The following is a 55,763-nucleotide window of genomic DNA, read 5'->3' on the forward strand; positions in this document are numbered from 1 at the left end:
CCCTCCAAGCGGCCAGGCCGCTCGTCGGCAACGAGGGATAACTTAACCACGAACCAACAAACAACACAAATCGCCTGGGAGGGACCGGTTTTTAAGCGTTCTAATCGTTTGCTCGTTGCACCTTCGCACCGAGTTCATTGAGCTGCTCCACAAATCGCGGGTAACCACGGTCAATGTGGTAGACATCGTGCACCGTGGTCTGCCCTTCCGCGACAAGGCCAGCGAGGACGAGTCCCGCGCCCGCACGAATGTCAGAGCTCCATACATCCGTGGAGGAGAGCGTCGAAACGCCACGAAGAGCCACATGGTGGCCATCGATGTTGGCGTCAGCGCCGAGGCGCATCATTTCGTCGACAAACCGGAAGCGCGCTTCGAAGACGTTCTCCGTAATGACTGAAACGCCGTCGGCTACCGCGGAAAGTGCAATCGCCATCGGTTGCAGGTCTGTCGGGAAGCCGGGGAACGGCAGCGTCTGGTAGTCGACGGCCTTGGGGCGTTGGTTCATGCGTACGCGGAAACCGTTGTCGTAAGTCTCCACCTGCGCGCCAGCCAGCTTGATCTTCTGCAAAGGAAGGTGCAGGTGACCTGGTGCAATGCCGGATACCGTGATATCGCCCTGAGTAATTGCAGCTGCGTAAGCCCAGGTTCCGGCAACAATCCGGTCGCCAACCACGGTGTGTTGCGTCGGCTCCAGCTTTTGGACGCCATCGATAACAATTGTCGACGTTCCCGCACCCTCGATCTTCGCCCCCATGGCCCGGAGCATGTCGCAAAGGTCGACGATCTCCGGTTCACGTGCCGCGTTGGAGAGAGTAGTACGCCCCTCAGCAAGTACTGCCGCGGTAATGATGTTCTCGGTCGCACCAACCGAGGGGAAGTCGAGTGCGATGTCCGCGCCGTGCAGCTGCTGGGCGCGGGCAACAACGGCTCCGTGCTCGATGTGTGTCGTCGCCCCGAGCTTCTCCAGGCCAGACTGGTGCATATCTAGAGGTCGGGACCCAATCGCGTCGCCACCAGGAAGGGCAACATACGCCTCGCCGCAGCGGGCGACGAGCGGGCCAAGCACCGCAACGGAGGCGCGGAATTGCCGGACGGCTTCGAAGTCGGCGTGGGGAGAAACCTCAGCAGGAGTGTGGATGGTGACCACGGTGCCGTCGATATCTACGGAGCAGCCGAGTCCGACGAGGACGTCCCGCATGAGGGGGACGTCGAGAATTTCGGGGCAGTTAAATAGCGTTGTTGTACCTTCGGCGAGCAGCGCTGCCGCCATGAGCTTCAACACGCTGTTCTTGGCGCCGTCTACCTTTACGACGCCTTCAAGCCGGGTACCGCCAGAGACTAAAAATCGTTCTTTCACGGAACCCAGCGTACCCAACAACGGTTACGGCAACGCCCCGATGCGACGAGCTGCGTTAACGGCCTCGTAGCGGGTGTGTGCCCCAAGCTTGCGCATCACGCTGCGGAGGTAGGACTTCACCGTCTCGGCACCGATCCCCATCTCGGCCGCGGCCTCAACATTGGTATGGCCGAGCGCAACACAGGAAAGAACGTCGAGTTCACGAGCGGAAAGCTTCGTCGTCTGCTTCACGCGCACCGGGGAAACCATCTGGTCACACAGCTGCTCGATTTCCTTGCGAAGATTTTCATCGCCCACACGATTTGCTAGCATGCGCAGCTTCGAGTGCGTGGAGCGAACCTGCTCCCACTCAGCACTGTTCATAACGCGACCCGTCTTCTGTCCGGCGCGCGCGCCGTCGCCCTGCCTCAGGACGGTATTGACCGCGAGGTCCTGCTCGAGACAGCGAGCCGTCATAGCAACCTCTTCAATCACCTTGTCGCCCAAACGCACCGGCGAGTGCACACCCACGTAGAGGACGCCACGGATCTCGCGCTGGGTAATTACCGGGACTGCAACGATGGAGTGCAGGCCTTCGTCTTGAATCTGCTTGTCGTACTCGTGGGAGATGACATTCGCGCGTGTGTAGTCGGAAATACCCACCGCGCGGCGCGTAGCGACGACCCTTCCACCTACACCGGCACCTGACTCAATGACAAGCTCCTGCAGGGCTGGAGTCCGTAGTCCGATCCATTGCGTGATCTGCAAACGGTTATCCGCCAGGAGGGTGCCATACATGGCTACGGGGATACCGGTTGCGGTTTTCAGCGTGGTCAACGCTGCCCGGATGGCGTCGTCGTCTTCCTTAAGGCACTGTGCGTCGGTCAATGATCTCTCGCTTTCCACCCGTTCGAGTGTCCCCTGTTTAGGGACACTGCTTGTCGAACTTGACTCAAAGCCCTTTCATCATAACGCGTTTTCGGGGGTAGCCAAACTTTGCACTTGCCACACATTCACAGAAACACAACCCCGGAAGTAGGTGAACAAATCGGTCTATTTGACAAAGACTAGCTGGTTCATGTCGCGAGTGTATAATCGCGCAACAAGAACGCAACGTAAGCGAAACATACAGGTAAAGGAGTTATTTTCATGGCAAAGATCGCAAAGTCAGTATTGGACCTCATCGGCAATACGCCGCTCGTAGAGCTCAACGGCATCACTGACGGGCTCAAGGCACGCGTCCTAGCAAAACTTGAGTTTTACAACCCGGCAAATTCCGTCAAGGACCGTATTGGTGACGCAATCGTCCGCGCGGCGGAAGCCTCCGGCGAACTGAAGCCAGGCGGCACCATCGTGGAAGCGACATCGGGCAACACCGGCATCGCACTTGCACTCACCGGCGCCGCGAAGGGCTACAAAGTCATCCTGACCATGCCGGAAACAATGTCGCAGGAGCGTCGCGTGGTCCTTCGCGCGTACGGGGCAGAGATCGTATTGACGCCAGGCGCGGCAGGCATGAAGGGGGCCGTCGATAAGGCGAACGAGATCGTCGAGACGACGGACAACGCAATCCTGGCCAGCCAGTTCGAAAATGAAGCCAACCCGCAGGTCCACTACGAGACCACCGGCCCCGAGATTTGGAACGACACTGATGGGGAGGTCGACATTGTGGTTGCCGGCGTCGGCACAGGTGGCACGATCTCTGGCTCTGCGAAGTACCTCAAAGAGCAGAAGGAATCCATCAAGGCCGTCGCAGTTGAGCCAGCTGCTTCCCCACTGCTGTCCACCGGCGAGGCAGGCCCGCACAAGATTCAGGGCCTCGGTGCGAACTTCATCCCTGGCACGTTCGACCGCAACGTCATCGACGAGATTATTACAGTCTCAAACGAAGACGCCGTCGCCACCTCACGCGAACTTGCGATGAAGGACGGTGTCCTCGGCGGCATCTCGGCGGGCGCAAACCTCAAGGCGGCGCTCGAACTCGCCGCTCGCGACGAGAACGAAGGCAAGACGATCGTCGTGATCATTCCGGACTTCGGCGAGCGCTACGTCTCCACCGTGCTCTACGAAGACATCCGCGACTAGACCCAACGGGCACGACGCCACCCCGCGGGTGGTCGTTGATAGGATCGCCACATGATCAAAACGGCCATCCGCGTGATTCAAATGATCCGCGAGGACCTTGCCAACGCGAGGGACCACGACCCGGCGGCGCGAGGCGACCTCGAGAACGCCATCGTCTACTCAGGGCTCCACGCCATTTGGACTCACCGCGTGTGCCACTGGATGTGGCAACGCAACCTGAAAGGGCCCGCGCGTGTGCTCGCCCAGGCCAACCGCTTCTTCACCGGTATTGAGATTCACCCCGGCGCCACCATCGGCCGACGCTTCTTCATCGACCACGGCATGGGCATCGTCATCGGTGAGACTACCGAAATCGGCGACGGCGTCATGCTCTACCACGGCGTAACGCTCGGCGGACAGGTGCTTACACAGACGAAGCGCCACCCCACCATCGGCAACAACGTCACCATCGGTGCCGGGGCGAAGGTCCTCGGCCCCATCACAATCGGAGACAACACAGCGGTTGGGGCGAATGCCGTCGTCACAAAATCGATCCCGGCGAACTCCATCGCCGTCGGCATTCCTGCCAAGGTCAGGGAGCGCCAAGAGTGCGAAACAAAGCACCTCGTCGACCCCGACAAGTACTTCGACCCGGGCAGCTACGTCATCTAATCCGCGCTACTTGACGAGGTCCGCGTACTCCGGGTTCTGCGCAATGTAGCGCGCCACAGCGGGGCACGTCGGAATAACGTTGAGACCCTCGGAGCGGGCGTCGTCAAGCGCGAACTGCATCAGCGGCTTCGAGAGGCCCTGGCCGCGGAACTTCGGGTCCACCACCGTATGTGGCAGCTCCCGCGCACCGTCGACGTCAGCGTACGTGGCAAACCCGGCCAATTGCCCGTCGACAAATATCTCGTAGCGGGACTCCTGGTCATTCCTCTTCAGCTCGGGCTGTACTGCGTCGTGCTGCGACAAATCAACGCTCCAATCCTCGGGGACAGAAACACAAAACCCCTCCACCGCAGTGAAGGGGTTGGAGTGTGGCCAGAGCCAGGATCGAACTGGCGACCCCACACTTTTCAGGCGTGTGCTCTACCGACTGAGCTATCTGGCCAGAACAACACAAGTGCTGTTCGCGACCCTGACGGGACTTGAACCCGCGACCTCCGCCGTGACAGGGCGGCGCGCTAACCAACTGCGCCACAGGGCCTTATTCAGTTTCGTACTCACGGCCGCTACACGGTCGCTTGCACGAGTTGATACTTTACACAGAGCTCTCGAACACAAGCAAATCGCCAGCACAAACCATATTTTTCGACGCCACTTCACCTCTTCATGTAGGCAGGTTGGACAAAATAAAAAGAGCCGGAACGTTTCCGTTCCGACTCTTCAAACATGGCGACCCTGACGGGACTTGAACCCGCGACCTCCGCCGTGACAGGGCGGCGCGCTAACCAACTGCGCCACAGGGCCATATGTTTTTGTGTTTCAACCTTGCGGCTGAAGTACCCCCAACGGGATTCGAACCCGTGTTGCCGCCGTGAAAGGGCGGAGTCCTAGGCCTCTAGACGATGGGGGCCCGCTGCGTTAACAGCTCGACCATCATAAGCCGATGCAGAATAACATCACAAATCACCAGTACATAGCAAGTTTTCAAGGGGCGCGCCGACTCAAGCCACTCTGCATCCAACAAAAAGCGCCACCGACCGAAGTCGCGTGGCGCTGAATGTGGGCCCTGCGGGGATCGAACCCGCGACCTGCGGATTAAAAGTCCGTAGCTCTACCAACTGAGCTAAAGGCCCGTGCGCAACAACTTAGCACAACTCAAGGGTGGGCCGAAATCGTAAACCCACCCCGAAATGACCCTTCAGGACGCTACCCCCATATATGGTCATACTCCCTGGAAGTTAGGGGTTTTCGGCGCCTGCTACGGTAAATATATGACCATAACCTTTATTGGTTGTTTACGTTGAAGGAGTCACAATGCCGCTAGATTTAGTCGATCTGTCAAGGTGGCAGTTCGGCATTACGACGGTCTATCACTACCTTTTCGTCCCACTGACCATGGGACTCGCGCCGATGGTTGCGATCATGCAAAGCATCTGGCACAAGACTGGCGACGAGCGCTGGTACCGCGCGACCCGTTTCTTCGGAAACATCTTCCTCATTAACTTCGCAATGGGCGTTGTCACCGGCATCGTCCAGGAGTTCCAGTTCGGCTTGAACTGGTCTGAATACTCCTCGTTCGTGGGAGACGTGTTTGGTGCACCGCTCGCCTTCGAGGGCCTGACGGCATTCTTCTTTGAATCCGTCTTCCTCGGCGTCTGGATTTTCGGTTGGGGCAGGTTGCCGAAGTGGGCACACCTTGCGTCAATCTGGATTGTTTCGATCGCCGTGAACATCTCGGCGTTCTGGATTATTACCGCAAACTCGTTCATGCAGCACCCGGTGGGCGCTGTGTTCAACCCGGAAACGAACCGCGCTGAGCTGGTTTCCTTCAAGGCGTTGCTGACGAACCCAACGGTGCTGTGGGCATTCCCGCACGCGGTGTTCGGCGCTTGGATGCTCGCGGGCACGTTGGTGTGTGGCGTCGCTGGCTGGTGGATGATTCGCGAGGCCCGCAAGGGCGATCCGGATGGGGATGCCGCGACGGTGTGGCGTTCCTGCACCCGCTTCGGTGCGTGGGTCATCCTCGCTGCGACGGTGCTCATCACGCTGACTGGTGATGAGCTGGCCAAGCTGATGTTTACGCAGCAGCCGATGAAGATGGCGTCGGCAGAGGCACTGTGCCACACCGAGCTGGATCCGCACTTCTCGGTGCTTTCTATCTCGACGTACAACGACTGCGAGTCCGCAACCCAGCTGATCGGCCTGCCATTTGTGCTTCCGTTCCTGGCACAAGGCAAGTTTTCCGGCGTTGAGCTGCAGGGCGTGCTGGATCTGCAGCAGTACTACGAGTCGCTGTACGGCCCGGGCAACTACACCCCGAACCTGTTCGTGACGTACTGGTCCTTCCGCATGATGATCTTCTTCATCGTCGTTTCCGTCGTGATGGCGCTGGTAGGCCTGTGGGTAACCCGCGGCAAGCGCGTGCCTACTGCGAAGTGGCTGGGCACCTTGTGCCTGGTGGCGCTGCCGGCTCCATGGCTGTCGAACATTTCGGGCTGGATCTTCACTGAGATGGGCCGTCAGCCGTGGATCGTCCATCCGAACCCTGCGTTCCAGGGTGGGGACCATCCGGGTATGGAGCAGAACATTCACATGCTGCTGGACTTCGGTGTTTCTGACCACCAGCCGTGGCAGGTACTGCTCTCTATGGTGCTGTTCACGGTGCTCTACGGCATCGGTGCGGTGCTGTGGGTGTGGCTCATTCAGCGTCAGGTCCGTAAGGGCATGGACCAGCCTGGACTGCACGAGGGCGACTCCAAGCGCCTGAAGGATGTGCTCTACGGTCCGAACGCCGAGACCGAGTTGGAGCCGTTGAGCTTCAAGTCTTCGCAGGAGTCCGGCGCAACCACAACCACTGCGGACAACAAGGAGCTATAAATCATGGACTTGCAAGTGCTTTGGTTTGTGATCATCGGAGTGTTCTTCACCGGCTACTTCGTGTTGGAGGGCTTTGACTTCGGTGTTGGCATGTTGTTGCCGTTCATGAAGGGCGATGAGATCGAGAACGACCGTCGTCGTACGGCTGCGATCAGGACGATTGGCCCGATCTGGGACGGCAACGAGGTGTGGCTCATTACGGGCGGCGCGGCGATTTTCGCGGCGTTCCCGGAGTGGTACGCCACGCTGTTTTCCGGCTTTTACCTGCCGCTGGTGCTCATCCTTATGGGCCTGATTGTCCGCGGCGTGAGCTTGGAGTGGCGAGTCAAGGTGGACACGCTGAAGTGGCGCAGGCTTTGCGACGCCGGCACGGCGTTTGGCTCCTACCTGCCTACGCTGCTGTGGGGCGTTGGTTTCACGAACATCGTGATGGGCGTTCCGCTCAACGAGCAGGGCCGCCTGGACTCCTTCTATGACGGCTTCCTTGGCCTGCTCAACCCGCTCGGCCTGCTGGGCGGCGTGGCGTTCGTGCTGCTGTTCATGCTGCACGGTGCGACGTTCCTTGGGTTTAAGTCCCACGATCCGCTGCGTGCTGAGATGCACGCGTTTGCAAAGAAGTTCATCGCTGGCCCGGCGATTGTGGTTGGCGCAGCGTACCTGCTGTGGATCCAGCTCACGCTGGGCGCTGGCTGGACCTGGATCCCGCTGGCACTCGCGGCGGTCGGCCTGATCGTTTCGGTGGTTGGCATCGCTGGCAACCGTGATGGATTGGCGTTCTGGATGACGGCGTTTGCCATTATCTGCTGCGCGATCGTTCTCTTCGGTTCGCTATTCCCGGACGTGATGCCGTCGACAAGCGACCTGTTCGCTGGCTGGGATATCCGCAACGCGTCCTCCTCGCCGTACACCTTGAAGGTGATGACGTGGGCGGCTGTGTGCCTCACCCCGATCGTCCTGGCAGGTCAGATTTGGACCTACTGGGCGTTCCGGAAGAGGGTGTCGGTCTAGGCTATGGCCTCGCCGATTGACCCCCGGCTACTTCGCCTCGTTCCGCCCGTGCGCCAACTCATTGTGCGCACGGGCGTTGCGCAAGCTACAGACACGTTGCTGCTGGTGGCCCGGGGTATTTTGATTGGGATTGTCGCAGCGTCGGCGGTGACGGAGCGCGCGGTTCCGCGTGCCTCGTTGCTGTTGGCGCTTGCTGGCGTTGTTGTGGCCCACGGCGTGTTGTCGTGGGTAGCGCAGCGCTGGTCCGCCGATGCGGTCGGCGGCGTTGTAGAGGACTTGCGGACGAAGGCGCTGCGGGCGTTGGCGAAGCAGGACCCGCGCGCGGTGGAGCAGGATTCGGCAACGTGGAGCCATGTGCTCACGCGCGGCATTACGGACTTCCGCCCATATCTCACGGAGTTCCTCCCTGCCCTCTTTTCGACGGCCATCGGCACCCCAATCGTGGTCGCCGTCATCTTCTACTTCGACTGGATCTCTGGCGTGTTTTGCCTGATTACGCTGCCGTTGATTCCGATGTTTATGGTGCTGATCGGCAAGTTGACGGCGGATCACACCAAGCGCCGACTCGAGGTCACAGCTGGGCTGGGAGCTCAACTGTCGGACCTGTTGGCAGGTGCCCCGACACTGCGCGCTCTGCACGCCACGAAGCGTCCTGCGCAGCAGATCCGCCAAACGGGCCAAAAACACGCGGACTCCACGATGGGAGTGCTACGACTGGCATTCCTGTCCTCGTTCGCATTGGAGTTCATCGCGACGCTGTCGGTGGCGTTGGTCGCGGTGAGCATCGGCCTGCGGCTGGTGACCGGTTCGATCACGCTGCTGGCCGGGCTGACGGTGCTCATCATCGTCCCGGAGGTTTTCGCACCGATCCGTAGGGTCGGCGCAAGCTACCACGCCGCAGCCGACGGCCTGAGCGCTGCCGAGCGCGTCCTCGAGCTTCTCGACGCCCCCTCCGCCACCACCGGCTCCTACATCGCCGAGGAACCCGGTGTGCAGGTACGCAACCTGAGCGTGCGTGGGCGCGACGGCGTACGCCCGGACGGTCTGACGTTTGATGCCCCGCGCGGCCAGGTCACGGTGCTGACCGGCGCAAATGGTTCTGGTAAGTCAACCACGCTGTTGGCGGTGCTGGGCCAGTTGCCGGATGCAATGGTTGGGGGCGAAGTGGGCGTCGAGAAGAAGGTGGCGTATCTGCCTGCGACCCCGGCGATGGAGCCTGGGACCGTGGGCTCGAACGTGGCTCTGTTCGGCGCGCGCGGGGACGTCAGCCTGGTGGGCGTGTCCGAGGCACATGCTGTCGGCCCATATGGGGACGGCATTTCCGCAGGCCAGCGACAGCGCGTCGGCATTGCGCGCACGTTCGCCGCGGATGCGGACGTGTTCGTGTTGGACGAGCCGACCGCGCACCTCTCCCCCGAGTTAGTTGACGAAGTGATACGAAGGATGCGCGGGCTGGCGCAGCGGGGCGCTGCGGTGCTGGTTGCGTCCCATGACCAGCGGGTACTCGACGCCGCGGACCAGGTGGTGCAGGTATGAGTGACTTGAAGTTTTTGCTGCGCATCGCGCAGGTGCGTCCCCGCGACCTGATCAGCCCGATCATCGCCGGTGCGATCACGCTTCTGGCGGCGCTGAGCCTGACGGTACTGTCCGGCTGGCTGATTACGCGCGCGTGGGAGATGCCGCCGGTGTTGGACCTCTCGGTGGCGGTGACGGCTGTGCGCACGTTGGGTATTTCGCGAGCGGTGTTCCGCTACCTTGACCGGTTGGTGGCGCACAAGCTGGGCCTGCGCGCGCTGACGACGCTGCGCGCCACCATGTACGACGCCCAGGCGGCCGCCGGCCGTGTGGGCCGCGGCGAGGGCCAGGCGCTGCTGGTGGCGGATACGGAGCGCGTGACGGATTACATCGTGCGCACGCTCGTCCCGCGTGGCGTCGCCGTGGTGCTCACGGTGGTAGCCATCGTGGGCGCGGCGGTGCTGCACCCCCTTGCGGCGGTGATCATGGCGGGTGGGTTCGCGCTCACGGGCCTGCTCATCCCCTACTTAGCGACGCGCGCTTCGCGCAACACCTTCCTTGTCGAGGCAGAAAACGCTTTCACGCTGCAGCTCGACTCGGTGCTGCACGACAGGGTGGAGTACGCCGTCGCTGGCAAGGGCGACGCGCTGATAGAGCAAGCCGCGCAGGCCTCGGCGGATGCGAGCAAGGCGTGGGCTCAATCCACGCGCCCGGAGGCCACCGCGTCTGCAATCCAGGCGTGGGCCACGGGCATCTGCGCACTGCTCATCACGTGGTTGGCCGTCGAGACGTATACGGGCAACCCGGTGTGGCTGGGCATGCTGGTAATGCTGCCGCTGGCGGCCTTTGAGGCGCACGGCCCACTCGCGGGGGCTGCGGTGCACGCGGACCAGGCGAAGCGCAGTGCCCACCGCCTGCGCGAGGTCGCGGACCGCGCCGAAGAGACAACGAAGCTCAGCGGCGGACCCCTCCCCCACCCGGAGACCGGCGTGGCCGTGCGGGCGGAGGCGCTGCGCACCGTCTACGGCGACCAAGCATGGGACTTCGAGCTTGCCCCCGGCCAGCGGATGCTGGTGCGCGGGCCTTCCGGCTGCGGCAAGACCACGATGCTGGAAACGCTCGCCGGCCTGCTGCCCGTCGCCGGCGGGACGGCGGCCATCGCGGAGGGTGCGCGCCTGTTCGCGGAGGACGCATGGGTGTTCGCCACGACGGTGCGGGAGAACCTGCTGGTTGCCAACGGCGACGCCAGCGACGCCCGCATGGCGGAGGCACTGGAGGCGACCGGCTTCGAGTTCGGCCTGGATTTCATGCTGGCTAACGGCGCAGACTCGCTGTCCTCCGGGCAGCGCCGCCGACTGCTGCTGGCCCGCGCCCTGGTCAGCGACGCCCCCATCCTGCTGCTCGACGAACCAACCGAGCACCTCTCGATCGACGCCGCGGAGCACCTCCTCGATGTCCTGCTGCACGAACCGCTACCCGGCGCGCTGCCGCAGCGCACGGTGATTGCGGTCGTACACGTCGACGGGCCCGTCGGCATCGAGGTTGCTGCCTCGCCGACGGGCCCGGATGCGGTGTCGTAGCTGGCGCTACTTCTTCATCGTGCCGGTTTCCATGATGCGGGTATGGAAGTCGAACGCATGACGCAGATCGTGTGGCGTCTGCTGGAACTTGCTCTTCGACGCCAGCTCCACGTACTCCTCGAGCAGTGGGCGGTAGTCGGGGTGAGCGATCGCGATCATCTTGGCCACACGGTCACGTGGAGCGAGGCCGCGCAGGTCAGCTACACCGAACTCGGTGATGAAGACCATCGCGTCGTGCTCGGTGTGGTCCACGTGGGAGACCATCGGGACGATGGAGGAAATCGCTCCGTCCTTCGCGGTTGCCGGGGAGATGAACGAGGAGATGTAGGCGTTGCGGGTGAAGTCGCCAGAGCCGCCCAGAGCGTTCATGATGCGGGAGCCGTTGATGTGGGTGGAGTTCGCGTTGCCGTAAATGTCCGCCTCAATCATGCCGTTGGAGGCAATCAGGCCGGTGCGGCGGATGACCTCCGGGTGGTTCGAGATCTGCTGCGGGCGCAGGATGATGGACTCGCGGTAGCGCTTGGCTTCCGCGTTCATCTTGTCTGCGTACTCAGGGGACAGCGAGAAGGACGTTGCGGATGCGACGGACATCTTGCCGGCGTCGATAAGGTCGACCATGCCATCCTGGATAACCTCGGTGTACGCCTGGATGTTCTCAAACTTCGAGTCCATCAGGCCCGCCATCACAGCGTTCGGCACGTTGCCCACGCCGGACTGCATAACGTAGCCGTCGTAGGTGAGGCGGCCGTGGCGCACCTCGTGCTCGAGGAAGTCGAGGAAGTTCGCGGCGATGCGCTCAGAGGTCTCGTCCGGAGCCTTGAACGGCGCGTTGCGGTCCTCAGCGTTGGTCTTGACGACGGCGACGACCTTCTCCGGATCGATCTCGATGTAGGTGGTACCGATGCGGTCGCCAGCCTTGGTAATCGGGATCGGGATGCGGTTCGGCAGTGGTGGCACGAGCCAAATGTCGTGCATACCTTCAAGGTCCAGCGACTGCCACTCGTTGACCTCGATGATGATCTTCTTCGCAGCGTTGAGGTACTCAACGGAGTTGCCGACCGACGAGGAAGGCACGATGTTGCCCTCCTCGGTAATGCGGACGGCCTCGACGATCGCGACGTCCACGTCGCCGAAGAAACCCTGCTCAACCATCATGCCGGAGTGGGACAGGTGGATGTCCTGGAACTTCATCTCGCCGGCGTTGATCTTGTTACGCATCTGCGGGTCAGACTGGTACGGCATTCGGTAGCGCAGCGCATTTGCTTCCGCCAGGACACCGTCGCACTCCGGTGCCGTCGAAGCGCCGGTGAACAGGTCGATTGCGTACTCCCGGCCAGCGTTATGCTCGTCGGTTGCCTTGGCTGCGATCGCAGCAGGCATTGCCTTCGGGTAACCAGCGCCGGTGAATCCCGAGATACCGACCTTATCTCCATGGTTCACGAACTGGGCAGCTTCCTCTGCAGTCATGACCTTGGCGCGCAGCTTGTCACTCGCGATACGCTCGCTCATTAAAAACCTCACTTCGTGTTGATGATTCAGATATCACACCACCATAATTGTGACTTAGGTCTTACGGCAGAAAACTACGCAAACATCCAGAAAGGTCACCCTCACTGGATACCCCCTACCGGGCGAAGCGGGCGTCGACAAACAAAAAGGACATCCGAATTGGACTGCGCAGGCAGTGACGGGAACAATGGGGGCACTATGAACCCACATCTGAGCATCGGCGGCCTGGAGCTGAACTCCCCCGTCCTCCTCGCGCCGATGGCCGGCGTGACCAACATGCCGTTCCGCGTGCTGTGCCGCGAAATTGAGCAGGAGCTCACCGGCACCACCTCCGGGCTGTACGTCTGCGAGATGATCACCGCCCGCGCGATGGTCGAGCGCAACGAGAAAACGCTCAGGATGATCCGCTTCGCCGATGTGGAACAGCCGCGCTCCATGCAGCTCTACACCGTGGACCCCGCCTACACGTACGAGGCGGTGCGCATGATCGTCGAGGAAAACATCGCCGACCATGTGGACATGAACTTCGGCTGCCCGGTACCGAAGGTGACCCGGCGCGGCGGCGGCTCTGCCATCCCGTATAAGCGGAGGCTGTACGGCAACATAGTGGCTGCGGCTGTCCGCGCGGCGGAAGGTTCGGGGGTGCCGATTACGGTGAAGTTCCGCATCGGGATTGACGACGACCACCACACGCACATGGACGCCGGGCGCATCGCCGCCGAGGAAGGTGCGGCAGCCGTGGCGCTGCACGCGCGCACTGCCGCGGAGCGCTACTCCGGGGCGGCGCACTGGGATGAGGTCGCCCGGCTGGTTGAGCACATGCGCGGCACGGGGCTGCCGGTGATCGGCAACGGGGACATCTTCGCTGCCAAGGATGCGACCGACATGATGGAGCAAACCGGCTGCCACGGCGTGGAGGTAGGCCGCGGGTGCTTGGGCAGGCCGTGGCTATTCGCCCAGATCGGTGCACAGCTGCGCGGGGAGCCGATCCCGCCGGAGCCGACGCTCGGGCGCGTCAGCGGCATCATCGCCCGCCACGCGGAACTGCTCGCGGAGCACGTCGGTGAGCAGCAGGCCTGCCGCGACATCCGCAAGCACACCGGCTGGTACCTGCGCGGATTCCCGGTTGGCGGCGAATTCCGCAAGGACCTGGCCCGGGTGGAAACGCTCGATGAGCTCGGGGCGCTGCTGGCGACCATCGCGGACTCCGAAGAACTCGCCGAGCACGCCGATGACGCCCGCGGCCGCCAGGGTTCCTCCTCCAAGGTTGCGCTGCCTGAGGGCTGGCTCGACGATCCGGAGGACGCCACCGTGCCGGAGGGCGCCGAGATCGAGAACAACGGCGGCTAGGCTTTTACCTCGTTGATGAGGCCATACCTATTACTATGGCGGACATGCGTACCGCCTACCGTGAACACCTCGAAGCCTTCAACCGCGACCTGCTGCAGATGTGCGACACCGTGCGCGAGGTCATGCAGCTGGCGTCCACCGCGCTGTTGGAGCAGTCACTCGAGGACGCCGAGCATGCCCTCAACGCGTCCGACCCGCTCAAGGAGCTGAAGCTGCGCTGCGAGGAGCGCAGCATGAGCCTGCTCGCGCTGGAGAACCCGGTGGCGGGAGACCTGCGCCAGGTGCTGTCCTCTATCTATATCGTGGAGAACTTCTCGCGGATGGGCGCGATGGCGAAGCACATTGCGAAGCTGGCGCGGCTGCGCCACCCCTTCCCCGTGTTGCCGAACACGGAGCACGCCCCGATCGCTGAGATGGCCGCCCGCGTGGACGAAATGGTCAACATCACACACGACCTGCTGCTCGACCCTGACGCGGACGTCGCCGTTGAGCTCAACGCAATCGACGAAGGTGTCGACGACCTCCACGACTACCTCAACGCCATCACAACGTCTGACTCCTGGGAACACTCTGCGCGGGAGGCCGTCGACGTGGCGCTCGTCTCCCGCTACTACGAGCGCTACGCGGACCGCTGCGTGAACGTCGCCGGCCGCGTCGTCTTCCTGGTCACGGGCCTAAACCCGAAGGAGTACATGAAGCAGCGCGACGAGGACGCGTTTGACCGCCACTCGAAGCTGGCGGCAATCGAGCGGCGGTTCAGAGCCAAGAAGTAGCGGCTAGCCGAAGCGGCCTGCGATGTAGTCTTCGGTTTCCTGCCGTGACGGGTTCTCGAAGATCGTGGTGGTGTCGTCGAACTCGATGAGCTGGCCAGGCTTACCGGTTGCTTCCAGGGAGAAGAACGCCGTCTTGTCGGACACACGCGCGGCCTGCTGCATGTTGTGTGTCACGATCACGATGGTGTAGTTCTCCTTCAGCTCGTGGATGAGTTCCTCCACGGCCAGGGTCGAGATCGGGTCGAGGGCGGAGCAGGGCTCGTCCATAAGCAAGACCTCGGGGCGCACCGCGATGGCCCTCGCGATGCAGAGGCGCTGCTGCTGACCACCGGAAAGGCCGCCACCCGGCTTGTCCAGGCGGTCCTTGACCTCGTCCCACAGGTTCGCCGCGCGCAGGGAGCGCTCCGCGACGTCCTTGAGCTCCTTCTTGTTCTTCACCCCTGCCAAGCGCAGGCCCGCCACGACGTTGTCCTCGATGGACATCGTCGGGAACGGGTTGGCCTTCTGGAACACCATGCCGACGGTGCTTCGCACCGACACCGGGTCCACGTCCTTGCCGTAAATATTGTGGCCGTCCAGAATAATCTCGCCCTGCACGGAGGCGCCCGGGATCACCTCGTGCATGCGGTTGAGCGTGCGCAGCACGGTTGACTTGCCACAGCCCGAAGGGCCGATGAACGCAGTGACTGCCTGCGCGGGAATCTCCATGGTGACGTCCTGCACCGCGTGAAAATCACCGTAGTAAATGTTGACGTCACGCATCTGAAGCTTCGACATATTGCACGTAATCCTTATTTCTTCACTGAAAACTTCGCGGCAATCAACCGCGCGAGGGCGTTGAGCACAACAACAATGATGAGCAGTGTGAGGGCCGAGCCCCACAGCCTGTCGGCGGCCGCACCCGTGCCGCCTGCCTTCCACATGTCCAGCATGAACAGCGGCAGCGAGGACTGCGGCTGACCAAACATGCCGGCCCAGTTCACGATCGGCGTGGACCCAACCAGGATCAGCACCGGCGCGGACTCGCCCATCACGCGGGCAATCGCCAGCATGATGCCGGTGGTGATGCCGGAGAAGGCTGTCGGCACCACGACGCGCACGATGGTCTTCCACTTCGGCACGCCCAGGGCGTAGGACGCCTCGCGCAGATCCATCGGTACCACGCGCAGCATCTCCTCCGTATTGCGCACCACCACGGGCAGCATCAGCAGGATCAGCGACAGCGCGACCGCGAAACCGGAGCGCGCCTGCCCCAGCACCGTGATCCACAGCGCGTAGATGAACAGCGCGGCAACAATCGACGGCACACCTGACAGGATGTCCACCATGAACGTGGTCAGCTTGCCCAGCTTCCCGCCCTTGTCATACTCCACCAGGTAGATCGCTGTGGCCACGCCAATCGGGATCGCAATTATCGACGCCACCAATGTCTGCGCCAGCGTTCCTACAATCGCGTGCAGCGCACCGCCGCCCTCCTTGGTGGCGCGGATACCGACCATGTCGGTGGTCCACCAGGACACGTCGCTGATGGCGTCCCACCCGCGGCCGACCACCGTGACCAGCAGCCACAGCAGCGGCAGCATCGCCAGCACCATCGTGGCAGCCACGAGGGTGCCCATCACAGCGCTTTTGATCGTGCGCGACTTCGCCACGGGGGTAAATGGCGACATAGGCTTTGTTGTCATTTACTTCTCCTCACAATCGCGCGCGCTGCAGCGTTGACCGCAAACGTAATCACAAACAGGACCAAGCCCGCCGCAATGTAGGCGCCAGCGCTAATCGGGTTATTGAACTCCGCGGACGCATTCGCGATCGCGGTTGCGAAGGTGGTGCCGCCGTCGAAGAGCGAGCCGCGGAACAGCGGTGCCGGGGAGACCACCATGTACAGCGCCATCGTCTCGCCCAGCGCGCGGCCCAGCCCCAGCATGGAACCGGCCACGAAGCCGGACTTGCCGAACGGCAGCACCGTCATCCGCACCACGTCCCAGCGCGTCGCACCCAACGCCATCGCAGACTCGATGAGACCGCGCGGCGTCTGCGTGAAGATCTCGCGCGCGGTGGCTGCGATGATCGGCAAGATCATGATGGCCAGCACGATGCCACCGGTCAGGATGTTGCGGCCCGTCGCGAACGACGGCGAGTTTTGGTAGTGCGCGAAGAGGAAGAAGTCGCCTCCCCAGGAATGCACCCACTCATAAAACTTGCCCAGTGCAGGTCCCAGCACCTTCGCGCCCCAGATGCCGTAGACGATCGACGGCACCGCCGCCAGCAAGTCCACCAGCACCGCGAGCGGGCGCACCATGCGCTTCGGCGCGAAGCTCGAGAGGAACAACGCCACACCCAGAGCGACCGGCATCGCGATGAGCAACGCGATGAGCGAAATCATCACCGTGGAGAAGAACAAGTTCGGGATACCGAAACGCATTGCGTCTAAGTTCGCCGTCTCCCACGGACCCGAATACGTCAGGAACCCGAGGAAGCCGCCTTCGTTCCGCAGCAGGGGCGGCAACGCCTCCAGCAGGAGGAATGCGCCAATCGCAGAAATGATGAGCGTGATTAAAACCGAAGAGGACGTCGATACGCCCTCGAAGACGCGGTCCCCGGCTCGGCGCCGGGAGCGCGCCTCAACTTGAGCTGTAGCCATTGTTACTGAATCGCGTTAATGGCCTCGCGGAGACGCTCAGCGTGCGCGCCCGACACCGGGATGAAGCCCTCGGACTCCAGCTCGCTGTCCTGCGAGTCCAGCGCCACGTTCAGGAAGTCACGCACCATGCCAGCGGTTGCGGCATCGTAGCCAGCCGAGCACACAATTTCGTAGGTGGTCAGGATCAGCGGGTAGGAATCCGCATCCTTCGACGCGAACAGTGCCTCCGAGTCCACCACCATGTTGTGGCCCTCCGTGGAGAACTTCATGTGTGCCAGCGCGTTGCCCACGGTGGTGGAGTTCAGCTCAACCGGGCCGTTGCCGAAGTCAACCTTCGCAATCTTGTCTGCGAAGCCCGCCTCAACGTAGGTGATCGCACCCGGGGTGTTTGCCACCTGGTCAGCGACACCGGTGGAGCCGTTCGCGCCGGAGCCGACCTCCGTCGGGAACGCCTTGCCCTTCGACTCCCACTTGCCGTCAGACGCGGCAATCAGGAACTTCTGGAAGTTGTCCGAGGTACCCGACTCATCCGCGCGGTAAACGACGTTGATCTTCTGGTCCGGCAGCTCCACGCCCGGGTTGGACTCCGCAATCTTCGGGTCATTCCAGTTCTTGATGACGCCCTGGAAGATCTCCACGATGTTGTCGACGCTCAGCGTCAGCTCGTCGACGCCCTCCAGGTTGTATGCAACCGCGACAGGGCCAATCACGAACGGCAGGTGCCACGCCTCGTTGCCACCGCAGCGCTCCGCCGCCTTTGCGACTTCCTCTTCCTTCAGTGGCGAGTCGGAGCCTGCGAAGACCACCTGGTTATCCAGGAACTGCTTCACGCCAGCGCCGGAACCAGTCGGGTTGTACGCAAGCGTTGCCCCCGGAACGTCTGCCTCGTACACGGTACGGAAGTAGTCCATCGCGTTCTGCTGCGAAGACGCGCCCTCCGCCAGCAGCTGCCCAGTTTCGCCGGAAAGTTCGTACTCCCCTGCGACTGCAGCATCGGAACCGGGGGTATCCGTTGCGGAGGTGTCCGCCGCATTGTCTGCACCGTTGCCACACGCAACCAACGCGGCCGACGCTACCGCCAATGCACCGAATACTGCTGCAGAACGCTGATTTTTGAAATTCACGTGGAATACCTTTCCAAGAAATAGTGACCTTTAATGTTCGAGGAGTAACGCTAAAGCGTGATGGTGAACACTAAAGGCCCCTATTCGTGAACTTCACATGAATGTTGCGTGACGGTTGGGTTTAATCACCCGCCGCTGCCCCCGCTGCTTTATATACGACGTGGCGCTCCGCGACCTGGAATCCAAGCTCCTCGTAGCGCTTCACGGCCGGGGCATTGTCCGCCTCAACGTAGAGGATCACGGCCGGGCTTCCCTGCTCCGCGAGGTGAACCAGCCCCAGTTCCATCAATACGCCGCCAAGGCCGTGGCCGCGGAAGGCGTCCGCCAAGCCGACAACGTAGACCTCTCCGGTGCCGTCCGGGTGGCGCTTCGTCCAGTGGAAGCCCGCAAGCTCCTCGCCGCGGTAGAGCAGCCACACCCCGGCTGGGTCGAACCACTCCGCTTCCATCGCGCGGTGCAGGCGCTCGGTATCCCAGCCGCCTTGCTCCGGGTGCCAGGAAAACGCCTGGTTGTTGGCCTCCAGCCACGCCTTTTCGACGGCCCCACGGCCCCACTTTGCGCTCGCCTCGGTGAGGTTGAACGCCTCGTATCCCTCGGGCAGCTGTACAGGTTCAGCGCGCACCTCGTCCAGACGCATCACGAGCAGCTCGCGCACCGGGCGCAGCCCGAGCAGCAGTGCGACCTCGTGGGCGTCGGGCAGGTTGCCGTGGGCCCATAGGCCGGCGGCGGGGTTGTGGGCGAAGGCGGCGTCGACAAGGCTGCGGCCCATCCCCTGACCTCGCGACTGCGGATCCACCGCGAGCTCCGCCGAACCGTCCGGGGCGAACCCCACGACTCCTACAACGTCGTCACCTTGGTTGACTACCAGGTGGTTGTGGCCCAGGCGGGCGTCGTGAAGCCCGTTGAGGAACTGCTCGGAAAAGGCTGCGATGCCGTCGTAGTCCGCGACGCGCTGCAGCATCGCCTCGACCTGTTTGGCCGTCTCCGGATGTTCCGGCAGCGTGAGCGGTTGGGGGTGAAAGCGAGTGTTCGTCATGCCCCAAGGCTAGCGTGTGTGTACAACTAGAGACGTGAAGAAACGGTCGATCGCCCTCGGGCTCGTTGCGGTGCTGTGCGTCGGTGGCGCCGCCGACACCCTGTTCGCCTCCGGTGTGGAGCGCACGCTCTCGAGGCAGGCCGCGCAGCTCAACGGGCTCGAAGTCGCCCCTGAGGCCTACATCTCCGGGTTCCCGGTGGCGCTGGCTGCTGTGACCGGAGCTGTGTCAAGGGTGAGCCTGCACTCCGTGGACGTGCCGGTGGCGGGCGTCGGCGTGGGCAACGCCGGGGTGGAGCTGATCAACCTGGAGCTGCCCGCAAACGCCGGGCAACGCTTGCGCCGCGCGGACCTCACCGGCGCGCAAGCCGACGTCGTGCGCCGCACAGTACGCCTCGACGGCGTCGCATTCGGCCAGCTCCTCGGCATGACCGACCTCGACATCGCGCACCCTTACGACATCTCGCCCTCCGGCGGCACCGCAAGCGAAGCCCGCATGACCGGCACCGTCCCCGGCACGAACATCCCCACCACAGTCGTGGTCACCCTGCGCCTCGACGGCCCCACCTTCCGCATGCGGCCCAGCCAGCTTATCGACGTCCCCTCCGACCTCACCGACCGCGTCATCGACGCATACACCCTGGACAGGGACACCCGCGACCTGCCGCTAGGCGGCCAGGCCGACAACGTGCAACTCTCCGGCGGCTCCATCGAATTTTCCCGCGACCGCATCAACACCGTCGTGGAGGCCGGCGACCTCGCGCCGCTGGTGTAGGACGTTGTAGCCTGGTACGCATGAGTGAAAAGCTAAACGGAAACGAAGCAGTCAACCTCGCCGCGGAGCAGTCGAAGGCGACTGCGCACCGCAATATCCCAGCGCTTGGGTTTGATGAGATGCCGCTGCCAGCGGACACGGCCAACCTTCGCGAGGGCCCTAGCCTCCACGACGGCCTCTTAGCACTTCTGCCGCTGGTCGGCGTGTGGCACGGCGAGGGCCAGGCCAACGATAACGGCGACGAGTACGCGTTTGGCCAGCAGCTGGTCATCTCCCACGACGGCGAGAATTACCTCCGCTTCGAGTCCCGCATCTGGCGCCTGGACGAGGACGGCAAGCCCACCGGCGCGGACCAGCGCGAGGTCGGCTTCTGGCGTATTTCCCTGAAAGACGAAATCGAGGTCACCCTGACTAATTCCCGCGGGCTCACCGAGATCATGTACGGCACGCTGCTCAACGAGCGCGCATGGCAGCTGACCAGCGCGTCGACCATCGTGACGGAAACCGGCCCTGAGAACCACGGCCCGGGCAAGCGCGTCTACGGCCTGATGCCGAACAACAACCTCGGTTGGGTTGACGAGCGCGCCGTCGACGGCGAGATGGTCCCCTACATGTCCGCAGAGCTCAAGCGCGTGGCTGGCTAAGCACTAGGGTTTACAGGCTGTTACAGGCCGATGCTCGCGTCGAGCGCCTGCTGCACTAGCTCCTGGATCTCCCGAGCGTTCTCGGGGGCCGGGAGCTTTTTGTCATTCAGGCGCTTCACCCTCGTCGCCATCCGAGTGGAGCTCACCAGCCACACCGACTCAGCCTTGAACAGCTCATTGAGGTAGATGTCTTTCTGCTTGCACTTCCAGCCGCGCTCGGATGCGTACTCGAACAGCGCGGCCTGCGTCGTGCCCGGCAGGATGCCCGGCCCCGGCTTCGGCGTGCGGATCCGCCCGCCCTTCTTCACCACGATCACCGTCGAGTTTGCGCCCTCCAGCACGCGCTCGGTGGTGGGGTCGATGTAGATGACGTCGTCGTGCCCGTGGCTCTTCGCCCAGCGCAGCGCAGCCATGTTCGCCGCATAGTTCAAGGTCTTCGCGCCTACCTGCATCCACGGCACTGCGTGTTCACCGGTGTCCAGGGAGTAGCCACGCGAGGTCGTCATCACCGACACCCCGCTCTTGCGCTGCTTCAGGGCAGTCTCGTCGATGGGGCGCACCGTCAACCACGCCGTGGGGACGCCGGTGGTTTCGCGGCCGCGCGTCATCGTCCACACGCAGCGCGCGTCCACTTCCTCCGGCTCGCTGCCGCGCTCGCGCACGTAGTCGGCCACCGCCTCATTCGTCGCCTTCACCCAGTGGTCCACCCCCGGGTCCGGCAGGTCGAGTGTGCGGGCGCTTCGCCGGAAACGCTCAATGTGGGCCTCAAGGTTGGCGGGCACCCCCTTCCGGATCAGGATGGTTTCGAAGATGCCGTCGCCACGCGTGACGGCGGCGTCGTCCCAAAACACGTGCGGCATGCTGGCGTTTTGGCGTCGAATAGAACCGCCGAACGGTTCCACAAGATAGATCACTGGAGCTGGTAACAAGTGCGACGAACCCATGCGTTCATAGTATCCCGCTACGATGGTGGATGTGTTGAACTCTTCTCCACTTTTGCAACGCCCTGGCGCCGCAGAGTTTGCGGGCACGACGCCGCTCGACGCGAAGGGGGTCGCCTGGCACTACGGGGAGCCGCTCGGCGAACAACGCGCCATGGACACCCAGCCCGTCATCATCGACCGCTCGCAGCGCCGCATCATCGCGGTCGCGGGGCCCGACGCACCAGAGTTCTTAAACAACCTCCTCTCACAAAAGCTTGACGACGCCCCCTCCGGCTTCGCAGCCTCCGCCCTCGACCTCGACGCACAGGGCAGGATCCTCCACCACGCCGACGTCTTCTACGACGGCGCCACGTTCTACCTCGACCTGCCAGCCGCGCAATACGAAACCTTCACCGCGTTCCTGCGCAAAATGGTGTTCTGGTCCGACGTCACCATCACCGACACCGACCTGGCGATCCTCACGCTCATCGGCCCAGCCGACGCCACGGAAGCCCTCGCGTCGATGGACGGCACGGCGTTTTCCCGGCGGGTGTCCCCGTGGACCGCGCACGCGCGCTTCGACATCGCGGTCGAACGCGACCGGCTCGAAGAGGTCGTCGATGCGCTGGTGGAACGCGGCGGCGTGCTCGGCGGGCTGATGGCGTTCACCGCCGAGCGGGTGCGGGCCGGCGAGCCCGAACTCGGCGCCGACTGCGACGAAAAAACCATCCCGCACGAAGCCCCGCGCCTGATCAACCGCGGTGACCGCATCGCCGCCGTCCACCTGGAGAAGGGCTGCTACCGCGGGCAAGAGACCGTCGCGCGCGTGGAAAACATTGGCCGCTCCCCCCGCCTGATGGTCATGCTGCAGCTCGACGGCTCCGCACCCACCGAGCCAGAGATCGGTGCAACCATCCGGGCGGGCGGGCGCGCGGTTGGCACACTCGGCACCGTTGTCCACGACGCCGACTACGGCCCCATCGCACTGGCCCGCCTGAAACGGTCCGCACTCAACGCCGGCACTGACGTCAACCTTGACATCGATGGCGTTTCCGCCCGCATCGACCCCGATTCCCTCCCCACCGACGAGGGCGAGAAAGCCGGGCGCAAGGCACAACAACGGCTGCGCGGCAACTAGGTCTCAAATTGGGGCCCGGTGCGGGCTCTCACCGGGGCCCGCTGGGCAAACACACAGGTCACCCCATGGAGGGGAATTTTTGGAACGTTCGCGCTATTATGTCCTACAGGACAATTAACGAATCGAAAAGCATGAGGCCGCTCCCTGCCCGGGAGCCGCCCAGAAGAACCACCTCAAGGGGGTCACGCAATGGGTCGCGGACGCGCCAAAGCAAAGCAGACCAAGGTTGCTCGCCAACTGAAGTACAACTCTCCCGAAATGGACCTCGAGTCGCTCCAACGCGAGCTCGCAGGCAAAGCTCCGAAGAAGAGCTGGGAAGAGGACGACGACTACGAGGTAGATGACCAGTACGCCGATTACGCCGACTGGGATGCGTACGGCACCTCAGGCCGCTAAACGTCCAACGCTTACAAAGAACACCTGCTGCCCATCCGGGCCGCGGGTGTTCTTTTGGTGCCTTAACACTCGTTCAGAGGCTGCTGGCACCAAGGAGACACCAAATTCCTTGGTTTTAGGTAGAGGCCTGGCGTTTTCCCTAGTCGCGGGTCGGGCGGGAGAGAATTTGGTGCACGCACGGGAGCACGAGTGCCAAAGGACGCAATTCCAAAACAGGCCACTTACATATCCACAGGTCACAAAAGGGCTAGATAAAACTGGGTGTGTCCTTTGGCACTGAGGCCACTAAGGCGACACCACATTCCTGCACAGCCAATCAGCGACCTGGGCTTTTGTGAAGCCCGGTGATTGAAATTGCGGAATGTGGTGCGTGATTCCTAAGAATGCTGGCCCCGAAGTACCGCGCGGGCATCCTCGTCGGCATCTGCAGCGCGGACCTCGCCGAGGACCCAGCTGTCGATGCCGCGGTCCTTCAGCAGCGCCAACGCCTGGTCACGCGCTTCTGGTGCCACGACGGCCACCATGCCGATACCCATGTTGAAGGTCTTCTCCATCTCCTCGACGGGGACGTCGCCGACGGATTGGATGGTCTGGAAGATCGGACCGGGGGTCCAGGTGGAGCGGTCCATGTCGGCAACGAGGCCCTCAGGGATGATGCGCTCCATGTTGCCCGCCAAGCCGCCGCCGGTGACGTGGCAGAAGGTGCGCACGTCGCACTCCTTGGCAAGCGCCAGGCAGTCGAGGGCGTAAATCTTGGTTGGTTCGAGGAGCTCCTCGCCGAGGGTGCGGCCGAGGGCGTCGACGTGGCCGTCGAGAGGCAGGCCGGCGCGCTCGAGCAGCACGTAGCGCGCGAGTGAGTAGCCGTTGGAGTGCAGGCCGGAGGACGCCATCGCGATGATGGTGTCGCCCTCGCGGACCTTGTCCGGGCCGAGGAGCTCGGAAGCTTCGACGACGCCGATGGCGGTGGCGGAGACGTCGTAGTCGTTGACGTCCATGACGCCTGGGTGCTCCGCGGTCTCGCCGCCGAGCAGCGCACAGCCTGCCTGGACGCAGCCCTCGGCGATGCCGGAAACGATGTCAGCGACCTTCTCGGGGACGACCTTGCCGATCGCGATGTAGTCCTGCAGGAAGAGTGGTTCGGCACCGCAGACGACGAGGTCGTCGACGCACATGGCGACCAGGTCGATGCCGATGGTGTCGTGCTTGTCCATCGCCTGAGCGACGGCCAGCTTGGTACCGACGCCGTCGGATCCGGCCGCGAGCAGCGGCTCCTTGTACTTGCCCAAGGCGAACAGGCCGGCGAAGCCGCCGATGCCACCCTGGACCTCTGGGCGGGAGGCACGCTTGGCAAGGGGCGCGAGCAACTCTACGGCCTTGTCGCCGGCTTCGATGGAGACACCTGCGGCCTCGTAGGACACGCCCGAGTCAGCTGGGGTGTTGTGGTGGGTCATGATGCGTTTTCACCTTTCTGAAGACGACGAACAAGATCTGCGTTGTGGTTGCCCTCCGGGAGCCCGAGTGGGTACTCGCCGGTGAAGCAGGCCGCGCAGAGGTTGGAGGCTGGCTGGTTGGTGGAGGCGATCATGTCCTCGGTGGTGACGAACGCCAGGGAGTCCGCACCCACCATGGTCCTGATGGACTCGGCAACAACTTCTTCGTTGCCACCGCGCCCGTGGTTGGCGATGAGTTCGCCGGGGCTGGCGAAGTCGATGCCGTAGAAGCACGGCCACTTCACCGGTGGCGAAGCGATGCGCACGTGCACTTCGGCGGCGCCGGCCTCGCGCAGCATACGGATCAGTTTGCGCTGGGTGTTGCCGCGCACGATGGAGTCATCCACGACGACGAGCTTCTTACCCTCGATGACTTCGCGCACCGGGTTGAGCTTCAGTCGCAGGCCCAACTGGCGCAGCGTGTCCGAGGGCTGGATGAAGGTGCGGCCCACGTAGGCGTTCTTCATCATGCCCTGCTTAAACGGGATGCCGGACTCCTCGGCGTAGCCGATTGCTGCCGGGGTGCCGGACTCTGGGACCGGCATGACCAGGTCAGCGTCGACGGGTGCGACGCGGGCCAGGCGGCGCCCGATGTCGATGCGGGCGCTGTTGACGGATTGGCCGTCGACAACTGAGTCGGGCCGGGCGACGTAGACGTACTCGAACACGCAGTGCGCGTGCGGTGCGTCGGCGAAGCGCTCGGAGTGGACGCCGGTCTCGTCGATGGCGATGAGCTCGCCTGGTTCGATGTCGCGGACGAAGGAGGCGCCCACGATGTCCAGCGCACACGTTTCGGATGCGACGACCCAGCCGCGTTCCAGGCGGCCGAGGCACAGTGGGCGCACGCCGTGTGGGTCGCGGGCCGCGTAGAGGGTTTTACCGTCGGTCACCATGAAGCAGAACGCACCCTTGACGCGCGGCAGGAGTTGGCGCGCGGATTCCAGGAGGGTGACGTCGTCGCGGATGGCGTCGGCAAGCAGGGCGGAGACGACCGCCGTGTCGGAGGAGGAGCCCTGGCCCTCTACCCCGTCGGCGGGGATGAGCTTGCGCTCCACGGCTTCGCGCTGCAGCTCCACGTAGTTGGTCAGGTTGCCGTTGTGTGCCAGCGCGACGTCGGTGCCGTTGGGGCTGACGCGGTACATCGGCTGCACGTTGTCCCACGAGTTATTGCCCGCCGTGGAGTACCGGGTGTGGCCGATGGCGACGTCGCCTTGCAACGCGCCGAGCGTCGGCTCGTCAAAGATTTGGCTGACCAGCCCGATGTCTTTGAACACCACCACTTGGTCGTGGTCGCCCACAGCGATACCTGCGCCTTCTTGGCCGCGGTGCTGGAGGGCAAATAGTCCGAAATATGTCAGTTTTGATACGTCTTCACCGGGCGCCCAGACGCCGAACACACCGCATTCTTCGCGCGGCGTGTCATCCCCGATGTATTCCTCTTCGGTTCGCACGTGCTCTACTCTAACGAACACCTAGGGGTGAAGGGGTAGAACTGGCAGCCCTTTTTGGACTTCGTGGGCTCGGGAGCCGGAGGCGTCGATACGCCCGGCGCGAACTTCTTCCTCGAAAGTGGCACAACCTGTGGCGATTCGCAGCCAGGTGGTCGGGTCCATTTCCACGACGTTGGGCGGGGTGCCGCGGGTGTGGCGGGGGCCTTCGACGCACTGCACTGCAACAAACGGGGGTACTCGCAGCTCTACTGTGTGTCCGGGCATCTCGTGGGCGAGGGTACGGGCGGTGCGTCGCACGGCGTCGGCAAGCAGGGCCCTGCCGGGCTTGTCGACGCCCTCTTCGTCCAACAGCCAGTCCTTGATTGCCAGGACGGCCGCTCGTGTCGCTGCCGGGTCCACCTCTGTCTTCTTCGGTGCCTTCCTCTGTGCCATGGATTTCATATTATGCTGTGGTGCCATGAAGTCTCCTTCCATCACGCTGCGTTTCATGGCGGCTCCTACAGATGTTCTCCACGCGGGCGCCCAGGGCGTCTCCGGTGGCCGTGTGTTGCAGTGGATCGACAAGGCGGCATACGCGTGTGCCGCGCAGTGGTCTTCGACCTACTGCGTGACTGCCTACGTCGGCCACATCCACTTCACCCGACCGATTCCGTCGGGTCACATTGTGGAGGTCCGTTCCCGGATCGCGATGACTGGCCGCACTTCCATGCACATCGTCAACGAGGTGCTCTCGGCAGACCCCCGGGAAGGTGTTTTCACCCGCGCGTGCGACTGCCTGGTGATTTTCGTGGCAAAGGATGCAGCTGGGCGCCCAACCCCGGTGCCGACATTTACGCCTGAGACCGATGAGGAACGCCGCGTGGAAGCCGCCGCGATCTCCCGCATCGACCTGCGCAAAGCCATCGAGGCGTCCATGCTGGAACAGACCTACACGGACGACTCCACCGCACCACGCACCATCCACCGCTTCCTGGCGAAGCCGACCGACATCAACTGGGGCGGCGATGTGCACGGCGGCACCGCCATGGAGTGGATCGATGAGGCCGGCATGGCCTGCACGATGGAGTGGTCCGGGGAACGCACCGCAGCGGTGTACGCGGGCGGCATCCGCTTCTACAAGCCGATCCACATCGGCGACCTCATCGAGGTGGAAGCGCGCCTGACCAGGACGGATGCGCGCTCGATGCATACCTCCATCTTTGTTCGATCGGGGGACCCGCGCGGCGGCCGCGAGTCGCTCCAGAACGCGATTCACGCCACGGTGACCTACATCGGTATCGACATCGACGGCAACCCGCTGGCCGCGCGCAAGTTCACCCCAGTCACGGACGAGGACAAGCGCCTCTGGGAGCACACGCAGACGCTCAAGGACCTGCGGGCGCAGTACGAGCCGGAGCCGCTGGTGCGCCCAGATGATGCGCAGCAGCGCGTCGACTAGTGGCGGCTATGTCAGTGCTGAAGCGAACCGCTGCGCTGCTGGCCGCGAGCGCCTGTGTGGCCGGTTCACTGGTTGGCTGCGCGGCGCCCCAGCCGAAGACGGCGACCGCGCTGCAGTTCCGCCAGTCCGCCGCCGTCACGCTCCTCGGCGATAGCGGCGGGGCGTACCACTTCCGGGCACGCGTAGAGAACCCCCGCGTCATCTCAGGGCAGGAGGCACGCAGCCGCGTCGGCGACTACACCAACGCCGACACCGCGCTCGCCGACGTGACCCAGCTGCGCTGCTTCGACATCAGCTACATCTACACCGGCAACACCGCAGGCGACAGCCCCGACGAAAACGTAGCCAGCCCCGACATCACCATCGTCGGCGAAGGCAACGTGGCGGCGAACCGCGTGCGCAACTTTGCCACCCAGCTCTGCGACACCGTAGACCTCCCGGTCTTGCCACGGGACCCGCAGGCGCTCGTTCCCAATCAGACCTACAACCAGACCTTCGTCAGCTTCTCCGTCGACGACGCAGGCCAGCCCGGTGTTGAGGCAACGGGCCTGCGCATGGAAACGCCGCCAGGCACCGTGATGACCTGGCGGCATAACCTCTAAATCGCGTTAGTTACAGCGCGGCGTTCGGGGCCGTCGCGTTGCCGAACAGTGCCGGCAACGTATTCGCCCACGCGTCGGCCAGCGCGGCCACGGCGACGGAGTGCTCACCGAAGGTGATCTGGCCGTCGTCGGTGGTGGTGCCCAACACGTGCGCTGGGACGCCGGTGGCGTTTGCGCGCTCGATGGTGGCGTCGACAAGCGACGGATCCACCGCGACGAGCACGCGGGAGGCGGACTCGGAGAACAGCGCGGTGAACGCGTCCTCGTGGACCGCCGAAAGGTCCAGCTTGGCGCCCTTGCCGGAGCCCAGCAGCATCTCGAAGACAGCCTGGGACAGGCCACCTTCTGAGAGGTCGTGCGCGGCGAGGATGTCCTTGTTCGCGTGCAGCAGCTCGCCGAGGCGCTCCTCGTTCGCGAGGTCTACCTGCGGTGGCAGGCCGCTCAGGCCCTGGCCGGAGATGTCTTGCCACACCGAGCCGCCGAACTCTGCCTTCGTGTCACCCAGCACGAGCAAGGCCTGCTCGCCCTCGCCCTTCGGCAGGCGGTGCGGGATGGCGGCGTTGACGTCCTCGATCACGCCGAGCACGCCCACGACTGGGGTCGGCAGGATTGGGGTCTCGCCGGTCTGGTTGTAAAAGGAGACGTTGCCACCGGAGACCGGAATCTCCAGCTCAGCAGCGCCGTCGGCGAGGCCGTGGACGGCTTCGCGGAACTGCCACATCACGTCGGGGTTCTCAGGGGAACCGAAGTTGAGGCAGTTCGTCACCGCGACCGGCTTCGCGCCGGTGACCACAACATTGCGGTAGGCCTCCGCAAGCGCGAGGCGCACACCCATGTTCGGGTCCAGGTAGGCGTAGCGGCCGGACGCGTCAGCGGAAATCGCCACACCGCGCGAGGTCTCCTCGTTGATGCGCAGCACGCCTGCATCCGAGTACTGGGCCTGCACGGTGTTGCCGCGCACGTAGCGGTCGTACTGCTGCGTGATGAAGTCGCGGGAGCACAGCGCCGGGGAGGCAACCATCTTCAGCCAGGTAGCCTCCAGGTCCTCCGAAGTATCGACGTCCGCCTTCGCCTGCACGCCATCAAGCCATTCGGGGCGCGCGTACGGGCGGTCGTAGACCGGGCCTTCGTCGATCGATGACGGTGGCGCGTCCAGTACCAGCTCGCCCCTGTGGTAGACGAGGTAGCGGTCCTTCTCATCGGTGACCTCACCAATCACGGCCGCACCGACCTCCCACTTCGCGCAGATCTCCATGAAGCGATCCACGTTCTCAGGGGTGACCACGGCGCACATGCGCTCCTGGGACTCGGACGCCAGGATCTCGGCGGCGCTCATATTCGCCGCGCGCAGTGGCACGTTGTCCAGGTTGACGGTCATGCCGCCGTCGCCCGCCGCAGCCAGCTCGGAGGTAGCACACGCCAAGCCGCCACCACCGAGGTCCTGAATACCGACGACAACGCCGGCCTTGTACAACTCCAGGCAGCACTCGATGAGGACCTTCTCCGCGAACGGGTCGCCAACCTGGACGGCTGGGAGCTTGCGCTCCTCGCCTTCCTCGAAGGTCGCAGAGCCCAGCACCGACACGCCGCCGATGCCGTCAAGGCCCGTGCGGGAGCCGAAGAGGACCACCTTGTTGCCAGTGCCGGATGCGAACGCCAGCTTCAGGTCCTCGACCTTGAGCGTTCCCACGCACAGCGCGTTGACCAGCGGGTTACCCGCATATGCTTCGTCGAAGACGGTCTCGCCGCCAATGTTCGGCAGGCCCAGCGAGTTGCCGTAGCCGCCAACGCCGTGCACCACGCCAGGCAGGACTCGCTTGGTGTCCGGCGCGTCAGCAGGGCCGAAGCGCAGCTGGTCCATCACCGCGATTGGGCGCGCGCCCATCGCCATGATGTCGCGCACAATGCCGCCCACACCCGTCGCGGCACCCTGGTAGGGCTCCACGAAGGACGGGTGGTTGTGGCTCTCCACGCGGAAGGTCACCGCGTCGCCGTCACCGATGTCGACGACGCCCGCGTTCTCGCCGATACCGGCCAGAATTTTCGACGCCATCTCCTCCGTCATCGTCTCCCCGAAGTAGCGCAGGTGCACCTTGGAGGACTTGTAGGAGCAGTGCTCGGACCACATGACGGAGTACACCGTCAGCTCCGCATCCGTCGGGCGGCGGCCCAGAATGCGCTTGATCTTTTCGTACTCGTCGGTCTTCAGGCCGAGTTCCGCGTAGGGCTGCTCCAGCTCAGGAGTCTGCGCGGCGTGCTCCACCGTGTCATTATGTACAGTCATTGTTTCCCTACGCTCCGATCGAAGAAATAGCGGACAAGAACAACCCGAGCCCGTCCGTCGACGGCCCCGTAAGCGCCTCAATCGCGTGCTCCGGGTGCGGCATCAACCCCACGATGCGGCCGTTTTCGCTCGTCACACCAGCAATCGCGTTGATAGAGCCGTTGAAGTTATCCGTGTAGCGGAACACCACGCGGCCTTCCTTCTCCAGCTGCTCGATGGTCTCGGCGGACGCCTGGAAGCGGCCCTCGCCGTGCTTCGCCGGCACGAGGATCTTGTCCCCCTCGTTGAAGCGGTTCGTCCACGCGGTCTCCGCGTTGGCCACCTCAAGGTAGGTGTCCACGCAGTGGAAGTTCAGGTGCTGATTGCGGGTCAGCGCGCCCGGCAGCAGGCCAGCCTCGGTGAGGATCTGGAAACCGTTGCAGATGCCCAGCACCGGCATGCCCTTCTTCGCAGCCTCCACCACAGCGCCCATCATCGGGGCTTGCGCGGCGATGGCTCCGGAACGCAAATAGTCCCCGTAGGAAAACCCACCGGGGACCACGACGGCGTCAACACCCGTCAAATCTTCATCAGCGTGCCACAGCGACTTCGGCTGTGCGCCAGCCAGGCGAACTGCACGCAACGCATCGACGTCGTCGAGCGTGCCTGGGAACGTGATTACACCGATGGTTGCCGTCATCGAACAACCTCGAAGTCTTCAATCACCATATTTGCCAGGAGGGTTTCGGCGACGCGCTTGAGCTCATCGTCGGACACGGTGTCGTCGACTTCGATTTCAAAGCGCTTGCCCTGACGCACGTCCTCGACACCGTTCACCCCGATTCTGCCCAGCGCGCGCAGGACAGCTTGGCCCTGCGGATCCAAAATTTCAGCCTTAGGCATGACATTTACCACGACTTTTGCCATGAGAATCCTTCGTGTCTCGGAGGTCATTACGACGAAGACAGTATAACGAACGGATCCCTCCCGCGGGAGTCCTTTATTTTGCGGCTGCTAGACGGTGCACGCCCCCGAGTGCACGAGCGTCCAGGCGTACTCGAACGCGGTCTGCTTCCACTTCTCGTAGCGGCCGGACACACCGCCGTGACCGGCGGACATCTCCGTCTTAAGCAGAATCTCCCCGCCCGTAGCTATTTCACGCAGCTTCGCCACCCACTTCGCGGGCTCCACGTACAGCACGCGCGTATCGTTCAGGCTGGTCACTGCAAGGATGTCCGGGTAGCGCTGGGCTGTGATGTTCTCGTACGGGGCGTAGGAGGCCATATAGTCGTAGACCTCCGGGTCGTGGTACGGGTCGCCCCACTCCTCCCACTCCACCACGGTCAGCGGCAGCTCCGGCATGAGGATCGAGGTCAGCGGGTCCACGAACGGGACGATCGCCTGAATACCCGCGAACTTCTCCGGGGCCATGTTCGCAATCGCGCCCATCAGCATCCCGCCCGCCGATCCGCCCTCAGCAACGAGCGTGTCGTAGGAGCTCACGCCCGCGCGCACCAGCTCGTCGGCGCACGCGATGAAGTCGGTGAACGTGTTCTTCTTCGTGAGCATCTTGCCGTTGTCGTACCAGCCGCGGCCCATCTCGCCGCCGCCGCGCACGTGGGCGCACGCCCACACCATCCCGCGGTCCAGCAGCGACAGTCGCGCCACTGAAAAACCTGGGTCCACGGAAGACTCGTAGGAGCCGTAGGCGTAGAGCAGCGTCGGGTGCGGATGAGCCATGTCAAGGTCTGCGCGGTGCACGACGGAGATCGGCACCTGGGTTCCGTCGTCGGCCGTAGCCCACATACGGCTGGCAACGTAATCGGCGGCGTCGTAACCCCCAAGCACCTCCTGCTGCTTCAGCAACGTCAGGCCGCGGGTGGCCACCCGGTAGTCAAACAGCTGGGCCGGCTGCGTAAACGAGGTGTAGGTCAGCCGCACCACCGGCGCGTCCCACTCAGGGTTACCGCCGAGGCCCGCGGTGTAGAGCTCCTCGTCAAACTCGAGCTCGCGCAGCGCGCCGAAACTGCCGCCCTCCACGGGTGCCACCGCAAGCCGACTGATGCCGCCCGAGCGGTAGGCACAAAACAGGAAGTCCCGGTACGTATCGACGCCCTCTACGCGCACGTCCGCGCTGTGCTCCACGAACGTCTCCAGCTCAGTCAACGGCACCCGCGCATCCACCGGGCAGGTCCCTACAGCGAAGTTGGGGCCGGTGGCGTTGTGCGTGACCACCCAGTACCCGCGCCCGGCGAGCTCCGCGTAATCCAGGTCGTACTCCACGCCTTCCTCGCGCGGCCACAGGACCTCGAACTCGGCGGTCGGCATCTCCAGGGGTACCGCGCGCCACTCGCTGGTCAGCTTCGAGCTGGCCACGATGTACAGGAACTGCTCGGCGCGGTCCCCGCCCACGCCAAGGTTGAAGCGCTCGTCGTCCTCCTGGTAGACCAGCACGTCCTCCGACGCCGCCGTGCCCACCTCGTGGCGCCACACCTGGTGCGGGCGCCACGCGTCATCAACGCGCAGGTAAAACAGGTACTGCTCCCCCGCCCACGTCGCGCCGTAAAAGGCGCCTTCGATGGTATCCGGCAGCAGCTCGCCGGTCTCCAGGTCCTTGATGCGCAGGTCGAAGCGTTCGTCGCCGGAGGTGTCCGTCGAAAAGGCGAGCAAGCGCCCCGACGTAGATACCGCTGACGCGCCGAGCGAGAAGAACTCATGGCCTTCGGCCATCTCGTTGAGGTCAAGCAGCACCTGCTCCCCCGGCAGCGGCGAGCCGTCCTCCGGCAGCGTCGGCGGCGTCCACGGGTCGTCGCCGACCCGCACGCGGCAGGACACGCCGTAGCTCTTACCCTCGATGGTGCGGCCGTAGTACCACCAGTCTCCGTTGCGCTGCGGCACGGACATATCAGTCTCCTTGATGCGAGACTTCATCTCCTGATAGACCTGCTCCGCGAGCGGGGCAAACGGGGCGGTCACCTCCGCGGTATACGCGTTCTCCGCCTCCAAATAGGCAATGGTCTCCGGGGACTGCTTGTCCCGGAGCCACTCATAATTATCGACGAACTCGCGTCCATGAAACACGCGAGTCGTAGGGTGTTTTGCTGCCACTGGCGGTTGCGCGCTGAAATTCGTCATAGGCGACGAGTCTACGCGCAACCTCACGCCTTAGGCACGCGCCCCCGGCCAGTCCCCAAACTTCTCGCCGCTGAGGCGCTCGTACGCCTCGATGTAGCGGTCGCGGGTCGCCTCCACCACGGAACCAGGCAGCTCCGGTGGCTGCGTGTTCTCCGCAGGGTCCCAGCCGGACTTCGGGCCGGTGAGCCAGTTGCGCACGTACTGCTTATCGAAGCTCGGCTGCACCTTGCCTTCCTCGTACGTATCGGCTGGCCAGTAGCGGGACGAATCAGGCGTGAGTACCTCGTCCGCAAGGACCAGGTTGCCTTCCTCGTCGACGCCGAACTCCAGCTTCGTGTCCGCCAGGATGATGCCCTTGGTCTCCGCGTACTCCGCAGCCTTGGTGTACACCTCCAAGGTGAGGTCGCGCAGCTGGGCAGCGAGCTTCGCGCCCACCTTCTCCTCCACATACTCGAACGTCACGTTCTCATCGTGGTCGCCCTGCGCGGCCTTCGTCGCCGGGGTGAAAATCGGCTCCGGCAACTTCGAGGCCTCAACCAGGCCCTCGGGCAGCTTCACGCCGCAGACCATACCGGTGCGGTCGTACTCTTTCTTGCCCGAACCAGTCAGGTAACCGCGAGCGACGCACTCGAACGGAATCATCTTCAGCTTCTTCACCACGTACGAGCGGCCGAGGACCTCCTCCGGAATCCGGGGATCATCAACCGGGCCCGCCAGGTGATTTCGCACACCCAAAAGCAGGTCGAAGAAGAACATGGACGTGGCAGTCAGAATCCGGCCCTTATCCGGGATCGCCGGCTCCAGCGAGAAGTCGAACGCCGAAATGCGGTCGGACGCCACCATCAATAACGTTTCGTCATCCACCTCGTAAATCTCGCGGACTTTGCCGCCAGCCAGGTGGGTATAGTCAGAAAGCTCTGGACGCATGGACATAAAGGTTACAGAATCTCCCCTGGTTTGTACGCAGCGGCGTCCGGGTGGGCGTCGATAAGCTGTTGGATACGAGCGCACACGTTGCTGACTTGCGACTCCGCCGAGCCAATGAACGCGTGGCGGTCAGCCAACGCATCCTGCAGCTGCTCTTTGTCGAGCGGGAGGCGCTCATCAGCGGCGAGGCGCTCAATGAGGTTTTGTTCAGCGCCATTTTCGCGCATATCAAGCGCCATCGCAACCGCGTGCTCCTTGATAATCTCGTGCGCCGTCTCACGGCCCACACCCGCGCGTACCGCCGCCATCAAAATCCTCGTCGTGGCCAAGAACGGCAGGTAACGGTCCAGCTCACGGTTGAGCATCGCCGGGAACGCACCGAACTCATCCAGCACAGTGAGAAATGTCTCAAACTGCCCGTCGATAGCGAAGAAGGCGTCAGGCAGGGCCACGCGGCGCACCACCGAGCAGAACACGTCGCCCTCGTTCCACTGCTGCCCAGCAAGGTCAGCGACCATGGTGAGGTAGCCGCGCAGGATCACCTGGAAGCCACCGACGCGCTCACAGGAACGCGCGTTCATCTTGTGCGGCATCGCCGAAGAACCAACCTGGCCCTCCTTGAAGCCCTCCGTCACCGTTTCGTTGCCGGCCATCAGGCGGATCGTGGTCGCGAGCGACGACGGACCCGCTCCCAGCTGCACAATCGCCGAGATCGCGTCAAAATCCAAGGAACGCGGGTAGACCTGGCCGACCGAATCGAAGGTGCGCTCGAAGCCCAGGTGGCGTGCCACCGACTGCTCCAGCTGGCGCAGCTTCGCTTCGTCGCCGCCCATCAGGTCCAGCATGTCCTGCGCAGTACCCATCGGGCCCTTGATGCCACGCAGCGGATATGCCTCCAGCAGTGTCTCGATGCGCTCAACCGCCACCAGCATCTCATCCGCCGCAGACGCGAAGCGCTTGCCCAGCGTCGTGGCCTGCGCCGCAACGTTGTGCGAACGCCCCGCCATCACCAGCGTGGAGTACTGATCCGCCCGATTCCCGATCGCCTTGAGCACCGCGACCGACTTGTCACGAATCAGCTCCAGCGAGCGGTAAATCTGCAGCTGCTCGACGTTCTCCGTCAGGTCACGGCTGGTCATCCCCTTATGGATGTGCTCGTACCCGGCCAGCGCGTTGAACTCCTCAATGCGCGCCTTCACGTCATGTCGCGTGACCTTCTCACGCTCAGCGATAGAGCCCAGGTCCACCTTGTCGACGACCGCTTCGTACGCAGCGATCGCCTCCTCGGGAATCTCAACCCCCAGCTCACGCTGCGCCTTCATCACGGCGATCCAGAGCTGACGCTCCAGAATGATCTTGTGTTCTGCGCTCCACAGCGTCGCCATTTCCGGCGACGCGTAGCGGTTCGACAGGACGTTGCTATTGTTCGGTTTCAACAGTTTCTCAGCCACGACGCTGATTATCGCACAACGTCCCGACACGCGCGCTAGATACGGATTTCTCCCTCAATCGCGCGCCGTCCAATGTCCTTGCGGTAGAAGGAACCCTCGAGCGAAATCTGCTTAATCGCCTGGTAGGCAGCGTCCACCGCATCCTGCAGCGTTACGCCCTTACCCAGCACGTTGAGCACGCGCCCGCCGGCAGAGACGTACTCCCCATCCTTGGTCGCGGTACCTGCGTGCAACACCACGTCGGGGTTGTCCAGGTCGGCGCCAGTAATGACGTCCCCGGTCTTGGGGTGCTCCGGGTAATCCTTGGCCGCCAGCACTACCGTCGCAGCGTAGCCGTCCTCCCACTCCAGCGCCGGCAGCGTATCGAGGCTGCCCGTGGCCACAGCGTAGAGGACGTCGACAAGCGGGGTACGCAGCAGGCTAAGCACCGGCTGAGTCTCCGGGTCGCCGAAGCGCGCGTTGAACTCCACCACCGACGGTCCCTCCGGACCCCACGCGGCGCCGACGTACAGCAGGCCCTGGTACGGGATGCCGCGGGCGACCATCTCGCGCGCCACCGGCCGCGCAATCTCGTCCACGATGCGGTCCACGCCACCCTCCGGCAGCCAAGGAAGCGGCGTGTACGCGCCCATCCCACCAGTGTTCGGGCCCTCGTCATTGTCGTAGGCGCGCTTGTGATCCTGCGCCGGCAGCAGCGGCACGACGGTCTCGCCGTCTACGAGGCAGAACAGTGACACCTCCGGGCCCTCCAGGAAGGACTCGAACAGCACCGGGTTGCCGGCCTCAATCACCTCGCGAGCGTGCGCGCGGGCCTCGGCAGCATCGAGCGTAACGACGACCCCCTTGCCGCCAGCCAGCCCATCATCCTTGACCACGTAGTGAGGGCCGAACGCCTCAAGAGCATCGTCGATCTCCTCGATGCGCTCCACGCGCTGCGCGCGGGCCGTCGCCACACCAGCAGCGGCCATGACGTCCTTCGCGAATGCCTTCGACCCCTCCAGCTGCGCCGCGGCCTTCGTCGGGCCAAACGCTGGAATGCCCGCGGCCTGCAGCGCGTCCACCGCACCCGCCACCAACGGCACCTCAGGGCCAATCACGACAAGCTCAGCGTCAACGTCTTTCGCCAGCTCGACGACCGACTCAGGCGAAGCGACGTCGACACTCCTGACCTCAGCAAGTGATGCCATGCCGGCGTTTCCCGGCGCGACAGTGAGCTCGTGTCCTGCAAGACCTTTCAACAGGGCGTGTTCGCGGCCGCCCGAACCGATAACAAGGATGCGCATGCCCACTAACTTACCGGTAACCTAGGCGCTATGAGCACTGTGTTTACAAAGATTATTCAAGGTGAAATTCCAGGCCGCTTCGTGTACAAGGACGAGGACGTCGCCGCGTTCCTCACCATCGAGCCGATCGCGTACGGCCACACGCTGGTCGTTCCCGTCAAAGAGATCGATAAGTGGACCGACATCGAGCCAGTGCTGTGGGCAAAAATGAATGACGTTGCCCAGCGAGTAGGCAACGCCATCATCGAAGCATTTGGCAGCGAGCGCGCCGGCTACCTCATCGCCGGCTTCGAAGTGCCGCACGCACACATCCACGTCTTCCCCGCCAACGACATGTCCGGCTACGACCTGTCCACCGTGATGAAGATGGACGAAACCGACCCGGCCAAGATGGACGAAGCCGCGGAGAAGCTGCGCGCAGCACTCGAGGCTTAAACCTTCGGGCTCTTCTCCATCGGAAGGGAAATGGTGAACGTGGAGCCCTCACCCGGCGCGCTTTTTACGGTAATGGTGCCGTCGTGCTGCTCGATGAGGGACTTCGCGATCGCCAACCCCAACCCCGAACCGCCACCAGAAGCGCGGTTCCTGGAGTTGTCCGCGCGGTAGAACCGCTCGAAGATGTGCTCCGCGTCCTTCTCCTCCATGCCGCAGCCGTCGTCGATCACTTCAATGATGATGCGGTCCAGGTTCTCCCGCAACGCCACCGTGACCGACGCGTCCTTGCCCGCGTGCTTGAACGCGTTGACAATCAGGTTCAGCAACACCTGGTGCAGCCGCGACGGGTCACCGTTGACCGTCGGCACCGAGGTGGCGTTGTTCTCAATCGTGAGCGAACGCTCCGGGAACGCCGCCTGCGCAGAGCTCACCGCCGAAGTCACCATCTCCAACACATCCACCTGGCGCTTATCCAGGCGAGTGCCCTCCGCACGAGTCAACGCGAGGAGATCCTCCACCAGCAACTGCATGCGGGCAGACTCCTCCTCAATCTTGCCGATGACCATGTCCGCGTCCGGCGCCATACCCTTCCGGTAGAGCTCCGCATACCCGCGCACACTCGTCAGCGGAGTACGCAGCTCATGAGACGCGTCACCCACAAAGCGACGCATCTGCTCCTCCTTCAGCTGCGCATCCTCCACGGACTCCTGCAGCTGCTGCACCATCGTGTTCATCGCGTACGACAACTTGCCGACTTCAGTCTCCCGCGACCACACCGGCACCCGGCGCTTCGTGTCGCCGTCGGCAATTGCAAGCGCAGTGTTCTCTACCTCACGCAACGGGGCCAACGCCTTACGAATATAGGTGCGCCCCGCGCACGCAATCCCCACCACGGCAAGGAGCCCAAATGTCGTTTCCACAATCGCAAGCCAACGCAGCACGCGGTGCTCTGCGTCGAGCTCTTTCGCGACATACTTCACAGTGCCGTCCGGCATCTCGCGTGACATCGCGCGCCACTTCACGCCCGGCGCCACGCCTGTCGACGGCACCGTCACCGCCTTATCTTGCTGCTTGACCCTCGAAAGGTCCGGCGGTGTATCCACATACACCGGGCTCCACGACGTCCCAAACTGCGGATACCACGTCTCCTGATAAAAATCGCTCGGCGCACCCGACGACGGCACCCACGTCACCTGACCAACCCACGTGTCCAACCCCTCGCTGAGCTGGTCGTCGACACGCTGATACAAAATGCTGCGCATGAAGATGTACACCGCCGAGAAACTCACCAACAGCGCCAGCGTGGCAATCGCCAACACCAACGCCACCAGCTGCTTCTGCAGCGGCTTCGTCCTCGAGTACGCAAGCGCATGAAGCCGACGCCTACTCATCGGTCACCTACGCCTTACTTACGAGGTGTACGCAGCACATAGCCGACGCCACGCACCGTATGAATCAACGGCACATCACCGTTATCCACCTTGCGTCGCAGATACGAAATGTACGACTCAACCACGTTGCCGTCGCCACCAAAGTCGTAGTGCCACACGTTATCCAGAATCTTCGCCTTCGACAGCACCACCTCAGCATTCAGCATCAGGTAGCGCAGCAGGTTGAACTCCGTCGGCGACAGCTCAATGATCTCGCCCGCCTTCGTCACCTCGTGCGTCTCATCATTCAACGTCAGATCGGCGTACCGCAGCGTCGTATCCTCATCCGCGTCCTCCGTCACCTTGCCGCGCCGCAGAATCACACGCAGACGAGTAATGACTTCTTCCAAGGAGAACGGCTTCGTCACATAATCATCAGCGCCAATAGTCAGGCCGTGGATCCGATCCTCCACCGCATCCTTCGCCGTCAAGAACAGCACCGGGCCATCAATGTCCTCACTGCGCAGCTTGCCCAACAGTTCAAAGCCATCCATCCCCGGCATCATCACGTCAAGGATGAACGCGTCCGGACGGAAGTCCTTCACCTTCTCCAGGGCCTCTTGGCCAGACCCCGCACTCTCAACCTCAAAGCCCTGGAACTTCAAAGAAACCGTCAACAACTCAACGATATTCGGCTCATCATCAACAACGAGCACCTTTACAGGCTTCGTAGCCTCAGACATGTACAGTTCACTCCTTCATACACCAGGGCATTTCGCGTTTCCCTTAGATTTCTCTCGGGAACTGCGTCGGCCGCCATGAATGGCTTCCACGCCCATGAACATAACTGCCTCTATCTAACGCCGTTTCTCTGAACGTTTCCTGTACGCCCCCTGCATGTGGGTGAGTAAAACAGGGATAGTCCGCCGGGAGAGGCGGGGTTGGGGCCGGTTGGATTTCGTTCCGGTCGACCTCTTAGCGTCGACCAATGCAGGTCGTCGGGAATGACTGTGCATTGCCTGGGCACCAGATCTCACCGCCACCAAACGCTGAACTGGGGAAACGTCGCTTAGCCTTGGCGAAAATGGGGAAATTGGTGCACCGGGGCGATTGCGGGGCGTCGGGCACCAAAATAGTCAGGCACACCAACGCAAACACCCCCTACCCGTTATCCCAGGTAGGAGGTGTTGTGCAGAGCTAGAGACGAGACTTGAACTCGCAACCTACGCATTACAAGTGCGTTGCGCTACCGATTGCGCCACTCTAGCAGCGCTGAAGAGTCTACACTAACGTTCACTCGTTTACCGAAATCCCACTTCCTACCTCCACCGATGCCCTTCAGAGTACCGACGAGCCCGGCAGGGTCGGTGGGGATGAACCCGGATAGGGTGGTGGCTCCGGCGTCGAAGAGGATGGAGCTCATCGGGGTCGATGGGCCGACGATGATGGTGTCCAGCCCGGATGCGAGCTCCAAGAGGCGGGGCATCGTTTTGTTCACGAGGGCGGAGGCGGTGATGAAGACTGCGTCCAGGTCTGGGGCGAGGTATTCGAAGGCGGAGTCGGGGTAGTCGCCGGGGCGTTGGACTCGCTCGAAGACGTAGAGGTCGGCGACGTCGCGGAGGGTGCGCTCCAGGCCTGGGAAGTGCCCGACGACGCCAACGCGCTTGCCGGCGTAGTGGGAGGCGTAGGCGACGAATGCGTCCGAAGCTTCGGCGAAGTGGGATGCGTCGCGGTTCACCCAAGCATTGATGGCGGCGAGGCCGACGCCGGCTTCGGCGAAGTTCCACGATGTGACCATGGAGGCGGCGTCGATAAGAGGGCGTCCGATTGGGGACTCGGAGAGAACGGGGCGGCCGTCGCCGGGGTAGACGGCGGCGATGCCGACGTGGCCGTCGGAGGTGCGGAGCCAGGCCCAGTGTGGTGCGATGCCGAAGTCGGTGACGGTGATGGTGGTCGGGGTGGCGTCGATAAGTTGCTCGTAGAGTTGCCAGGTCATGTGGCCATTCTAGGCGTGTCGGGGTGGCTTGCTAGGGTCGAATACGTGAACTTGAATTCGCTGTGGGAGTTTGTCCGCGGGTCACGCCAGCACGTGGCGACGATTGACGCGGCGCGAACGTCGCCGCCGCCGTCCGTGCTTGCCCCGATTGATCTGACGGATACCGCGCAGGTAGCCGGGGTTATGAATATTGCTGCGCGCATTGGGGAGATCCTGATCGCGAATGGCACGACGTCTTCGGATGCGATTGCGCAGATTCACACGGTGACCTCGTCGTATGGTCTGCACTACTGCCATGTGGACATCACGGTGAACACGATCATGATTAACACGATTATTGGGGTGCATAAGCGTACCCCGGTCAACGTGTTCCGCGTGGTCACGATGATGAGTGAGAACTACCACAAGCTGCAGGAGGCGGACCGGCTGATTCGCTCGATTCGTTCGGGTGCCACCCCACCGGAGCTTGCGGAGAAAATCCTGGACGATATTGATAACTCCCCCATCCCGTGGCGCAATACGCGCTACCTGGCGGGCTGGCTGGTGATGGGGGCGGCGGTCGCGATTTTGCTGGGCGGGGACCTGTTCATGTCCGCGATTGGCGGGCTCACGGCGTTTCTCATCATGGGATTTAACAAGATTTTGTCCCGCAACTCCCTGCCTTACTTCTTCCACTGCGCCATCGGCGGCTTCTTGACGACGATCCCGGCGGCGCTGTTCTACGAGGTCGCGCCGATGATCGGCAAGACGATCGTACCGAGCCAGGTGATCGCGGTGGGCATCGTGGTCCTGTTGGCGGGTCTGACCTTGGTGCAGTCGCTGCTTGACGGGGTGACGGGCTCGCCGGTGACGGCCTCGGCGCGATTCTTCCAGACACTGCTCTTTACCGGCGGCATCGTGGCTGGTGTCGCGATTGGGTTGAACACGTGGGAGCTCATGGGCCTGGGCTTGCCTCCGCTGGAGACAATGCTGGGGACCCCAACGTTTAGTGGTGCGGCGGCGCGTATTGCGGGGAGTACGTTGGCGTCGGCGTCATTCGCGGTGACGTGCTTCGCGGAGCGCCCCGCGGTGGTGGTGGCGGCGTTTACGGCCGCCGCCGGTTCGAGTATGTATTACCTGTTTTTGATCCCAATCGGCTCCGGCGCCCTGATGGCGACGGCGGCGTTGGCGTTCGTCGTCGGCCTTGCGGGTGGTTTGATTGCCCGCCGTTTCCTGATCAACCCGGTGATCACCGCGGTGGCTGGTGTGACCCCGTTCCTGCCTGGCTCTGGTGTGTATCGCGGGATGTACGCCATGATGAACGAGCAGATCGTGGTGGGACTGACCAACCTGTTCATGGCGGTCGGCACCTGTATGGCGCTGGCTGGCGGTGTGGTGTTTGGCGAGTGGGTGGCGCGCCGTCTGCGTGCCCCGCAGCACTACATTCCGTACGAGGCTTTCAAGCGGGCCGGGCGCTTCACGTTCCAGCAGATCCGCCGACGGAGGCCCCCAGGCGGGCTTCGTCACTAATATTGGCGTAGAATCGTTGTGCTAGTAATGCGCGTCATACAAGGAGGAACCCGTAGTGCCACCCAAGATCACCGACTCTCGCCCCTCGCCTGAGGCGCTCCACGCCGTTGAGGAGCAGACAGCATCTGGTGCTCGCAGGATTGTTGCTACCTACGCCGAGGACTTTTTTGATGGCGTGACCTTGATGTCCATGCTCGGTGTCGAGCCACAGGGCTTCGTGTACAAGAAGTACGCGGAGGAAGTCCTGGGCGCTGAGGAAGAGGAAGAGCCGAAGAAGGCGACCAAGAAGAAGGCTACGAAGAAGAAAGCCACCAAGAAGAAGGCTTCTAAGAAGAAGGCCACGAAGAAAAAGGCCACCAAGAAGAAAGCAACAAAGAAAAAGGCCACCAAAAAGAAGACTGTAAAGAAGAAGTCGTAGTTGTGAATGAGTTCGTAGTGGTGGCTAACCGCCTGCCCGTCGACCGTGTCGAGGGCGGGTGGAAGGCATCACCCGGCGGGCTCGTGGCTGCGCTCGCACCCGTGTTGCGGGCACGCGCCGGTTGCTGGGTGGGGTGGTCCGGCGCGGTGGATGAACCGGTCGCGCCGTTTCGCTTTGATGGCATTGACCTGTACCCGGTGACGTTGGACGCCCAGGACTACGAGGAGTTCTACGAGGGGTTCTCCAACTCGACGTTGTGGCCGCTCTACCACGACTTGATCGTGGCCCCGCAGTACAACGAGCAGTGGTGGCAACGCTACCGTGACGTTAACGTCCGCTTCGCGCGCGCGACCGCCGAGGTGGCAGCGCAGGGAGCGACGGTGTGGGTGCAGGACTACCAGTTGCAGCTGGTGCCGGGCCTGCTGCGCGAGATGCGCCCCGACCTGACCATCGGGTTCTTCCTGCATATTCCGTTCCCCTCCCCCGACCTGTTCCGCCAGCTCCCGTGGCGTGAGGAACTCATCGGTGGACTCAACGGCTGCGACCTGGTGGGGTTTCAGCGCGAGGCGGATGAGCGCAACTTCCGCGCGCTCGTCGGCGACGATAACAACAGCCCGCGCAGTGGCACGTTCCCGATCTCGATTGACCCGGCGGCGGTGCAGGTTGGCTCGCCGGAGGCGGTGGCGAAGCTGCGGGAATCGGTAGGGAATCCTGGGGCCCTGATGCTGGGGGTGGACCGCATGGACTACACGAAGGGCATCCTGCAGCGTTTGCTCGCGTTTGAGCAGCTGCTCGAGGAAGGTGTCGACGCCACCCTGATCCAGCTTGCTACCCCGTCGCGCGAGCGTATCGAGCACTACCGCAAGACCCGCCGCCAGGTCGAAGAGGCCGTGGGCAGGATTAACGGCCGCTTCGGCTCGGTGGGTCGCCCTGTGATCCACTACATGCATCGCGGTGTGTCCAAGCAGGAGCTGGGCACGTTCTATGCGGCTGCGGACGTGATGTTGGTGACGCCGTTTAAGGACGGCATGAACCTGGTGGCAAAGGAGTACGTGGCCTGCCACCCGGACGGGGACGGCGCGTTGGTGCTGTCCGAGTTCGCCGGCGCGGCCGTGGAGCTGCACGATGCGTATTTGTGTAATCCGTTCGAGGGGGCGTCGATACTTCGGGCGATGCGGGAGGCACTTGACCCGGATCCGGAGCGGATGCGGCGGATGTACGCGCGCGTGTTGGGGCACGATGTGCACCGGTGGGCCGCGGAGTTTTTGCAGGAGGTTGCGCGATGAAACGGCTGGTTGTTGCAGGTGCAGCACTGGGGCTGGCGGCGTGTTCGCCGGCGCCGCCGGTGTGGCAGGTCGTTGCGGTGTATACGTCGCCGGACACGCCGGGGGATGTGCCGGATCGGGCGAATGTGAGCATCGACGGTTCGAAGCTGACGGGCTCGACGGGATGCGGCAAGGTTGAAGGCGACGTCACGGTCACTGAAGACACGCTGACGGTCAACGAGATTTCTTTCGCCGACACGGCGGGCTGCGAGGGGGCGGCGCGCTACACGCACGATCAGCTGGCGTCGCTGGTGGTGCCGGAGGCCACGTTTCGCATCAACAATGTCAGTGACACCGAGAAGGTGCTCACGCTCGAGGGCGACGACGTGAACGAACCGAGCATGCGGGTGATGATGCTGTGAGTTCCATCGCCTACTTATCGACGGCCCCTTCGCTCCTTGTCTGCCTCGATTTCGACGGCACGATCAGCGAGCTGAACCCAGACCCCTACGCGGTGAAACCGCACCCGGTGGCTCTGGAGGCGATTGAGCGCCTGGCACACGCCCCGAATACGGAGGTGGCGATGCTGTCCGGCCGTCACCTGGAGGGTCTGCGCAGGGTGTTCCCGCTGCGCGAGCCCGTCGTGTTGGTGGGCTCGCACGGCGCGGAGCCTGGCCCGGAGCTTACGCCGGAGGACGTCGAGTATTTGGACGGAATCGAAAAGCAGCTGGAGGCGATCGCGGTTCCGCCTGCGTACGTGGAGGTCAAGCCGTACCAGCGGGTGCTGCACGTCGCGCCCGTGGGGGACGCGGCGGAGCGCGAGCGCATGCTGGCGGAGGCGCTGCGGATTCAAACGCCTCGCCCTGTCACGCCAGGCAATAACGTGGTGGAGTTTTCCGCGGTGGACGTGTCGAAGGGCTCGTGGCTGCGGACCCACAAGCAACGCTTTGCTGCGACGCTTTTCGCGGGCGATGACGTCACGGACGACACAGCGCTTGCGGTGCTGGGGCCTGCGGATGTGGGGATCAAGGTAGGGGTCGACGTCGCAGGCGTGGACGAGATGGCGGCCTTCCTGAAGGCGCTCGCCGACGCTCGTTGTTGATATTCATTTTCAATACCACGTACAATGGCGGCCATGTTTTCACGACGCTTCATTGGCATCCTTGCTGCATCGACGCTCGCACTGAGCGCCTGCAGCAGCACTGACAGCACCGGCGACACCGCAGCTGACACTGCCGACGGCCAGATCGTGGCCACGACGCAGGTGTGGGCGGACGTCGCGAGCCTGGTGACGGGCCAGGACGTCCCCGCGATCATCTCGAATACATCGGTGGACCCGCACGACTACGAGCCGACGGCCGCCGACCTAGCGCAGGTGGCGAAGGCGGTGCTCGTGGTGGCCAACGGCGGCGCCTACGACGCCCGCATCTACGGCGCGGCGGAGGACGCGAACGTGGTCTCCGCGCTGCCGCTGACGGAAGCGCACGAGCACGACCACGATCACGAGCACGGCGAGCATGGCCATGACGACCACGACCATGACCACGCCCACGAGGAGAACGAGCACATCTGGTACTCCACCGCGGCGATCGCGAAGGTGGGCGCGGACCTCGCGCAGCGCACTGATGGCAACACGGACGCGCTCGATGAGAAGCTTGAGCAGCTGCAGGCGAAGCTGGACAGCCTCAAGGCGGCGCGCGTGGCGCAGACGCACCCAATCGCGGACGCGATCATCGAGGAGTCCGCGCTCGAGGACGTCACTCCGGAGTCCTTCCGCCACGCAACGCTGAACCACTCGGAGCCGTCCTCGGTGGCGCTCGCGGAGTTCATCGCTGCACTCGAGTCCGGCGAAATCGACATCCTGATTAACAACCCGCAGAGCCCGAACGGTGTCTCCGACAAGCTGGTTGAGGTGGCGAAGGCCAACAACGTGAAGGTCGTTGACATTTACGAGACCCCACCAAACGGCGAGAACTTCTTCGACTACTTTGCCAAGGCGCTTGACGAGCTCTAATGCTGCACCTGACCAACGCCTCTTGTGATCCCCTGTGGCACGACATCAACCTTGATGTCGCCGCGGGGGAATTTGTCGCTGTGCTGGGCCCGAACGGCAGCGGCAAGTCCACGCTGCTCGGTACGATCCTGGGCACGCGGAAACTCAGCTCAGGCACGATTTCGGCACCGAAGAACATCGCGTTTATCCCGCAGCAGCGCATGTTCCCACCGGAACTGCCGGTGCGGGTTCGCGACCTAGTGTCGCTCTCACTTGAGCACCGTCCGCTGCGTCGGCCGAGGAAGGGGGACGTCGATACGCTGTTGGAAAGCGTGGGCGCGCTGCACCTTGCCGACGCCCGCGTGGGCACCCTGTCGGGCGGCCAGCAGCAGCTGGTGCGGCAGGCGCAGGCCTTTGCGAAGCAGCCCGAGCTCATCCTTGCCGACGAGCCCCTGCTCTCCCTGGACGTGGCGCGCCAGCGCGACTTCGTGTCCCGGCTGCACGCCGCGAAGGTCGCGGTGGTGATGGTGACGCACTCCATCGATCCGGTGATCGACATCGTGGACAAGGTGCTCTACCTGGGGCCGAACGGACACGTGGTCGGCAGTGCCGACGAGGTGCTGCGCTCCGAGGTCCTCAGCGAGCTGTACGGGGCTCCGGTGGAGGTCGTGCGCGTGGGTGGAAAGACGGTGATCCTGTAAATGCTGGAGCAAACGCAGTACCTGCTCGGGTTCGATTTCGTGATCACTGCGCTGATCGCCTGCGCGATGCTGGGCGTGCTCTCCGGGGTGATTGCGCCGCTGATCGTGATGCGGAAAATGTCATTCGCGGTGCACGCCACTTCTGAGTTGGCGTTGATGGGTGCCGCGGTTGCCCTCGTGACGGGCCTGAACCTCAGCTTGGGGGCCGTTCTCGGCTCGATTGTGGCGGCGATCGTGCTCGTCCTGCTGGGGCTTCGCAGCGACACTGACTCATCCGTGGGCGTGGTGATGAGCTTCGGCATGGGCATTTCCGTGCTGTGCATCCACCTCTACCCCGGTAACTCCACCACCGCGATGGCGCTGCTGACGGGCCAGATCGTCGGGGTGAGCAAGGAAAACCTCGGGGTGCTGACTGCCACCACGCTGCTAGTCGTGGTGGCCGTGATGGTGCTGTGGCGGCCGCTGCTGTTCGCCTCCGTAGACCCGGAGATGGCGGCCGCCAGCGGGGTACGCGTGAAGGTACTGGCCACTCTTTTTGCCATCCTGCTCGGCATGGCGGCCGCCCAGACCGTCCAGATCGTGGGCGTGCTGCTCGTGATGGCGCTGCTGATCACGCCCGGCGCGTCCGCGGTGGCCATTACGGCGCGGCCCGCGGCGGCGGTGGCGTGGTCGGTGCTCTTCGCGGAGCTCGCCGCCGTGGGCGGCATGCTGCTCTCGCTGGCGCCCGGCCTGCCGGTGAGCGTGATGGTGGCGTTTGTGTCCTTCGCCATCTACCTCGTGTGCCGGGCGGTGGGCTACTTCACGCGGCGCTGACGTGCGAACTCGCTGAGCACCACGCCCGCCGCGACGGAGGCGTTCAGGGACTCTACCCAGTCGGTCGTCGGGATGGACATGATCACGTCGCAGTTTTCCCGCACGAGCCTGGAGATGCCCTTGCCCTCCGAGCCGACGACGATGACTACCGGGTCGGTGGCGCCCTCGAAAGTGTCCAGTGTGTGCTCGCCGCCCGCGTCGAGGCCCACGACCATGTAGCCGTTGTCCTTGAACTGCTTGACAGTACGGGTCACGTTGGTCACCCGCGCGACAGGCAGGCGAGCCGCCGTGCCCGCCGAGGTACGCCACGCCACGCCCGTGACCTGCGCGGAGCGTCGCTCCGGGATGATCACGCCGTGGCCGCCGAACGCGGCCGTCGAGCGGATCACCGCGCCGAGATTACGCGGGTCGGTGATGTTATCCAAGATGACGAACATGCCGGTCTCCCCGCGGTCCGCCACACCAGCAACCAGGTCGAAGACGTCCGCGTACTTGTACGGCTGGATCTTCAGGCCGATGCCCTGGTGCATGCCGTTTCCGGTCATCATGTCCAAGTCGTGGCGGTCCACCTCCTGCACCGGGATGTTGCGGGAGTTCGCCAGGGTGACGGCCTCGCTGAGGCGGTCGTCGTGCCCGGTGCCGCGTGCCACGAACAGCGCCTCGGCTGGCACCTTGGCATGCAGACACTCCACGACGGGGTTGCGGCCAACAACCATGTCCGGCAGCTCGCGCTCGTGGCGGCCTTGGTCGCGGCGCTTGCGCTCCAGCTTGCGCTTGTGCGCCGCGTGGTAGACGCGGTCCTCGGCCTTCGGGGTCGCGCCCTTGCCGCGCAGCCCGCGGCGGCGCTGCCCACCAGAGCCCTTCGTGGCGGTCTTCTTGTTCTTCTTCTGCTTATCGGGGCGGTGGTATGGCTTGGCCATTAGTTCTCCTTCAGTTGCCACTGCGCGCCGTCGGCGGTGTCGGTGACCTCGATGCCTGCGGCGGCAAGGCGGTCACGCACGGCATCGGCCGCGGCCCAGTCCTTCTCGGCACGCGCGGCGGCCCGGCGCTCAAGCTCGGCACCAACCAACACATCAAGTGCCTCGGTTACTCCATTATTTTTCGACGCCCCATCGTCCCACACACCGGGGTCCACACCCAACACCGCGGCCATCGCACGTACCTGAGCAGCCAACTCGCCAGCCTTGGCGGTGTCGTTCGCGGCGAGCGCCTTGTTGCCTTCGCGGACCACGTTGTGGATTTCGGCGAGCGCGCGGGGCACGGAGAAGTCGTCGTCTAGCGCCTGGGCGAAGCCTTCGGTCCAGGTGGTCGACTCGGGCGTGCCGGCGCGATGCACGAAGTCCTCGATGCGGCGGTAGCCCGCCGCGGCCTCTTGCAGCGCCTCCGGCGAATACTCCAGCACGCTGCGATAGTGCGCGGATCCCAGGTAGTAGCGCAGCTCCACCGGGCGCACGGCGTCCAGCATGTTGTCGATGCTCAGCACATTACCCAGCGACTTCGACATCTTCTCGCCCGCCATGGTCACCCAGTGGTTGTGCATCCAGTACTGGGCGAAGCCATCACCCGCGGCGTGGGACTGCGCCTGCTCGTTTTCGTGGTGCGGGAACTGCAGGTCCAGACCGCCGCCGTGAATGTCGAACTCGGCGCCCAGGTACCAAGTGGACATGGCGGAGCACTCCAGGTGCCAGCCGGGGCGGCCGTCGCCCCACGGGGTCGGCCAGCTCGGCTCGCCCGGCTTGGCGGCCTTCCACAGTGCAAAGTCGTGGCTGCCGCGCTTGCCGTGCACGTCACTTTCGCCCTGGTTCATCTCCTCGACACGGTTGCCGGACAGGGAACCGTAGTCGTCGCTCGCCTTCGTCCAGGCGGCCACGTCGAAGTAGACGGAACCCTCGGAGGCGTAGGCGAAGCCGGCGTCGATAAGCCGCTGCATGTAGTCGACCATCTGGGTGACGTGGCCCGTGGCGCGCGGCTCGACAGACGGTGGCAGCACGCCGAGGGCGTTGTAGGCGCGCGTGAACTCGCGCTCATACGTGCTGACCCACTCCCACCAGGGACGATCGTGCTCGGCGGCCTTGTTCAAGATCTTGTCATCGATGTCGGTGACGTTGCGCACGAACGCGACGTCGTAGCCCTTGGCCGCGAACCAGCGGCGCACAATGTCGAACGCCACCCCCGAACGCAAGTGCCCGATATGCGGGGCGGACTGTGGCGTGGCCCCGCACAAGTAGATGGAAACGTGGCCCTCACGCAGCGGGCGGAATGGACGCAGCGTGCGCGTCGCGGTGTCAAAAATCTGTTGGGTCTCGGCAGTCACGGCCCTTAGCTTAGTGCAACCAGCGCAGTAGCGACGGCAGCGCGCCCCTCACCCGAACCGGTGAAACCCATGTGGTCCGTCGTAGTCGCCGTCACCGACACAGGGGCGCCGAGCGCCTCCGAGAGCACGCGCTGCGCTTCCTCGCGCACCGGGCCCATCTTCGGGGTCTGGCCAATCATCTGCACCGACACGTTGATTACCTGGTGCCCATGCTGCTCGAGCAACTCCCGCAGCTCCTTGAGCAGCTGCGTGCCCCGCACCCCGTCATACTCCGGCCGACCCACCCCGACGAAGGACCCCAGGTCCCCCAAGCCCGTCGCTGAAAGCACCGCATCCACCACGGCGTGGCTGACAACATCGCCGTCCGAGTGTCCCTCGCAGCCGTCTTGGCCCTCGTGGAGGATGCCCGCGATCCAGCACGGCTTCCCGGCCTCGATCTGGTGCGCGTCAAACGCGGTACCGACTCTGAACTGTGGAAAATCTGTGTGCGACGTCATGCGCGCAAGCCTACCGCGTACTCCCCGACGGCACCTCGAAGATTGTCGGCTCAGCCTCGTCCGTAATGCTCTGCGCCAGGCGCATGTCAATCGGCGTGGTGATCTTAAACGCCATCGGATCCCCCTGCACCGTATGCACGTCCACGCCGAACCACTCCATCAGGCTCGCGTCATCCGTGGCGACGAAGTCTGGCGTCCCTTCGTAGTACGCGCGGTTCGCGGCGAGCAGAGAACGCAGGTCAAAGCCCTGCGGCGTCTGCACCGCCCGCAGCGTCGAGCGATCCGGGGTGCCGACGACGCGCCCAGCTGCGTCGATCTCCTTAATGGTGTCGACGACCGGCAGCACCGGCACCACCGCATCCGCGCCCTCGAGCACGGCGCGGGCGACGCGCGCGATCATACCGGGCGGGGTCAGGGCCCGGGCGGCGTCGTGAATGAGCACGCAGGCGTCCTCGTGCTCGATCGCCTTGAGGCCCTCGTAGATAGAATCAGCGCGCTCCGCGCCCCCATGCACGAAGCGGACGTCGTGGCCTCGCAGCGTGGTGCGCGCGATCTCCTCCATCTCGGGACCGACCACCACGATGATCGAGTCCACCACCTCGGCGGTCTCCATCGCGGTCACCGAGCGCTCCAACAGACTGCGCCCACGCAGCGGCACGAACGCCTTCGGCACGCTCGCGCCGAGCCGCGTGCCCTGGCCTGCCGCAGCGACGACGGCCACTACCCTGCGAGACATTTGGCTACGTCCCGCTACTTCTCGTCGTCCTCATCGTCGTCGAAGCTGAGGTCATCCAGGTCGATGTCATCCTCGTCCTCAACCACCACGTCAGGTGCGAAGGAAATACCGGCCTTGACCTGCTCCTCAATAATCTTGCGGACGCCCTCTTCCAGCTCCTCGACCTTCTTCTCGTCGACCGGCTCCGCCAGCGCGAGTTCGCCGACGAGGATCTGGCGCGCCTTGCCCAGCATGCGCTTCTCGCCCGCAGACAGGCCCTTGCCCTGGTCACGGCGCCACAGGTCGCGGACAACCTCCGCCACCTTATTAATGTCACCGGACGCGAGGCGCTCCTGGTTCGCCTTGTAGCGGCGGGACCAGTTGCCGGCCTCCTCGACGTCGGTCTCGCGCAGCACCGAGAAGACCTTCTCCAGGCCCTCCTTGCCGACGACGTCGCGCACACCGACAAGCTCGGTGTTCTTTACAGGAACGCGGACCTCAAGGTCCGACTGGAGGATTTGCAGTACGAGAAAGTCGAGCGTTTCTCCGCCAATTTCGCGCTGCTCGATGTCGGCGATGCGTGCCGCACCATGATGCGGATAGACAACCACTTCTCCGACTTTGAATTCCATGAACACTCCTTGAGGATGACAACCGGCTCAGTAACCTCACCACCCTACCATTACGGGCCGTAATGGGGACGCGCACCCGCGATGCGCCGAACTCAACTAAAGTTTAACCCCACCCGCGCCGCCTGGGCCTGGTACGCGTGAGGAAACTGTGAAAAGTCTAGGTCCAGGCGCTAGGGTTGTGCGGAGAAACATATATGTGAAACAAGAACGATGGAGGACACCCACGTGAAGTCCCTGAAGCCGGTTTTCGCACTCGCAACCGCACTGCTCATGGCCGGATGCTCCGCAGGCCAAATCACTCAGACCTCTGACCAGGTGGCTGCAGTTGACGGCGCCAACGTCGAAACCGAGAACGGCGAGCTGGCCGTGCAGGACGTCACCGTCGTCCTCGACGAGACCGGCTCCGCAGCACTGAAGTTCAGCGCCCTGAACCAGGACACATCGATGACGTCGCACTCGCTGCGCTCCGTTTCCGTCGATGGCACCCCGGTCAGCATCGAATCCTCGAAGGAAATCGGCTACAACTGCGTGCTTGTTGGTGACTCCGCTGCAGGCTTGGACCGCATGCCGCAGGATGACGGCAAGAACTGCATCGAGTACATCCGCACCGCCCTGCCGAACGACAGCTTCGCGTACGGCGGCACCGTGCCTGTGACCTTCACGTTCGACACCGGCACCCTCGAGGTCAACGCCCCCGTTTCCGCTCCGCTGCTGCCTTCCGGCCAGGTCCACCGCGACCTGAACAAGTAAGGCTCTATGGCGAAGAAGCCTCGGGTGATCCACACCTGTTCTGAGTGTGGATACTCCTCTCCTAAGTGGCTCGGCCGCTGCCCTGAATGCGGCTCTTGGGGGACATTGCAAGAATCAGCGCCGGTGGTTGCCGCCACCCGCGCGACGGGGGTCTCCAGTGCGCCGCGTGCCGCTGCACTCACGCCGCAAACGCCTGCGCGCCCAATCACAACTATCGACGCCGCCGCGACCAAGACGGTGCGCTCCGGCATCGGCGAGCTTGACCGGGTGTTGGGCAACGGCGTGGTGCCTGGGTCGGTGGTGCTCATGGCGGGCGAGCCGGGCGTCGGCAAGTCTACGCTGCTGCTTGAGGTGGCCTCGCGCTGGGCGGCGATCGACGGTCGCAAAGCGCTCTACGTCACCGCCGAGGAGTCGGCGGGGCAGGTCCGCGGGCGCGCCGAACGCACCGGCGCACTGCGGGAGCGCCTCTACCTGGCGGCCGAGTCCAACCTGGACATCGTGTTTGGTCACGTGGAGCAGATCAAGCCCTCGCTGCTCATCGTGGACTCGGTCCAGACGATGCACGCACCTGGGGTGGAGGGCGTGCCGGGCGGCGTGGCGCAGTCCCGCGCGGTCACGGCCGCGCTGACCACGCTGGCGAAGACCACTCACCTGCCGATTCTGCTGGTAGGGCACGTAACCAAGGACGGCAACGTCGCGGGCCCGCGTGTACTCGAGCACCTGGTGGACGTGGTGCTGAACTTCGAAGGCGACCGGCAATCAAGCCTGCGTATGCTGCGCGGCATCAAGAACCGATTTGGCGCGACCGATGAGGTGGGCTGCTTCGAGCAGACCGCCGAGGGGATCCGCGAAGTACCGGACCCGTCCGGGCTGTTCCTCTCCCACCGCGGCCGCACCCCGGATGGTTCCGCGGTGACCGTAGCGATGGACGGGGTGCGCCCAATGCTCGCGGAGGTGCAGGCGCTCACCGTGGACCCGGTGAACAAGTCGCCCCGGCGCGTGGTCACGGGTCTGGACGGCAACCGCGTGCCGATGGTGCTGGCGGTCCTGCAGGCGCGCTGCGGGCAGCGCACGAACGACAAGGACGCCTACGTGGCAACCGTGGGCGGGGTGCGCATCACGGAGACCGCGACCGACCTAGCGGTGGCGCTGGCGACCTGGTCGAGCCTGCACGAGACACCGCTGCCACCAAAGACGGTGGTGATCGGGGAGGTCGGCTTGGCCGGCGAGATCCGGCGGGTGCCGAACCTGGGCCGTCGCCTGCAAGAGGCAGCACGCCTGGGATACGAGCACGCAATCGTGCCCGCGGGCGAGTCACTGCAGGTCCCGGGCCTGCGAATTGAGCAGGTGGCCACGGTTGGCCAGGCTATCGCTACACTTGCACAGCATGAGTGATGACACGATGCGCGCCGCCCTCGAGCGCCTCGCCCCCGGCACCGCACTTCGCGACGGCCTCGAGCGAATCCAACGTGGCCACACCGGTGGCCTCATCGTCCTCGGCGACGGGCCGGAGGTCGTCGAGATTTGCGACGGCGGCATCGCCTTCGACGTCGCCTTCCAGCCACCGCTGCTGCGCGAGCTGTGCAAGATGGACGGCGCCGTCGTTTTATCCGCCGACGGCTCCCGCATCACCCACGCCAACGTGCAGCTCGTGCCCAGCCCGCACTTCCCCACCAGTGAGTCCGGCACCCGCCACCGCTCCGCGGAACGCACCGCGCTGCAGACCGGCAGGCCGGTGATCTCGGTGTCGGCGTCGATGAATACGGTGACGGTGTACGCGGGTGGGCGTCGCCACCGCTTGGAGGAGCCGGCGGTCCTGATGGGCCGGGCGAACCAGGCACTGTCCACGGTGGAGCGCTATCGCCAGCGCCTCGACATGTCGAACCACCGCCTGTTCGTGGCAGAGATGAACAACTATGCCACCGTCGCCGACGTGCTCAACGTGCTGCAGCGCCAGCTGATGCTCGAGCGCGCCGTCACCGATCTGGAGCTGAGCATCGTGGAGTTGGGTGTCGACGCCCGCCAGCTCATCCTGCAGCTTTCCGAGCTGGAGGGCAACAACGCCCACGACGTTGAGATGCTGGTGCGCGACTACATCGCGACGACCACCGTGCCCACGGACGAGCAGGTCCACCAGGCCCTCGATGCCTTGGACACCCTGCCGGATTCGGAGCTGCTGAACACGACCACGTTGGCGCGCCAGCTGGGGCTGCCCGCGAACGAGGAGAACCTCGTGCAAGCGCTGATCCCGCGCGGCTACCGGGCGCTTGCGCGCGTGCCTCGCGTGCAGAAGTTCTTGATGGATCAGATCGTGGCCGTCTTCGGCACGCTGCCCTCCATTTTGGAGGCGCAGCCGGAAGACTTGAGCTCCGCAGACCACGTGACCAGCCTGTGGGCGCGCCACATCTACGAGGGGTTGCGCCGCCTCAGCTAAGTCAGGTTGAACGGGACTGCGTCGGAGGCGTTGTCGCCGATCACGGTGTGAAGGTAGTACGACCCAGCTGGTACCGGCTGGCGGTCGGTGCACACGTTCGGCTGCGAGCTGGTACCCGACCAGCGGGCTTCAAAGCCACGCTTCGAGTCACGCGGGAACGTCTCCTGACCAGCAAAGACAGGGTCAAAGCAGTCGACGTCGGACCACACGCGGTTGTTGGTAGCCATGTCGTAGACTTCAAAACGCATGATGTTGGTGTCCAGGTCGATGACGCAGTCCGCGTCCGTCGGATTCTGCACTTCCATGTAGAACACCGGCTGCTCCCCCACCGCGTACGACGGCTGGTTTGTCGACGCCACCACACGCAAATCCTTTAGCTCACAGGTGCCGGACGGGGCAGCCTGCGTGTGCTCTGCTGACGAGGTCGGCTCGGTCGGCTCACCGGATGCGCTTTCCTTTGCAGTTTCGGACTCACTCGGCGTCGCGGCACCCGGTTCCGGCACCGTCGGCTCCGTGACAGGCG

The 55,763-nt window shown here is 63.9% G+C and carries 55 protein-coding genes and 6 tRNA genes (1 of these 61 running past the window's edge); 26 read left to right on the forward strand and 35 right to left on the reverse strand.

Going from position 1 to position 55,763, the window contains the following annotated elements:
- Positions 1-100: 100 nt before the first annotated feature.
- Both murA and ramA read right to left on the reverse strand, forming a co-directional pair.
- Complete coding sequence (murA, locus tag QP752_RS10205; protein WP_070361962.1) at positions 101-1,357, reverse strand: UDP-N-acetylglucosamine 1-carboxyvinyltransferase; 1,257 nt, start codon at positions 1,355-1,357, stop codon at positions 101-103.
- A gap of 24 nt (positions 1,358-1,381) precedes the next feature.
- Complete coding sequence (gene ramA, locus QP752_RS10210) at positions 1,382-2,242, reverse strand: acetate metabolism transcriptional regulator RamA (protein ID WP_284805434.1); 861 nt, start codon at positions 2,240-2,242, stop codon at positions 1,382-1,384.
- Positions 2,243-2,485: 243 nt separating this feature from the next.
- Between ramA and cysK the strand changes: the two genes are divergently transcribed.
- Together cysK and epsC are read left to right on the forward strand one after the other, a co-directional pair.
- Positions 2,486-3,421, forward strand: a complete 936-nt coding sequence (gene cysK, locus QP752_RS10215; protein ID WP_256008638.1) for a cysteine synthase A — start codon at positions 2,486-2,488, stop codon at positions 3,419-3,421.
- A gap of 51 nt (positions 3,422-3,472) precedes the next feature.
- Positions 3,473-4,072, forward strand: a complete 600-nt coding sequence (gene epsC / locus QP752_RS10220; protein WP_070478055.1) for a serine O-acetyltransferase EpsC — start codon at positions 3,473-3,475, stop codon at positions 4,070-4,072.
- A gap of 6 nt (positions 4,073-4,078) precedes the next feature.
- On the opposite strand, the gene QP752_RS10225 is transcribed toward epsC, so the two are convergent.
- From QP752_RS10225 to QP752_RS10250, 6 genes are all read right to left on the reverse strand, one after another.
- Positions 4,079-4,375 (reverse strand): GNAT family N-acetyltransferase, encoded by a 297-nt coding sequence (locus tag QP752_RS10225; protein WP_070361958.1) that lies wholly within the window; start codon positions 4,373-4,375, stop codon positions 4,079-4,081.
- Between the two features lie 66 nt (positions 4,376-4,441).
- Positions 4,442-4,514: transfer RNA gene (locus QP752_RS10230), tRNA-Phe, on the reverse strand.
- 22 nt (positions 4,515-4,536) lie between these two features.
- A tRNA-Asp gene (locus QP752_RS10235) sits at positions 4,537-4,610 on the reverse strand.
- Positions 4,611-4,796: 186 nt separating this feature from the next.
- Positions 4,797-4,873 (reverse strand) — tRNA-Asp (locus QP752_RS10240).
- 33 nt (positions 4,874-4,906) lie between these two features.
- Positions 4,907-4,979: transfer RNA gene (locus QP752_RS10245), tRNA-Glu, on the reverse strand.
- Between the two features lie 150 nt (positions 4,980-5,129).
- Positions 5,130-5,202 (reverse strand) — tRNA-Lys (locus QP752_RS10250).
- A 181-nt stretch (positions 5,203-5,383) separates the two neighbouring features.
- Here QP752_RS10250 and QP752_RS10255 point away from each other — a divergent pair.
- From QP752_RS10255 to cydC, 4 genes are read left to right on the forward strand one after another with little or no spacing between them, the layout of a single operon-like run.
- Positions 5,384-6,946 (forward strand): cytochrome ubiquinol oxidase subunit I, encoded by a 1,563-nt coding sequence (locus QP752_RS10255; RefSeq protein ID WP_284805435.1) that lies wholly within the window; start codon positions 5,384-5,386, stop codon positions 6,944-6,946.
- A gap of 3 nt (positions 6,947-6,949) precedes the next feature.
- Complete coding sequence (cydB, locus tag QP752_RS10260) at positions 6,950-7,954, forward strand: cytochrome d ubiquinol oxidase subunit II (protein WP_070361956.1); 1,005 nt, start codon at positions 6,950-6,952, stop codon at positions 7,952-7,954.
- A 3-nt stretch (positions 7,955-7,957) separates the two neighbouring features.
- A complete protein-coding gene (locus QP752_RS10265; protein ID WP_284805436.1) occupies positions 7,958-9,490 on the forward strand; it encodes an ABC transporter ATP-binding protein/permease in 1,533 nt (510 codons plus the stop codon).
- On the forward strand, positions 9,487-11,049 hold the full coding sequence (gene cydC, locus QP752_RS10270; RefSeq protein ID WP_284805437.1) for a thiol reductant ABC exporter subunit CydC: 1,563 nt from the start codon (positions 9,487-9,489) through the stop codon (positions 11,047-11,049). The genes QP752_RS10265 and cydC overlap by 4 nt, the downstream gene beginning before the upstream one ends.
- Positions 11,050-11,055: 6 nt before the next feature.
- On the opposite strand, the gene QP752_RS10275 is transcribed toward cydC, so the two are convergent.
- On the reverse strand, positions 11,056-12,558 hold the full coding sequence (locus QP752_RS10275) for an acetyl-CoA hydrolase/transferase family protein (protein WP_070361953.1): 1,503 nt from the start codon (positions 12,556-12,558) through the stop codon (positions 11,056-11,058).
- A 198-nt stretch (positions 12,559-12,756) separates the two neighbouring features.
- Here QP752_RS10275 and dusB point away from each other — a divergent pair, with 198 nt between their 5' ends.
- Both dusB and QP752_RS10285 read left to right on the forward strand, forming a co-directional pair.
- On the forward strand, positions 12,757-13,908 hold the full coding sequence (dusB, locus tag QP752_RS10280; RefSeq protein WP_284805438.1) for a tRNA dihydrouridine synthase DusB: 1,152 nt from the start codon (positions 12,757-12,759) through the stop codon (positions 13,906-13,908).
- Between the two features lie 44 nt (positions 13,909-13,952).
- Positions 13,953-14,681: a PhoU domain-containing protein gene (locus QP752_RS10285; protein ID WP_070363440.1), complete on the forward strand. Its 729-nt coding sequence runs from the start codon at positions 13,953-13,955 to the stop codon at positions 14,679-14,681.
- Positions 14,682-14,684: 3 nt separating this feature from the next.
- On the opposite strand, the gene pstB is transcribed toward QP752_RS10285, so the two are convergent.
- From pstB to mshD, 5 genes are all read right to left on the reverse strand, one after another.
- Positions 14,685-15,458 (reverse strand): phosphate ABC transporter ATP-binding protein PstB, encoded by a 774-nt coding sequence (pstB, locus tag QP752_RS10290; protein WP_070361951.1) that lies wholly within the window; start codon positions 15,456-15,458, stop codon positions 14,685-14,687.
- 14 nt (positions 15,459-15,472) lie between these two features.
- Positions 15,473-16,300 carry a phosphate ABC transporter permease PstA gene (pstA, locus tag QP752_RS10295; RefSeq protein WP_141742207.1) on the reverse strand — a complete coding sequence of 276 codons (828 nt, stop codon included), beginning with the start codon at positions 16,298-16,300 and terminating at the stop codon, positions 15,473-15,475.
- Between the two features lie 62 nt (positions 16,301-16,362).
- On the reverse strand, positions 16,363-17,325 hold the full coding sequence (gene pstC, locus QP752_RS10300) for a phosphate ABC transporter permease subunit PstC (protein WP_284805439.1): 963 nt from the start codon (positions 17,323-17,325) through the stop codon (positions 16,363-16,365).
- Between the two features lie 2 nt (positions 17,326-17,327).
- A complete protein-coding gene (gene pstS / locus QP752_RS10305) occupies positions 17,328-18,449 on the reverse strand; it encodes a phosphate ABC transporter substrate-binding protein PstS (RefSeq protein WP_070361948.1) in 1,122 nt (373 codons plus the stop codon).
- A 121-nt stretch (positions 18,450-18,570) separates the two neighbouring features.
- Complete coding sequence (gene mshD, locus QP752_RS10310; protein ID WP_256005460.1) at positions 18,571-19,485, reverse strand: mycothiol synthase; 915 nt, start codon at positions 19,483-19,485, stop codon at positions 18,571-18,573.
- Between the two features lie 34 nt (positions 19,486-19,519).
- Between mshD and QP752_RS10315 the strand changes: the two genes are divergently transcribed.
- Both QP752_RS10315 and QP752_RS10320 read left to right on the forward strand, forming a co-directional pair.
- On the forward strand, positions 19,520-20,257 hold the full coding sequence (locus QP752_RS10315) for a DUF2993 domain-containing protein (RefSeq protein WP_284805440.1): 738 nt from the start codon (positions 19,520-19,522) through the stop codon (positions 20,255-20,257).
- Between the two features lie 20 nt (positions 20,258-20,277).
- The gene (locus QP752_RS10320) at positions 20,278-20,901 is read left to right on the forward strand and encodes an FABP family protein (protein ID WP_070361945.1); all 624 of its coding nucleotides are present in this window, start codon (positions 20,278-20,280) and stop codon (positions 20,899-20,901) included.
- A gap of 20 nt (positions 20,902-20,921) precedes the next feature.
- Here the strand turns inward: QP752_RS10320 and QP752_RS10325 are convergent, their stop codons facing one another.
- The gene (locus QP752_RS10325; RefSeq protein ID WP_256001029.1) at positions 20,922-21,845 is read right to left on the reverse strand and encodes an aminodeoxychorismate lyase; all 924 of its coding nucleotides are present in this window, start codon (positions 21,843-21,845) and stop codon (positions 20,922-20,924) included.
- 31 nt (positions 21,846-21,876) lie between these two features.
- On the opposite strand from QP752_RS10325, the gene QP752_RS10330 reads away from it, so the two are divergent.
- Positions 21,877-22,962, forward strand: a complete 1,086-nt coding sequence (locus tag QP752_RS10330) for a folate-binding protein YgfZ (protein WP_284805441.1) — start codon at positions 21,877-21,879, stop codon at positions 22,960-22,962.
- Positions 22,963-23,151: 189 nt separating this feature from the next.
- Positions 23,152-23,358, forward strand: a complete 207-nt coding sequence (locus QP752_RS10335; protein ID WP_070478076.1) for a DUF3073 domain-containing protein — start codon at positions 23,152-23,154, stop codon at positions 23,356-23,358.
- 377 nt (positions 23,359-23,735) lie between these two features.
- On the opposite strand, the gene purM is transcribed toward QP752_RS10335, so the two are convergent.
- From purM to QP752_RS10350, 3 genes are read right to left on the reverse strand one after another with little or no spacing between them, the layout of a single operon-like run.
- A complete protein-coding gene (gene purM / locus QP752_RS10340; protein WP_070975533.1) occupies positions 23,736-24,809 on the reverse strand; it encodes a phosphoribosylformylglycinamidine cyclo-ligase in 1,074 nt (357 codons plus the stop codon).
- A complete protein-coding gene (gene purF / locus QP752_RS10345; RefSeq protein WP_252931992.1) occupies positions 24,806-26,299 on the reverse strand; it encodes an amidophosphoribosyltransferase in 1,494 nt (497 codons plus the stop codon). The genes purM and purF overlap by 4 nt, the downstream gene beginning before the upstream one ends.
- Before the next feature lie 21 nt (positions 26,300-26,320).
- Positions 26,321-26,758 carry a sterol carrier family protein gene (locus QP752_RS10350; RefSeq protein WP_168156162.1) on the reverse strand — a complete coding sequence of 146 codons (438 nt, stop codon included), beginning with the start codon at positions 26,756-26,758 and terminating at the stop codon, positions 26,321-26,323.
- Between QP752_RS10350 and QP752_RS10355 the strand changes: the two genes are divergently transcribed.
- Both QP752_RS10355 and QP752_RS10360 read left to right on the forward strand, forming a co-directional pair.
- Positions 26,757-27,737, forward strand: a complete 981-nt coding sequence (locus tag QP752_RS10355) for a hotdog domain-containing protein (RefSeq protein ID WP_336296762.1) — start codon at positions 26,757-26,759, stop codon at positions 27,735-27,737. The two genes, QP752_RS10350 and QP752_RS10355, sit on opposite strands and share 2 nt — an antisense overlap.
- Positions 27,738-27,751: 14 nt before the next feature.
- Entirely contained in the window at positions 27,752-28,339 is a 588-nt protein-coding gene (locus tag QP752_RS10360; protein WP_284805442.1) for a hypothetical protein, read from the forward strand.
- 10 nt (positions 28,340-28,349) lie between these two features.
- Here the strand turns inward: QP752_RS10360 and purL are convergent, their stop codons facing one another.
- The 7 genes from purL to purD form a co-directional block, all read right to left on the reverse strand.
- Positions 28,350-30,623: a phosphoribosylformylglycinamidine synthase subunit PurL gene (purL, locus tag QP752_RS10365; protein ID WP_284805443.1), complete on the reverse strand. Its 2,274-nt coding sequence runs from the start codon at positions 30,621-30,623 to the stop codon at positions 28,350-28,352.
- Between the two features lie 7 nt (positions 30,624-30,630).
- The gene (purQ, locus tag QP752_RS10370) at positions 30,631-31,302 is read right to left on the reverse strand and encodes a phosphoribosylformylglycinamidine synthase subunit PurQ (protein WP_070478088.1); all 672 of its coding nucleotides are present in this window, start codon (positions 31,300-31,302) and stop codon (positions 30,631-30,633) included.
- Positions 31,299-31,529 carry a phosphoribosylformylglycinamidine synthase subunit PurS gene (gene purS, locus QP752_RS10375; protein ID WP_070361934.1) on the reverse strand — a complete coding sequence of 77 codons (231 nt, stop codon included), beginning with the start codon at positions 31,527-31,529 and terminating at the stop codon, positions 31,299-31,301. Before purS ends, purQ begins: the two co-directional genes overlap by 4 nt.
- An 87-nt stretch (positions 31,530-31,616) precedes the next feature.
- Positions 31,617-33,737, reverse strand: coding sequence for a S9 family peptidase (locus QP752_RS10380; protein ID WP_256021443.1), 2,121 nt, complete (start codon positions 33,735-33,737; stop codon positions 31,617-31,619).
- Positions 33,738-33,767: 30 nt separating this feature from the next.
- Entirely contained in the window at positions 33,768-34,664 is an 897-nt protein-coding gene (locus QP752_RS10385) for a phosphoribosylaminoimidazolesuccinocarboxamide synthase (protein ID WP_284805462.1), read from the reverse strand.
- Between the two features lie 11 nt (positions 34,665-34,675).
- Positions 34,676-36,124 carry an adenylosuccinate lyase gene (purB, locus tag QP752_RS10390; RefSeq protein WP_256001082.1) on the reverse strand — a complete coding sequence of 483 codons (1,449 nt, stop codon included), beginning with the start codon at positions 36,122-36,124 and terminating at the stop codon, positions 34,676-34,678.
- Positions 36,125-36,150: 26 nt separating this feature from the next.
- Entirely contained in the window at positions 36,151-37,398 is a 1,248-nt protein-coding gene (gene purD / locus QP752_RS10395) for a phosphoribosylamine--glycine ligase (protein ID WP_256001037.1), read from the reverse strand.
- A gap of 30 nt (positions 37,399-37,428) precedes the next feature.
- Between purD and QP752_RS10400 the strand changes: the two genes are divergently transcribed.
- Entirely contained in the window at positions 37,429-37,833 is a 405-nt protein-coding gene (locus QP752_RS10400) for an HIT family protein (RefSeq protein ID WP_284805444.1), read from the forward strand.
- On the opposite strand, the gene QP752_RS10405 is transcribed toward QP752_RS10400, so the two are convergent.
- From QP752_RS10405 to QP752_RS10420, 4 genes are all read right to left on the reverse strand, one after another.
- Positions 37,830-39,224 (reverse strand): cell wall metabolism sensor histidine kinase WalK, encoded by a 1,395-nt coding sequence (locus QP752_RS10405; protein ID WP_071573143.1) that lies wholly within the window; start codon positions 39,222-39,224, stop codon positions 37,830-37,832. The two genes, QP752_RS10400 and QP752_RS10405, sit on opposite strands and share 4 nt — an antisense overlap.
- Positions 39,225-39,238: 14 nt before the next feature.
- Entirely contained in the window at positions 39,239-39,946 is a 708-nt protein-coding gene (locus QP752_RS10410) for a response regulator transcription factor (protein ID WP_284805445.1), read from the reverse strand.
- A gap of 452 nt (positions 39,947-40,398) precedes the next feature.
- Positions 40,399-40,471, reverse strand: a tRNA-Thr gene (locus QP752_RS10415).
- Positions 40,450-41,199 carry a DUF364 domain-containing protein gene (locus tag QP752_RS10420; RefSeq protein ID WP_256005483.1) on the reverse strand — a complete coding sequence of 250 codons (750 nt, stop codon included), beginning with the start codon at positions 41,197-41,199 and terminating at the stop codon, positions 40,450-40,452. The genes QP752_RS10415 and QP752_RS10420 overlap by 22 nt, the downstream gene beginning before the upstream one ends.
- Before the next feature lie 45 nt (positions 41,200-41,244).
- Between QP752_RS10420 and QP752_RS10425 the strand changes: the two genes are divergently transcribed.
- The 8 genes from QP752_RS10425 to QP752_RS10460 are packed head-to-tail and all read left to right on the forward strand — an operon-like array spanning position 41,245 to position 47,898.
- A complete protein-coding gene (locus tag QP752_RS10425; RefSeq protein WP_252931456.1) occupies positions 41,245-42,708 on the forward strand; it encodes a threonine/serine exporter ThrE family protein in 1,464 nt (487 codons plus the stop codon).
- Between the two features lie 55 nt (positions 42,709-42,763).
- A complete protein-coding gene (locus QP752_RS10430; protein WP_070361929.1) occupies positions 42,764-43,126 on the forward strand; it encodes a hypothetical protein in 363 nt (120 codons plus the stop codon).
- Between the two features lie 2 nt (positions 43,127-43,128).
- Positions 43,129-44,412 (forward strand): trehalose-6-phosphate synthase, encoded by a 1,284-nt coding sequence (locus QP752_RS10435; RefSeq protein WP_284805446.1) that lies wholly within the window; start codon positions 43,129-43,131, stop codon positions 44,410-44,412.
- Complete coding sequence (locus QP752_RS10440; RefSeq protein ID WP_256042178.1) at positions 44,409-44,813, forward strand: META domain-containing protein; 405 nt, start codon at positions 44,409-44,411, stop codon at positions 44,811-44,813. Before QP752_RS10435 ends, QP752_RS10440 begins: the two co-directional genes overlap by 4 nt.
- A complete protein-coding gene (locus QP752_RS10445) occupies positions 44,810-45,493 on the forward strand; it encodes a trehalose-phosphatase (protein WP_284805447.1) in 684 nt (227 codons plus the stop codon). The genes QP752_RS10440 and QP752_RS10445 overlap by 4 nt, the downstream gene beginning before the upstream one ends.
- A 33-nt stretch (positions 45,494-45,526) precedes the next feature.
- The gene (locus QP752_RS10450) at positions 45,527-46,405 is read left to right on the forward strand and encodes a metal ABC transporter solute-binding protein, Zn/Mn family (protein ID WP_284805448.1); all 879 of its coding nucleotides are present in this window, start codon (positions 45,527-45,529) and stop codon (positions 46,403-46,405) included.
- Positions 46,405-47,085, forward strand: a complete 681-nt coding sequence (locus QP752_RS10455) for a metal ABC transporter ATP-binding protein (protein WP_284805449.1) — start codon at positions 46,405-46,407, stop codon at positions 47,083-47,085. The genes QP752_RS10450 and QP752_RS10455 overlap by 1 nt, the downstream gene beginning before the upstream one ends.
- Positions 47,086-47,898, forward strand: coding sequence for a metal ABC transporter permease (locus QP752_RS10460; protein WP_284805450.1), 813 nt, complete (start codon positions 47,086-47,088; stop codon positions 47,896-47,898). It abuts the gene before it with no gap.
- Here the strand turns inward: QP752_RS10460 and rlmB are convergent.
- From rlmB to QP752_RS10485, 5 genes are read right to left on the reverse strand one after another with little or no spacing between them, the layout of a single operon-like run.
- Positions 47,880-48,818: a 23S rRNA (guanosine(2251)-2'-O)-methyltransferase RlmB gene (gene rlmB, locus QP752_RS10465; RefSeq protein ID WP_070478108.1), complete on the reverse strand. Its 939-nt coding sequence runs from the start codon at positions 48,816-48,818 to the stop codon at positions 47,880-47,882. The genes QP752_RS10460 and rlmB overlap by 19 nt on opposite strands.
- Positions 48,818-50,212, reverse strand: a complete 1,395-nt coding sequence (gene cysS / locus QP752_RS10470) for a cysteine--tRNA ligase (RefSeq protein ID WP_284805451.1) — start codon at positions 50,210-50,212, stop codon at positions 48,818-48,820. Before cysS ends, rlmB begins: the two co-directional genes overlap by 1 nt.
- Positions 50,213-50,217: 5 nt before the next feature.
- Entirely contained in the window at positions 50,218-50,709 is a 492-nt protein-coding gene (ispF, locus tag QP752_RS10475) for a 2-C-methyl-D-erythritol 2,4-cyclodiphosphate synthase (protein WP_070361920.1), read from the reverse strand.
- Positions 50,710-50,719: 10 nt separating this feature from the next.
- Positions 50,720-51,445, reverse strand: coding sequence for a 2-C-methyl-D-erythritol 4-phosphate cytidylyltransferase (gene ispD / locus QP752_RS10480; RefSeq protein ID WP_284805452.1), 726 nt, complete (start codon positions 51,443-51,445; stop codon positions 50,720-50,722).
- 14 nt (positions 51,446-51,459) lie between these two features.
- Positions 51,460-52,056: a CarD family transcriptional regulator gene (locus QP752_RS10485; RefSeq protein WP_070361918.1), complete on the reverse strand. Its 597-nt coding sequence runs from the start codon at positions 52,054-52,056 to the stop codon at positions 51,460-51,462.
- A 225-nt stretch (positions 52,057-52,281) separates the two neighbouring features.
- Between QP752_RS10485 and QP752_RS10490 the strand changes: the two genes are divergently transcribed.
- From QP752_RS10490 to disA, 3 genes are read left to right on the forward strand one after another with little or no spacing between them, the layout of a single operon-like run.
- On the forward strand, positions 52,282-52,806 hold the full coding sequence (locus tag QP752_RS10490) for a hypothetical protein (RefSeq protein ID WP_336296763.1): 525 nt from the start codon (positions 52,282-52,284) through the stop codon (positions 52,804-52,806).
- A 6-nt stretch (positions 52,807-52,812) separates the two neighbouring features.
- A complete protein-coding gene (radA, locus tag QP752_RS10495) occupies positions 52,813-54,201 on the forward strand; it encodes a DNA repair protein RadA (RefSeq protein WP_284805453.1) in 1,389 nt (462 codons plus the stop codon).
- A complete protein-coding gene (gene disA / locus QP752_RS10500; protein WP_284805454.1) occupies positions 54,194-55,240 on the forward strand; it encodes a DNA integrity scanning diadenylate cyclase DisA in 1,047 nt (348 codons plus the stop codon). The genes radA and disA overlap by 8 nt, the downstream gene beginning before the upstream one ends.
- On the opposite strand, the gene QP752_RS10505 is transcribed toward disA, so the two are convergent.
- Positions 55,237-55,763 carry the 3' portion of a hypothetical protein gene (locus QP752_RS10505; protein ID WP_284805456.1) on the reverse strand. 163 nt of this gene lie beyond the right edge of the window, so the window shows 527 of its 690 coding nt (coding positions 164-690); the start codon falls outside the window, past its right edge — the gene reads right to left on this strand; it ends in the stop codon at positions 55,237-55,239. The two genes, disA and QP752_RS10505, sit on opposite strands and share 4 nt — an antisense overlap.

It is taken from the genome of Corynebacterium sp. UMB10321, from assembly GCF_030228725.1.
Lineage (GTDB): Bacteria > Actinomycetota > Actinomycetes > Mycobacteriales > Mycobacteriaceae > Corynebacterium > Corynebacterium pseudogenitalium.

Excerpts from the sequence above, each read along its gene's own strand:
- cysK (WP_256008638.1), top strand. The coding sequence starts at position 2,486 with ATGGCAAAGATCGCAAAGTCAGTATTGGACCTCATCGGCAATACGCCG.
- epsC (WP_070478055.1), top strand. The coding sequence starts at position 3,473 with ATGATCAAAACGGCCATCCGCGTGATTCAAATGATCCGCGAGGACCTT.
- QP752_RS10255 (WP_284805435.1), top strand. The coding sequence starts at position 5,384 with ATGCCGCTAGATTTAGTCGATCTGTCAAGGTGGCAGTTCGGCATTACG.
- cydB (WP_070361956.1), top strand. The coding sequence starts at position 6,950 with ATGGACTTGCAAGTGCTTTGGTTTGTGATCATCGGAGTGTTCTTCACC.
- QP752_RS10265 (WP_284805436.1), top strand. The coding sequence starts at position 7,958 with ATGGCCTCGCCGATTGACCCCCGGCTACTTCGCCTCGTTCCGCCCGTG.
- cydC (WP_284805437.1), top strand. The coding sequence starts at position 9,487 with ATGAGTGACTTGAAGTTTTTGCTGCGCATCGCGCAGGTGCGTCCCCGC.
- QP752_RS10275 (WP_070361953.1), bottom strand. The coding sequence starts at position 12,558 with ATGAGCGAGCGTATCGCGAGTGACAAGCTGCGCGCCAAGGTCATGACT.
- dusB (WP_284805438.1), top strand. The coding sequence starts at position 12,757 with ATGAACCCACATCTGAGCATCGGCGGCCTGGAGCTGAACTCCCCCGTC.
- QP752_RS10285 (WP_070363440.1), top strand. The coding sequence starts at position 13,953 with ATGCGTACCGCCTACCGTGAACACCTCGAAGCCTTCAACCGCGACCTG.
- pstB (WP_070361951.1), bottom strand. The coding sequence starts at position 15,458 with ATGTCGAAGCTTCAGATGCGTGACGTCAACATTTACTACGGTGATTTT.
- pstA (WP_141742207.1), bottom strand. The coding sequence starts at position 16,300 with ATGGGCACCCTCGTGGCTGCCACGATGGTGCTGGCGATGCTGCCGCTG.
- pstC (WP_284805439.1), bottom strand. The coding sequence starts at position 17,325 with ATGGCTACAGCTCAAGTTGAGGCGCGCTCCCGGCGCCGAGCCGGGGAC.
- mshD (WP_256005460.1), bottom strand. The coding sequence starts at position 19,485 with ATGACGAACACTCGCTTTCACCCCCAACCGCTCACGCTGCCGGAACAT.
- QP752_RS10320 (WP_070361945.1), top strand. The coding sequence starts at position 20,278 with ATGAGTGAAAAGCTAAACGGAAACGAAGCAGTCAACCTCGCCGCGGAG.
- QP752_RS10325 (WP_256001029.1), bottom strand. The coding sequence starts at position 21,845 with ATGGGTTCGTCGCACTTGTTACCAGCTCCAGTGATCTATCTTGTGGAA.
- QP752_RS10335 (WP_070478076.1), top strand. The coding sequence starts at position 23,152 with ATGGGTCGCGGACGCGCCAAAGCAAAGCAGACCAAGGTTGCTCGCCAA.
- purM (WP_070975533.1), bottom strand. The coding sequence starts at position 24,809 with ATGACCCACCACAACACCCCAGCTGACTCGGGCGTGTCCTACGAGGCC.
- QP752_RS10355 (WP_336296762.1), top strand. The coding sequence starts at position 26,757 with ATGAAGTCTCCTTCCATCACGCTGCGTTTCATGGCGGCTCCTACAGAT.
- QP752_RS10350 (WP_168156162.1), bottom strand. The coding sequence starts at position 26,758 with ATGGCACCACAGCATAATATGAAATCCATGGCACAGAGGAAGGCACCG.
- purL (WP_284805443.1), bottom strand. The coding sequence starts at position 30,623 with ATGACTGTACATAATGACACGGTGGAGCACGCCGCGCAGACTCCTGAG.
- purQ (WP_070478088.1), bottom strand. The coding sequence starts at position 31,302 with ATGACGGCAACCATCGGTGTAATCACGTTCCCAGGCACGCTCGACGAC.
- purS (WP_070361934.1), bottom strand. The coding sequence starts at position 31,529 with ATGGCAAAAGTCGTGGTAAATGTCATGCCTAAGGCTGAAATTTTGGAT.
- QP752_RS10380 (WP_256021443.1), bottom strand. The coding sequence starts at position 33,737 with ATGACGAATTTCAGCGCGCAACCGCCAGTGGCAGCAAAACACCCTACG.
- QP752_RS10385 (WP_284805462.1), bottom strand. The coding sequence starts at position 34,664 with ATGCGTCCAGAGCTTTCTGACTATACCCACCTGGCTGGCGGCAAAGTC.
- purD (WP_256001037.1), bottom strand. The coding sequence starts at position 37,398 with ATGCGCATCCTTGTTATCGGTTCGGGCGGCCGCGAACACGCCCTGTTG.
- QP752_RS10400 (WP_284805444.1), top strand. The coding sequence starts at position 37,429 with ATGAGCACTGTGTTTACAAAGATTATTCAAGGTGAAATTCCAGGCCGC.
- QP752_RS10405 (WP_071573143.1), bottom strand. The coding sequence starts at position 39,224 with ATGAGTAGGCGTCGGCTTCATGCGCTTGCGTACTCGAGGACGAAGCCG.
- QP752_RS10410 (WP_284805445.1), bottom strand. The coding sequence starts at position 39,946 with ATGTCTGAGGCTACGAAGCCTGTAAAGGTGCTCGTTGTTGATGATGAG.
- QP752_RS10420 (WP_256005483.1), bottom strand. The coding sequence starts at position 41,199 with ATGACCTGGCAACTCTACGAGCAACTTATCGACGCCACCCCGACCACC.
- QP752_RS10440 (WP_256042178.1), top strand. The coding sequence starts at position 44,409 with ATGAAACGGCTGGTTGTTGCAGGTGCAGCACTGGGGCTGGCGGCGTGT.
- QP752_RS10450 (WP_284805448.1), top strand. The coding sequence starts at position 45,527 with ATGTTTTCACGACGCTTCATTGGCATCCTTGCTGCATCGACGCTCGCA.
- QP752_RS10455 (WP_284805449.1), top strand. The coding sequence starts at position 46,405 with ATGCTGCACCTGACCAACGCCTCTTGTGATCCCCTGTGGCACGACATC.
- QP752_RS10460 (WP_284805450.1), top strand. The coding sequence starts at position 47,086 with ATGCTGGAGCAAACGCAGTACCTGCTCGGGTTCGATTTCGTGATCACT.
- rlmB (WP_070478108.1), bottom strand. The coding sequence starts at position 48,818 with ATGGCCAAGCCATACCACCGCCCCGATAAGCAGAAGAAGAACAAGAAG.
- ispF (WP_070361920.1), bottom strand. The coding sequence starts at position 50,709 with ATGACGTCGCACACAGATTTTCCACAGTTCAGAGTCGGTACCGCGTTT.
- ispD (WP_284805452.1), bottom strand. The coding sequence starts at position 51,445 with ATGTCTCGCAGGGTAGTGGCCGTCGTCGCTGCGGCAGGCCAGGGCACG.
- QP752_RS10485 (WP_070361918.1), bottom strand. The coding sequence starts at position 52,056 with ATGGAATTCAAAGTCGGAGAAGTGGTTGTCTATCCGCATCATGGTGCG.
- radA (WP_284805453.1), top strand. The coding sequence starts at position 52,813 with ATGGCGAAGAAGCCTCGGGTGATCCACACCTGTTCTGAGTGTGGATAC.
- disA (WP_284805454.1), top strand. The coding sequence starts at position 54,194 with ATGAGTGATGACACGATGCGCGCCGCCCTCGAGCGCCTCGCCCCCGGC.